We start from the raw sequence: 48,312 nt of genomic DNA on the forward strand, positions 1-48,312 counted from the left end.
CGTTTCGCTCAATTGATTGCGGCTGCCGTCCTCTGCTGGCCGGCGCTCGCCGTTGCCGCCGGTCCGGTCTACGACGTCGACCTGTACGCGTTGATGTCCGGCACTTGCCGCAATGTTACCGTTGCGGGCCGCAGTTACACCTGCAAGGCAGTCGCCTATTTCCACACTCTGCGCGGCCGTTCCGAATTCACCGTGGTGCTCGACGATCCCGCCGACAAGAGCCACATCGTCTCGTTCTCGGGCGAGAGCACCGAGCGCACCCAGGACAATCTGTTCGAGCTCGCGGTCGACCGCATGCTGCTGAAGTCGAGCGACCGCCCGCGCGTCGACGGTCTGCCGGTGCCGCTGGTCGAGATGTCGACGGGTTCCTGCCGTCAGGTCGGAAGCTTTATCACGCGGCAGGTGTCCACAATCTCCTGCGCCGCGACCGATCAGAACGGCAAGAAGTACGAGCTGAGCTTCGAATCTGACGGCTCGCCGATGACGCTGCGCCGGTTGCGGCAATCGACGCTGCCGTCCGAACGGCAGCGGGCGCGCCAGATCGCGCAGCTCGAATGTCGTCTCAAGGCGCGCGCCGCGCAGGTGCTGCCGCGGGACACGACGGCCTTCATGATCCGCTGCCTCGGCGAGGGCGACGGCAAGCCGGCCGACGAACAGCGATAGCCACGCGCCCGGCGATCCGTACCAGGCTTGAGGAGAGTTCGATGCGCTTGAAATTCACCATCATCATCGCCGCCCTCGGCGCTGGTCTCGCCGGGCCCGCCAACGCGCAAATGTACGATCCGAATTATCCGGTCTGCATGGAAGTCTATGAAGGCAGGCTGACACCCGAGTACGTCGATTGCGGCTTCACGTCGCTTCCGCAATGCCAGGCGACGGCCTCGGGGCGGTCCGCATCGTGCTCGGTCAATCCATTCTACAAGGGTGCAAAAAAGCCGACCAAGGAGCGGGGTCAACGATACCGCCAACCCGGTAACTAGCGCTTGGGCTGACCGTCAATCATGCCCGCATGGCCGTCGCGCCGCTGGTGTGGTTGACTGACTCCGGCAGTTGTGGGGAAACCGTCCGAGCAACAAGGAGGGACCGATGCGCCTGAAGCTGTTCGCGATCGCCGCATTCGCGGTCGCCCTGGCCGGGCCTGCCGCCGGGCAGGCTTACGATCCGAACTATCCGGTGTGCATGCATGTCTATGGCGGCCGGGTTGGCGGCGGAAACTATATCGATTGCAGCTTCACCTCGATCCCGCAGTGCCAGGCGAGCGCGTCAGGCCGTGGCGCGATGTGCTCGGTGAATCCGTTTTTTGCTCCGCCACAGCCTCCGAAGCGCCGGACGCATCGCCGCCATCATGCTTACTGAAGCAGGAGTACCTGGTCGTCGAACGCCGGCCGTCAGACGGGCACGTTCAACGCATCGTAAGTGAATAGCCAGTCATAGCGCTCGCGCACCCGGTCCGGCTGCCATTCGCGCGAGACATAGGCGTCGGCACCTTCGGCGTCGGCAAGCGCGGGATTATGGAAGCGCCTGGCGTTCTCGGCCGACTTCACCACGATCGCATTGGTCCGCATCAGCCGCGCGGCCTGGTAGCGCCGCAGCGCTTCCTCGGGCGGGAAGTTTTCAAGACAGCGCGCCAGCACCATGCCGTCCTCGATCGCCATATTGGCGCCCTGGGCCAGGAACGGCAGCGTCGGATGCGCGGCGTCGCCGAGCAGGCAGGCGCGCCCGACGACGAAGCGATCGAGCGGGTCGCGGCCGAGCAGCGCCCATTTGTAGGGAATATCGAGGCTCGCGATGATGGTGTGAATCTCTGGATTCCATCCGGCAAAGGCACCGCTGCAGGCCTCGCGCGTGCCGCGTTCGGTCCACGACTCGACCGACCAGCTCTCACCCTCGAAGATGCCGACGAAGTTCAACAGCGCGCCGCGGCGCACCGGATAGGTGATGACGTGGCCGCCCGGGCCGATCCAGTTGGTGCCGACGTCGCGTTGCAGGCTCGCCGGTAGCCGTTCCATCGGCACCAGGCCGCGCCAGGCGGCCACGCCCGAAAAGAACGGTTTGGTGTCGCCGCCGATCTGCCGGCGAATTTCGGAGTGCACGCCGTCGGCGCCGACCACGACGTCGCCGCGTCGCCGCTCGCCATCGGCAAGGTGCAGCCAGATGCCGTCGCCGTCCTGCTCAAATCCGGCGCAGCGGCTGCCGAGATTCAGCCGCCCTGGTGCCCGAGCCTTGAATGCGTCGACCAGCACGCGGTGGAAGTCGCCGCGATGCACCATCCAGTAAGGCGCGCCGTAGATCGCGCGCGAGGAGGCGCCGAGGTCGAACAATTTCCAGGTCCGCCCGGTGCTGAACAGCCTGATCTCCTTGCCCGAGGGCTCGCAGGCGATCGCCTGCATCTCTTGCTCGAGCCCGAGCGCGATCAGGACGCGTGTGCCGTTGGCGCTGAGCTGGACACCGGCGCCGAGCTCGCGCAGCTCGGACGCCTGCTCGAAGATCTCGACCTCGATGCCACGCTGCAGCATCGACAGCCCGGCGACGAGGCCGCCGATCCCGGCGCCGGCAATCAGCACTTTTGGCTTGCGGTGTGTATTCACGCGAACACCGCTATCTGCGCGTGATCAGGAAGTCGTCGGTGAATTCGCCGCGCGACAGCTTCACCGGGATCTCGCCGTCGCTGCCGATCTCGACGATCTCCGAGCCGGACTTGTTATCCTCAGGGGTTAACAGCTCGATGCGCTCTGCGATCCGCTCCGCCTGCCAATCGGTCAGCTTCCAGGCAAAACAGCCGCCGAGATCGCGCATGCCGAATTCGTCGTCGGCGGGCGCCAGCACCAGCGCGTCGCGCGAGACGGCGCCGGGAATTCGCTCCGCCACGGCAATGGTCTGCGGGTTCTCGGCAAAGCGCCGCAGCAGCTTTGCCAGCGCGGCGAGATCGGCGGCTTCGCCCAGGAACAGGAACAGCGGATGAAAATCGCTCGGCATGTATTCAAATCGCAGCATGATCGTCGGTCCGTTGACTGGGACTACTCGCTGAGCACCTTGATGACGTCCTGGGCGTGGCACAGCTCCACCGTGCCGACGTCGGCGGGCCGGGCGGGGCACTCCAGATAGCGCACCTGCAGCCACTGGCCGTCGTCCATGTTCTCTACCACTTCGGCGAGGACGCCGGCCTCCAGTTTCAGCCGCGTCCCCACCTTGATCGCCGTCACGTCAATCATCGCTACCCTTGACCTCGCCCGGAGTTGGCCTCGCTCAGAAAAACGTGGTGAGATTCTTGGCCAACAGGATGTTCTGTTCAAGCAATATCTCGCGCCGCGCGATCTTCCAGCCATTGTCGGTCAGGCGCAGCGTGTCGTTGCGACGGCCGACGAAGATGTAGGTCTCGTACTCGACGCGGTTCTGGTAGACGAGGAAGCGGCTGGTGACGTCGAGCTCGCGCGCCGCGTCGACATCCGGCCGCGCGCCCTTGATCTGTACATTGCTGACCATATGCGTGATGCGCGACAGCGGCTCCTCGGCATAGTGCACGCCGGTCAGGATCTGCTCGACCCGCTTGGTCAATGTCCATTTGTCCTCGTCGAACCAGCTGATGCCTTCGCCCCGTTTGGTGTTCTCGCGCGCGGCCTGCTGGCCGAACTTCACGTTGCGGCGGATCGGCATGAAATAGCTGATGTCGTCGGTGAGTAGCTCGAGCCAGTCGCGGAAGCGCCGGTCGTCGAGCAAATCGGCCTCGTGATAGTAGAAATCCTCGACATCGGCCTTCAGCCGATAGTAGGCCGCCGATCGCTCGACCGCCGCGTTGCCGGCGTGTTGTTGCTTGTCCTGATCCTGAACGGTCGTCGTCATCGCTATCTCCTCATCAGGCATCGCAGGGTTGTCAGAGCGCCGGCTTGGGCGGGATCGGTCCACCCTGCTGGGCGAAGCAGCCGACATCGATCACGGTGCCGGACAGCGTTTGCGCTTCCGGCGAAAGCAGGAAGGCGACCACATTGGCGATGTCGTCACCGGCGGCGACGCGGCCCGCGGCGGTGCCCGGCGCGCCCTTGCCGAAACGTGTCGCGTCGCCGCCAGCACGGCCGAGGCTCATGCCGCTGACGATGCCGCCACCGCCGGGGATCACGGTGTTGACGCGGATGCGCTGGTGGAAGAAGTCGTAGGCCATCGCCGCGCTCAGCGCGACAACGCCGCCCTTGCTCGCGCTGTAGACCGCCATGTTCGGCTTGCCCCAGCCGGCGCCGGATCCGATGTTGACGATCGAGCCGCCGCCTTGCGCGATCATGTGCGGGATCGCGGCGCGGCTGGTCAAATACGGTCCCTTCAGATTGACGGCGATGATCCGGTCGAACAGCGCCTCGTCGGTGTCGAGCACGGTGCCGAGCGGGCCGATCGCGGCGTTGTTGACGACGCCGTCGATGCGACCGAACCGCGCCATCGAGTGCGCGACCACCCTGGCGACGTCGCTCGCTTGCGACACATCGGCTTCCATCAGTTCGGCGGAGAGCCCGTCGCGATCAAGCTGTTCGCGCAGGGCCGGAATGGCGTTCTGCGCAGTACTCGAGACCTGCGGCGCTTCGAGGCCGAAGGCGACCACCGCGTGGCCGCGCCGCGCGAGGCCGAGCGTGATCGCGCGGCCGATCCCGAAGGTGCCTCCGCTGACGAGGACGGTTTTTGCGGGCGCGGTCATTCTGCGGCCTGCCGGTTGCCTGCGGGCGATCCGAGCAACTCGTGCCAGTCGCCGCCCTGCATGTAGGTGGTCCAGCGGCGGTAGAAGCCGCGCGCGATCTGCTCGGTGACTTGGGTCGAGACATCGCCGCCGAGCGGATGATCGGTCACGTAGGCGCCCATCGACTGCTGATAGTTGAAGGGATAGCGCCGCGCCACCGTGCCGGTGCTCGCCGCGGTCGCATAGAGCCAGTTCTCCATGTCGTCCTGCTCGGTCATGCCGGCCGGGCCGGAGTAGCGCATGTAGTAGCGGCGCAGATATTCCTTGGCTTCCTTCGGCGCGTCCTTGTCGACAAGGAAGAAGCGCCAGCCTTCGGTCGAGGTCGGGCTGTGCGGATGCCAGGCGCACAGTCCGCGCGGCTGGCGGCCGTGATAGGAGGTGTTGGGGAAGATCGTGCCGACGAACGGCAGCAGCCGCGCCCCTTCGCCGAGCCGCCGCTTGCGCTCCTCGAAACAGTGCCGGAAGTATTTTTCGAGGATCGGGTTGTCGAGGAAGGACTCGATGTATTCATTGGCCTCCGGCTGGATCGCGCTGTGCACGCCATGGCCTTCCGGAAAGCTGATCCAGACGTGCTGCGCCTTCTCCAGCTCGTCGTCGCGGCGACCCTTCTTGCCGGCGGCAGCGCTCGGCCCGATGCCGATCAGGTCGACCGAGCGATGGCTTGGGTTGTGATAGGTGTCGCCGAGGAAATTCTCGGCCGCGAATTTCCAGTTGGCGGGGAACACCCATTTGTGGACGCCGATCACCTCGGAGCCGCCCTCGCGGCCGTCGCGGCAGTCGAGCGCCTGGTCGAGATGGACCTTGGCATCGCCGAGATAGGTGATGAAGTCGGGCGCGTCCTTGTCCCAGGTCGCCCAGATCGAGCCTTTGTAGTTGCAGAGCTTCGCCACCGAGACCAGCGAGTTGGCCTCGCGGTCGAGCACCCCATCGTACAGCGTCCGGTGCAGCGGAACGCCCTGCAGCTTGCCGTCGGTGGTGTAGGTCCAGCTGTGATAGGGGCAGGTGAACAACGACGTGTTGCCCTGCTCGTAGCGGCACACCTTCATGCCGCGGTGCCGGCACGAATTGAGGAAGACGTGAATCTCGCCCTTCTTGTCGCGGCACAGGATGACGGATTCCTCGCCCATCCGCGACGTGTAGAAATCGCCGGGATTGGGCACCAGGCTTTCGTGGCCGACCAGCAGCCAGGCGCGGGTGAAGACCTTGTCGAGCTCCTGCCGGTAAATATCGGCGTCCACGAAGATCTCGCGGCTGATGAAGCCACCCTTGACGTTAACAAGCTGATCGAAATCGTTGCGAAGCGGCATCGGCTCCTCCTTGATCTAGCATGCGCGACCGTGCGTCGCGGCGATAATGGTGCGTCCTACTTGTCGAGCTTGCAGCCGCCGGTTCCCTCGGGGCGGAACGCCTTGTCGCCGGGGATGGCCGCGATCTTCTGGTAGTAGTCCCAGGGATATTTGCTCTCATCCGGCTTCTTCACGCGGTAGAGCGAGAGGTCGTAGACGACGCGGCCGTCTTTCCGGATGTGCGCGGGGCGGCCGAAGAAATCGACCGGCAGCTTGCGCATCTCGGCATTGACCACCTTGGCCTCGTCGCTGCCGCCGGCCTCGATCGCCTTCAGGTAATGGCGCACGGCGGCGTAGGTCGCGGCCTGCAATTTGGTCGGCTCGCGCTTCTCGATCTCGATGAAGCGCTTGGCGAAGGCGCGGGTGCCGTCGTCGTCATCCCAGTAATATTGGGACGCGATGTACATGCCCTGCGCGTCGCGCAGGCCGATCGAATGGACATCGGAGATGAAGGTCAGCATGCCGACGATGGTCTGCCCGCCCTGTTGCAGGCCGAATTCGTGGGTCTGCTTGACCGCGTTGACGGTGTCGGCGCCGGTGCCGGCCAGCGCCACCACCTTGGCGCCGGAGCTCTGCGCGGCCAGCAAAAAGGATGAGAAGTCGGTGGTGTTGAAGGGATAGCGCACCGCGCCGATCACCTTGCCGCCGGCATCGGTGACGGCGCGTGAGGCATCCTTCACCATCGCGCTGCCGAACGAATAGTCGACCGCGACAAAGAACCATTCCTTGCCGACGCGGCGGCTCAGCTCGCCGACCAGGCCGGCCGACAGCGCGTAGGTGTCGTCGGCCCAATGCGTGACGACGGGCGAGCATTTGTCGCCGGTGAGGTCCGATGTCGCTGCGCCCGAGACCAGCGCGGTGCGGTTGCTCTGCGTCGCAAGGCCGGCGACGGCGAGGCCGACCGAGCTCACCGCGAGATCGGTCACCGCGTCGACATGCTCGACGTCGAACCATTGCCGGGCGATCCCGACCGCGACGTCGGGCTTGTTCTGGTGATCCGCCGAGATGATCTCGATCGGCTTGCCCAGCACCTTGTTGTGAAAATCCTCAGCGGCAAGCTTGGCGGCGGTCACCGAGCCCGGCCCGCCGAGATCGCGGCCGCTGCCGTAATCACCCAGCACTGCAATCCGCACCACGCCGTCCGAAATGCCCGAGCCGTCGGATGCGGCGTGCGCCAGCGGCGTCGAGAGCATCAGCGTGGCGATCGCGGCGGCGGCCCATCTGCGCGAGGCGTCTGTCTGCAGCAATTCCAATCCTCCCGTCGATTTTCATATGTCCATCTAGTGGACATTATTCTCATAATTTGCGATAGTATCCGCGCGGGCCGATTGGTCAAGCGCGCTGGATGCAGCGCGCCCCTGCCGAATTTGCGAATGTGGACGGATGGCAAAGAAACCGAAGGCGGAAGTTCACGACGCGGAGCAGGGGGCGTCAGGCGTGCGGGCGGTCGACCGCGCCATCGCGATCCTGCAATGCTTCACGCCGGATCAGCCGGCGATGAGCGTGATCGAGATCCAGAAGCGGGTCGGGCTGAGCCGGCCGACGCTTTATCGCCTGCTGCAGACGCTGGCGCAGCGCGACCTGATCCAGGCCGAAGGCGACCCGCAGCGCTTCCGGCTGTCGCACGGCGTGATGAAGCTGGCCCATGTCTGGCTGAACGGTCTCGAGGTGGTCGCGATCGCGCGCCCGGTCGTCGAGGGCCTGCGCGAGGCGACCGGCGAGACCGCCGCGCTGTTCCGTGAACAGGATGATCGCGGCATCTGCATCCTCGAATGCGAGAGCCGTCACGTGCTCTCGATCAGCCGCGGCGTCGGCCACAGTCTGAGCCTGATCCAGGGATCGACCGGCAAGGCGATGCTGGCCTTCATGGACCCGAAGCGGCAGGCCGCGCTTCTTGCCAGCATTGCAAAGAGCGCGGATCGCGCGCGGCTCGAGGACGCGCTGACCTTTGCGCGGCGCAACGGCTATGCGACCAGCCATGGCGAGATCTTCGCCGGAGCGGTCGCCGTCTCCGCGCCGTGTTTCGATCATCGCGGCGAGGTCGTCGGTTCGGTCGGCCTCTACGGACCGAGCGCGCGCATCGACGAGCGGAAGCTATTGGAATATTCAAAGCTGGTGCGCGAGGCGGGCCGGCAGATTTCGGTTCTGCTGGGCTATCAGGACGGCGCGCCCATCGCGTAGGGCTTCAACACCGCATAGAGCATGTCGTGCGTCGGCGTCGCGACGCCGAGCTTGCGGCCGAGTTCGACCACCTTGCCGTTCAGCCACGGCAGTTCGAGCCGGTTGCCACGCTCGAGATCGAGCGCCATCGAGGCCTTCATCGCCGGTGGCGCGTGTCCGATGAAGTCGAGCACTTTCGTCAGTGCATCCGGCGGCAGCTTGATGCCGTTGGCGTGCGCGATGGCGATGATCTCCTCGCAGGCCGACACGAAGAGCGGGCGCAAGTCGGGATCGTCGCGCAGCTTGCCGATCGGCAGCCTGGTGACCGCGGTCATGCCGGCATTGGTGGCGAGGCCGACGAACTTCATCCAGAGCTCGGTATTGATCTGCTCGCTCAAGGTCGCGTCGAAGCCGGCCTTCAGGCAGAGATTGAGCAGCGCCTTGCCGCGCGGCGTGATGCGGCCGTCGAGCTCACCGAAGATCATGCGCATGAAGGTGCCGACCTGGTTGATGACGCCAGGCTTGATGATCGAGGCCGAGATCTGCGCCACGCCGCCCATCACGGCGTCGCGTCCGAGGATCGGGACCAGCCTGTCAGGCGCGTCGATGCCGTTCTGCAGCGGGATCACCGCCGTGTCGGGGCCGACCATCGGCCTGATGTGCTGGCCGGCGCTTTCGACGTCCCACAGCTTGACACAGAACAGCACGATATCGACCGGGCCGACGCTTGCCGGATCGTCGGTCGCCTGGGTCGGGACCAGATGGGTTTCGCCGCGGCCGCCCTGAACCTTCAGCCCCTCGCTGCGCATGGCGGCCAAATGAGCGCCGCGCGCGATAAAGGTGACGTCGGCGCCGGCATGCGCGAGCGCCGCACCAAAGCCGCCCCCGACGCCTCCGGCGCCCACCACTGCGATCCGCATGATTGTCTCCTTGTCCGTCGCTTTGGCCCGCAGCCTCGACGATGTCGGCGCAATGCGCAACCCGGTTGCGCAATTGAGCAACCCTGGCCTGTCTGAAAATCACGTGACCGCAGCCTTGTTTGCTACGCCATCTTCCTGCGTTGACTTGCCCGTCCGAACCGCTAAGCCATTTCGGAAAGTTCGGGAGGAATGCGTGGCGATGACGGAGCCGACGGCGGTCGCGCTTGACAGTGCGACGGTGGCGTTTCGGTTGGCGGATGGACGCGTCTATACCGCGGTCGAGCAGGCCAATCTTTCGGTTGATCATGGCGAGTTCGTCGCCATTGTCGGTCCGACCGGATGCGGGAAGTCGACGCTGCTTAACGTCACGGCCGGGCTGCTCAAGCCCGCGGCCGGAACGGCAAGGATCTTCGACAAGCCGCTGAGCGGCCTCAACCGTGATGCCGGCTACCTGTTCCAGGCCGATGCGCTGTTCCCCTGGAAGACCGCGATCGACAATGTCGCGATCGGGCTCGAGATATCAGGCACGGCGCGCGCCGAGGCGCTCGCGCGCGCGCAGAAATGGCTGACATCGATCGGGCTCGGCGCCTTCGCCAATCGCTATCCGCACATGCTGTCGGGCGGCCAGCGCAAGCGCGTCGCGCTGGCGCAGGTCCTGATCCGCGATCCGAAGATCCTCCTGATGGATGAGCCGTTCGGTCCGCTCGACGCCCAGACCCGGCAGATCATGGGCAATCTGCTGCTGGAATTGTGGAGCGCCGACCGCAAGGCGGTGCTGTTCGTCACCCACGATCTCGAGGAAGCGATCGCGCTGGCCGATCGTGTCGTGATCATGTCGGCCGGCCCCAGCGCGCGCATCATCGGCGACTGGCGCATCACGCTGCCGCGACCGCGCGACATCGCCGAGATCCGGATGGAGAAGGATTTCCATGCCCTGCACCGCGAGATCTGGGGCGTGCTGAAGGACGAGGTGATGAAGGGCTATGTCCAGTCGACGCAGGCGGGAGCCGCCTGATGTCGCGCGTCGCGTTGCTGTCCCTGCAGGTTCTGGTCGCCGTCGTCACACTGGTACTGTGGCAGCTCTTCTCGACCGTGCCGGTGTTCGGCAAGGTGCTGCTGCCGCCGTTCTTCTTCTCCAATCCGGTCGACGTCTTCAGCCAAATTGTAAAGTGGTTCTCGACCGGGGTGATCTGGAAGCATCTCGCGATCACGCTGTGGGAATCCATCCTCGCCTTCGTGATCGGCTCGGCCAGCGGCATCCTGGTCGGCTTCTGGTTCGCGCGGCAACCGCGCGTCGCCGCGGTGTTCGATCCCTATGTGAAGATGGTCAACGCGCTGCCGCGCGTGGTGCTGGCGCCGATCTTCGCGCTGTGGTTCGGGCTTGGCGTCTGGTCCAAGGTCGCGCTCGGCGTGACCCTGGTGTTCTTCATCGTGTTCTTCAACGTCTATCAGGGCGTCAAGGAAGTGCCGACCACGGTGCTCGACAATGGCCGCATGCTCGGCATGAACGAGCGGCAGCTGATGCGCCACGTCTACTGGCCCTCGGCGCTGTCATGGATGTTCTCCTCGCTGCACACCTCGGTCGGCTTTGCGGTGGTCGGCGCGGTGGTCGGCGAATATCTCGGCTCCGCCGCCGGCCTCGGCTACCTGATCCAGCAGGCCGAGGGCGTGTTCGACGTCGCCGGCGTGTTCGCGGGCATGTTCGTGCTGTCGGCCTTCGTCATCCTGATCGACATGGGCGTGACTGCGGTTGAGAAGCGGCTGCTGGTGTGGCGGCCGACGGCGGTGACGCGGGACTAGGGCACTTCCGGCGCGGCCTCGATCAAGCCGCGGATCTTCTCCGTCACCTCGGGGTCGATCGGATTGTAGACGATCATGCTGAGGTCGGGCCGGCCGTCGACCGCGAACGCCGAATATTCGAACTTGACCGGGCCCAGGATCGGATGCCGGAGCTGCTTGACGCCTTCGCCGTGCGTTCGCACGTCGTTGTCGCGCCACAGCGCGGCGAATTCCGGACTGAGCCGGGAGAGCTCGTCGACGAACGGCTGCACCTCGGCTGCGGCACCGGCGCGTGCCGCGTCCACCCTGAAGGCGCCGACCACGAAGCGCGCCACGCTGGCCCAGTCATGTTGTGCGGCGCGGACGCGCGGATCGAGGAACATGAAGCGCAGCACGTTGCGCTCGCGCGGCGGCAGCGATCCGTAGTCCGTCAGCATCACGGTCGCGGCCCGGTTCCAGGCGACGATGTCCCAGGTCGCGGTGCGTATCACGGCGGGGCGCGGCTCCAGCGCGTCGAGCACGCGCTGCAGCCGGGGCGTGACGCCTTCGCTCTTCTGGTAGCGCACCTCGGGCGTGCGGCCGAGACCGAGCAGGAACAGATGCTCGCGCTCGACATCGGTCAGCATCAGCGCACGCGCGATGCGGTCGAGCACATCGGCCGAGGGCGCGCCGCCGCGGCCCTGTTCGAGCCAGGTGTACCAGGTCGCGCTGATGTTGGCGCGCTGCGCCACCTCTTCGCGGCGCAGGCCCGGCGTGCGCCGCCGATTCGGCGGAAAGCCGAACACGGCCGGATCGAGCTTGCTGCGGCGGTCCTTCAGGTAGGCGCCGAGCGGGTTCTCTTGCGCGAGCGGTTCGCTCATCCTGTTAGGTATTATACCATGATAAGGTCACTACTTTAACAGGATAGCGCGCAGGGCCAGATTTGTCTCCAACGAAACCTGGAGACTTCCTCATGCGTGCGTTCGTCACTGGTGCCACCGGATTCATCGGCACTCCCGTCGTCAAGGACCTGATCGCCGCCGGACATCAGGTTCTTGGCATGGCCCGTTCGGAAGAGGGGGCCAACGCGATTTCTGCCATTGGTGCGGAGGCTCTTCGCGGCTCGCTCGAGGACCTTGATAGCCTGCGCAAGGGCGCAAGCGCTTCGGATGCTGTCATTCACCTGGGCTTCGTTCACGACTGGTCCAATTTCGCGAAGAGTTGCGAGATCGACCGCCGCGCCATCGAAGCCCTGGGCTCTGTTCTGGCTGGATCGGACAGGCCACTGATCGTAACCGGGGGCTTGGCGGGATTGGCCAAGCCCGGCGAGATCGCGACTGAGAACCAAACGATATCGCCGGATTTCCCATTTCCCCGCGTGTCGGAACAGACGGCCCTGTCGCTGAAGGGCGTCCGCGCGTCGGCCATGCGTCTTCCCCAGGTCCACGATCCTGTCAGGCAGGGTCTCATCACCCCATTGATCGCGCTGTACCGCGAAAAGGGCGTGTGCGCGTATCTCGGCGACGGGCAAAATCGCTGGCCGGCGGCGCATGTTCTCGACGTGGCGCGCCTCTACCGGCTGGCCATCGAAAAGGCTGAACCGAACGCAAGGTATCACGCCGTCGCCGAAGAGGGGGTCTCGATGCGCGATATTGCCGAAACGATCGGACGGCGGCTGAAGCTGCCTGTCAAATCCATCGCCCCGCAAGAGGCGCAAGCCTTCTTTGGCTGGCTCGGCACGTTCGCGGCCTACGACATGGCGGCTTCCAGCGAGCAGACGCGCAGGAAGCTTGGATGGCAACCGACCGGGCCGGGGTTGATTGCCGATCTCGAACAGTTGGTCTATTCCGCCCAGTAAGAAGCAGCGCAGTAGGATGCGTAGAATGGGTTAGCCGAAGGCGTAACCCACCATTTCTCCGCGGGTGAGCAGAGTTGGCGGGTTACGCTTCGCTAACCCGCCCTACGCAGCCGATCACAGCGGGAAGCATCGCATGTAGGCCGCAAACAGCTTCTCATCGCTGTAGCTCACCAGCTTTGCGTCGATCGCGTCCGCAAGTTCGAGGTCACGATTCTGAATGCGCAGCCATGCCTGCGAGTCAGCGGTGATGGTCAGAGCCGCCTCTCCGACATGCCGTCCCGGCACGACCTGGAGATCCTTGCCCTTGATCGCAACGGTCATATCGAGCGCACTCGCACCGGTGAAGCGCAGATGCGACGCGAAATCCAGGCCTCGGGCCCGGCCGCGCTGGAATCCGAGCGAGAGCGAAAAGATATAGGCCTGCAGGCTGCCGGTATGGCGGCCGGACGTGACATGCTGAAGCTTCTTGTGCGGAAAGCGCCGCGTCACCGTGTCCTCGGCGTCGGTATCCGGGATCACGTAGACGAACTCGTCCTTGTCGATCAGCGGCTGCACCACATCGGAGAAATGGCCGTCGCGATCGCGCAGGAAGGGGCCGATCACGTCTTCGCCGGCCGGGCAGGCCGAGATGCAATAGGCCGCCTTGTAGCCCGGCTTGAACGACAGCGATTGCCAGATGTTCAATGTCTCGGTGCGGGGAACGCGGGCGCGATAATCCCTGGCGTCCTTTGCATCCGCGACCTTTTCCACCCACTGCGAGAAGTTGCCGAGAAAGTCGTGATAATTGTGGGTGTGGCAGGACAGGAAGTCGAAGCCGCCGTCCGGCTTGATGGCGCCGACCGGGCAGGCGGCGACGCACAATTTGCACTCCAGGCACGGATTGTAGTCGATCGGATGGTCATGGGCGTCGACCTCGCATCCGAGCAGGATGGTGCCGAGCAGGACGAAGCTGCCGAATTTCGGATGGATCACGCTGCGATGGATTCCCATGCGGCCAAGACCGGCTTCCACCGCGATCGGCTTGTGCTGGACCATCATGATCCTGGGAAGGTCCATCTCCATCGGGAACGCGGCAACCGAGTTGCAAGCCGGGATGCCGTGCTCGTCGAGCGCGCGAACGATGGCGCGCGCGGTTTCGTTGACGTGATCGTAGGTGCTGTGGAATTCCTCGTTGGCGACCGAGCGCGAGGGCGAGCGCACCGGCTCGCGGTTCATGTGGCAGACGATCGCGAGCAGGGAGCGCGTCCGGCCATAGACCTTGCGAATGAAGTCCCGCTGCGGCGCGATGGCGGCCCGTTCGAACTCGATGATGCCGACATCATCGGCTCCGCATCGTCGCGCGATGTCCTTGATCAGTTCCGATGAAACCGGGACGTCGCGGACCGGTTCGCTGCTGCGCGCGCGCACCGCCCTGACCGTGGGGTGATCGTCCAGGCTCATGGGTCCTGCTCTCTATAAATGACGATCGTCATATTATGGAGTGAGCGAACGCGGGGCAAGTGAATTATCTGTCAAGCGTCGTGTCATGGAACCCGGCAGTTGTGCGCCTGACAAATGTGCTATGCGTCGATTGAGCCCTGCAAGCTCCGTCATCCTGAGGTGCGAGCGGAGCGAGCCTCGAAGGATGAATCGGCCCGGCTGGTGGCCGTCGACCCTTCGAGGGCCGCTGAAGAAGCAGCCACCTCAGGGTGACGGTGCTTGTATGACCCTTCTCGCGAAGACGGCGAACGGGCCGTAATCAATCCAGCAGCTTGGTATCATCCGGCGCCTGCGGCGGCGTCTTGATCGCAATCGCCTTGATGGCGCGGCCGTTCGGCTTGGTGCCGCCATGCGGCGTGCCCTTGGGGATCACGATCAGGTCGCCCGGCTTTACCGTCACTTCCTTGTCGCCCAGCCAAACCGTGCCGGTGCCTTCGAGGACGAACTGCATCTCGTTGGTGTTGGGATGCATGTGCTTCGGCACATTGCCGTCCTGGATCGAGACGGTGGCGCCGTCGGCGGAGACGAACATCTTGGAACGGAAGCCGACCTTGTTGGCGTCGCCGAGCTTGTCGCCCTCCATCTCGCCGGTGTGGATGACCTGCGCCGTGATGTTCTCGGCGGCGAGCGCCGGCCGCAGCAAATGGGTGACGCCACAGCCCGCGGCAAAGGCGGCAGCGATCGACAGCGCGGTTGCAATACGATTCATGAAGACCTCCCTTGATGTTTCCCCTGAAGTATTCTTGGTGCTTCTAGCTTTGGCGCTTCTTCGGCGTTTTCTTGTGTCCGCGATGCTATGGCACCGCCGCAGGCTTGACCAGCTGTCGGAAAGTCGCCTTCTCAAGGCCTCCCGGCTCCTCTATCTTGCCGGCCAGTCGAACGGAGGACGTCATGAACAAACTGCTTGGCAAGCTTGCCGGAATGCTGCTGGCGCTGACCCTGTCCACGGGCCTTGCCGCGGCGCAAAGCAAGATCACCATCGCGGTCGGGGGCGGCGCCTGCCTGTGCTATCTGCCCACTGTGCTGGCCAAGCAGCTTGGCGAATATGACAAGGCCGGGCTTGCGGTCGAACTGGTCGACCTCAAGGGCGGCTCCGACGCGCTCAAGGCCGTGCTCGGCGGCAGCGCCGACGTCGTCTCCGGCTATTTCGACCACTGCGTCAATCTCGCGGCCAAGAAGCAGGAGCTGCAGGCCTTCGTGGTCTATGATCGCTATCCCGGCCTCGTGCTGGTGGTGTCACCGAAGCACACTGGCGAGATCAACTCGATCAAGGATCTTGCCGGCAAGAAGGTCGGCGTCAGCGCGCCGGGTTCGTCGACCGACTTCTTCCTGAAATATCTCTTGAAGAAGAACGGCCTCGATCCTGCGGGCACCGCCGTGATCGGGGTCGGCCTCGGCGCCACTGCGGTCGCGGCGATGGAGCAGGGCCAGATCGACGCCGCCGTGATGCTCGATCCTGCCGTCACCGTGCTGCAGGGCAGCTACAAGGATCTCAAGATCCTCAGCGACACCCGCACCCAGCACGACACGCTTGCGGTGTTCGGCGGCGAATATCCCGGCGGCGCGCTGTATTCGACCGCGGCCTGGGTCAACGGCCACGAGAAGGAGGTGCAGGCGCTGACCAACGCAATCATGGCAACGCTGGCCTGGATCCATTCGCATTCGCCCGAAGACATCATGGCCAAGATGCCGGACGAGATCGTCGGCAAGGACAGGGCGCAGTATCTCGCGGCGCTGAAGAACACGATCCCGATGTATTCCGAGACCGGCAAGATGGACCCTAAGGGCGCGGAAGCCGTGCTCGCGGTGTTCAGCGAAGGGTCACCCGATGTGGCGAAGGCCGGCATCGACGTCACCAAGACCTACACCAACAAGTTCGTCGATCAGGCCAAGAAGACCACCGGAAGCGGAAAGTAAACGCGTACGGACATGCAGTCTCCGCTCATTTGTCGTGTCACCGCGCTCGACCTTGCCTTGCAGCGGCGTCCTTGGCCGTTCGCGGACGAGCGGCGTGCCGAGATTGACGCGCATTTCGCCGAGCAGCAGCGGCTGAACCCGAACCTGTGGAACGGCCGCGTGCTGCTCGGACGCGATCCGGTCTTCGCCGGCGAACGGCTCAGCGCGAGCTATTTCGAGACCGATTTCGCCAGCTTCCTCGCCTGGCGCGACTGGGGCTTTCCGGACAGCGAGGTGTTCAACGGTTTCGGCATGGGGGCGCTGCTCGCCAGCGACGGCGCCTTCGTGTGCGGGGTGATGGGCGAGCAGACCGCGAATGCCGGACGTATCTATTTCCCGTCAGGGACGCCCGATCTCGACGATATCAGGGGCGAGACGGTGGATATCGCCGGCAGCGTGATGCGCGAACTCGAGGAGGAGACGGGACTGTTGCCGTCGGATTGCCGCGGCGACGCCGACTGGCACTGCATCTACACCGGGCCTGCGCTTGCGATGATGCAGATCCTGCGCGTCGATATGCCCGGTGACGCGCTGCGTGCGCGGATCGAGGCCAATCTCGCATGCCAGGCAAATCCCGAGCTTGCCGGCATCTATCTGGTGCGCGGCCGCGCCGATCTCACTCCCGCAATGCCGCGTTTCGTCACCGCGTTCATCGAGACGCAGCTGCCGGCCTAGGCAAAGGAATGCGCAATGATCGAGCAAGCCACCGCTGCCGCTGCATTGACACCGGCAATCGCCGATGGCCCCAAAACGATCAAGGTCATCATTTCGGGTGGATTCGCCGCGGTCTACCGCGACGTGCTGCCTGAATTCGAGCGAAGCACGGGCATCAGGGTGGAGACTGGATCTGGCGCGTCGGAGGGCACCGGTCCGAAGACGATCAGGCACCAGCTTGCGCACGGCACCAAAGCGGACGTGGTTATCCTTTCGCGCGAGGGACTTCGAAGTCTGACCGAAGACGGCCGAATTCGTGCGGGGTCGGAAGCAGGACTGGCGACGGCACCTTTGGCCGCGGCGGTTCGAGCAGGCTCTCGCAAGCCGGACATCGGCAATGATGTCGCGCTCAGGAAAGCCTTGATCGAGGCCGGCCAGGTGGTGGCGCCGAGCAGCACGAGCGGACAGTACGTCCGCGACAAGGTTTTCCCCAGGCTGAACTTGCCGGACACGGTCAGGCTCACCCTCGAGGCGCGCGGAACCGAGGCGGCCGAAGCGCTGAGAGCAGGCAAGGCAAATCTCTCGATCGGTCCGACCAGCGAACTGGTTCAGGAGAGCGGCATCGAAGTTGTCGGTCTGCTGCCGTCGGATCTCCAGCTGGTCCAGACCTTCACGGCCGCGATCGTCAGCGACGCGCAGGCGCCGGAAGCAGCCAAGCGCCTGATCGATTTTCTTTCCCTGGACAGCGATATCTTGCTCACGGCCATCAAACGGGCCGGCATGGAACGGCCCCGCGGATAAATTGCCGCCGCCAACCGCACGCCCAGCACCGCGCGTCGGCACCGTTCCGCCGAAACTTTGCGCAAGCCTGCGCGGTGCGGACGCAGCCATCGCGCTTGACATCATCGGCCGCTCCCCCTGTGATAGGGCCGCACGACAACAAAAAATGCAGTGCACAATCTCTGGGGAGGGATTCATGCCGGTCAGGAGGGCTGCCCGCTGGCTTGCGGGTCTATCTGTCGCGCTTGCGGCGCTTGCTGTGGCCAATGCAGCGCATGCGCAGGACAAGAAGATCAAGATCGGCGTGATCTTCGATTTGACCGGTCCACTGGCCGGCGGCGGCTCCGAGCTGCAATACACCGGCGTCAAGATCATGCTCGACCATTACGCCAAGACCGGCGTCGAGGGTTACAAGGTCGAGGCCGTCTATGCCGACGCGCAGAGCAAGCCCGACATCGCGATCAACGAGGCCGTCCGCCTGCTCGAGCAGGAAAAGGTCGACATGGTGATGGGCTTCTTCTCCTCGGCGCAATGCGTGCCGGTGTCGGCGCGGGTCGAGCAGATGAAGAAGTTCATGTGGATCACGACCTGCATTTCCTCCGGCGTGTTCGACGGCAAGAACTACAAATACGTGTTCCGTCCGCAGGCCGCCGGCAACCAGTACGGCATGATGACGACCGACTTCATCGCGCAATACTCCATGTCCAAGTTCGGCAAGGAGCCGAAGGACCTCCGCGTCGCCATCATCCATGAGGACGGCGCCTATGGCGTCGATGTCTCCAAGGGCAATGAGGCCGGCGCCAAGAAGGCCGGCTTCAACATCGTGCTCAAGGAGGGCTATTCGGCGACCGCGCCCGATCTGTCGGCGCTGGTCACGAAGCTGAAGCGCGCCAAGCCCGACGTGATCTTCCACACCGGCTACAATCCGGACATTACCCTGTTGTTCCGCCAGGCCCGCGAGCAGGGGCTGAAGTTCGGCGCCATCGTCGGCCACGGCGCGGGCTACGGCGTCTACGAGAAGCTGAAGGAAGGCCTCGGCGCCGACGCCAACTATCTCTTCAACACCGACCCGATCTCGATCTGGCTTGCCAACCAGAAGAACATGGATCCCAAGCTGCCGCCGGTCATCAAGATGGTCGGCGAGGAGTTTGACCGGCTGAAGCCCGGCGTGCCGATCCGTTCCGCCCATGTCGGCATCGGCGCGGCCAACGCCTATGTCTTCCTCGACGACGTCTTGCCGCGCGCGATCAAGAAGTATGGCGGCGTCGATCCGGATGCGCTGCGCAAGGCCGCGCTCGACACCGACATACCCGAGGGCGGCACCATGCTCGGCTACGGCGTGAAGTTCTACGGCGAGGGAGACCAGTATGCCGGGCAGAACGCGCGCTCGTTCCCGGTGGTGCTGCAATATATCGACGACAAATCCTATGTAGTGTGGCCGAAGAGCCAGATGCAGCGCGAGACCGAGCTGCCGCTGCCGGCCGGCACCACCTACAGCTACAAATAGCTCGCTCGCGAAGGGAACTGCCGTGCTCGCCGTCGAAGGCCTGGTCAAGCGGTTTGGCGGCTTTCGTGCCGTCAACAACGTATCGTTCCGCGTCGAGCAGGGCGAGATCCTCGGCCTGATCGGCCCGAACGGCTCGGGCAAGAGTACGATCTTCAACATGCTCTCGGGCACCTTGCCGCCGACCTCCGGCTCGATCCTGTTCGACGGCCACGAGATCGCGGGGCTCGCCCCGCACCGGATCATCAACCGTGGCATCGGCCGTACCTTCCAGATCCCGCGGCCGTTCCATCGCCTCAGCATCTTCGAGAACGTCGTGCTCGCCGGGTTCTACGGCCAGGGCCGCCACAGCCGCGGCAAGGCCGAGGAGGCCGCCGAGCGGGCGCTTGCGATGGTCGGCCTGCCGACCGATCGCAACGCCAGCGTCGAGGGCCTCGGCGCCGCCGGGTTGAAGAAGCTCGAGCTCGCCAAGGCGCTCGCCACCGGCCCGAAGCTGTTGCTCGCGGACGAGAGCCTTGGCGGTCTCGACGAGGCCGAGATGGACCAGGCCGCCGACATGCTGCGCCGGATCCGCGACGAGCTCGGCATCACCATCATCTGGGTCGAGCACATCATGGGCGTATTGATGCGCGTGGTCGATCGCGTGATGGTGCTCGATCACGGCGAGAAGATCGCCGAGGGCCTGCCGGCCGATGTCGCCGGCGACGCAAAAGTGATCGAGGTCTATCTCGGCACCGATGCGGATGCGAGCCTCGCGGCCGCGGCGGCAGCCCAGGCGCGGCGCCGGATCGGGGCGTGAGCGCATGCTGGAATTGAAATCGATTGACGCGGGCTATGGCAGCTTCCAGGCGCTGTTCGACGTCAGCCTCGACGTCAAGGCGGGCGAGGCTGTCGGCGTGATCGGCCCGAACGGCGCCGGCAAGACCACCTTGATGCGGGTGATCTCCGGGTTGATCCGACCGATCAGGGGCACGATCGCGATGAAAGACGCCGACGTCGTCGCGACGCCCCCACATCGCATCGTCAGCCTCGGGATCGCGCATGTGCCGGAAAATCGCCGGCTGTTTCCGCGGCTCACCGTCGCCGATAACCTGAAGATGGGCGCCTTCATGCCCGGCGCCCGCGCGCATTACGCCGAGCGGCTCGAGTTCGTGTTCGAGCTGTTTCCGCGCATGAAGGAGCGCCAGCACCAGATGGCCGGGACGATGTCGGGCGGCGAGCAGCAGATGTGCGCGATCGGCCGTGCGCTGATGTCGAACCCGAAACTGCTGCTGCTCGACGAGCCGTCGGCCGGGCTCGCGCCGGTCGTGGTGCAGCAGGTGTTCGAGCTGGTCAAGCGCATCCGCGCCAGCGGCCTGACGGTCCTGATCGTCGAGCAGAACGTGCAGCAGGTGCTGCGCGTGGTCGACCGCGCCTATCTGCTGGAAGCCGGCAGCATCCGCGCCGCCGGGTCAGCGGCGGAGCTCGCGGCGAGCGACACCATCAAGCAGGCGTATCTCGGGGTGTGAGGATGATGATCGTGGACCGGGCTAGCACCCTTGCACATTCTGCCGTCATCCTGAGGTGCGCGCTCTTGCGCGCCTCGAAGGATGGACGCAGCCCGTGGCCCATCCTTCGAGGCTCGCTGCGCTCGCACCTCAGGATGACGGCGGTGCTAGGTCAGCTAGCTGTCACAGTCTAGGGCGCAATGGCCATGCAGTCCTTCTTCGACATCTTCGACATCTACCTGCTGGAGGCCGTCATCAACGGCATCCTGCTCGGCGGCGTGCTGGCGCTGCTCGCGCTCGGGCTCAACTTGATCTTCGGCGTCATCGACGTCACCTGGATCTGCTACGCCGAGCTCGTGATGATCGGGATGTACGGCATGTACTATCTCGTGCAGGTTTTTCACTTGCCATACTGGGCCGCCGCGCCGCTCGTGATCCTGCTGGTGGCGCTGCTCGGAGCCGCACTGCATTTCTTCGTGATCGCGCCGCTCCTGACTGCGCCGCCGATCAACCAGCTGCTCGCCACCGGCGGTGTGCTGTTCATCCTGCAGAGCTTTGCCACCGTCGCCTTCGGCATCGACTTCCGCAATCTCGGCATCCGCCTGCCGGTGCTCGCGCTCGGCGAGATGAATTTCAGCTACGCGCGATTGCTGTCGTTCGGCGCCGCGCTGCTCGGCATGATCGGCGTCTATCTGTTCCTGACCCGCACCTTCACCGGCACAGCGATCCGCGCCATCGCGCAGGACCGCCAGATCATGCCGCTGATGGGCGTCGATCCCAAGCGCATCTATCTCGTCACCTCGGCGATCGGCGGCGGGCTCGCCGGGCTCGCCGCCTGCCTGCTGGTGCTGCAATATGACGTGCATCCGTTCGTCGGCCTGTCGTTCGGGCCGATCACCTTCCTGATCTGCGTGCTCGGCGGGCTCGGCAATTTCATCGGCGGCTTCATCGCCGCCTTCGTGTTCGCCGAGATCATCTCGCTCGGCGGCCTGTTCTCCGATCTCGAATGGGGTTACGTGCTGGCCTTTGCCTTCTTCATCGTCATGATGTTCATCCGGCCGGCGGGCCTCCTGGCGAGGCGCTCGTGAACAGGCAAGCCGCCGGCTGGATCATCGCGCTGATCGCGCTCGTCGCGGTGCCTTTCGTGCATCGCGATCCCTATCATCTGCACGTGCTGGTGCTGATCCTGATCTGGTCGTTCGCCTACACCTCGTGGTCGATCATGGGGCGCTTCGGCCTGGTTTCGCTCGGCCATGGCGGCTTCATGGGCATCGGCGCCTATGTCACCGCGCTGCTGTGGAACCACCTTGGCGTGTCGCCCTGGATCGGCATTCCCCTCAGCATGGCGACCGCGGGCGTGCTCGCGCTCGTCGTCGCCTATCCCTGCTTCCGCTTCCGCATCACCGGGCATTATTTCGTGCTGGTGACCCTGGCGCTGTCGGGCATCGTGCTGCAGGTCATCACCGCGACCCGCGACTATACCGGCGGCTCGCTCGGCTACACGCCGCAGCGCGCGCCGAGCGGCAAGGGGCTGCTCGCGCTGCAATTCGACGACAAGACCACCTGGTATCTGATCGCGCTCGCGGTCTGGGTCTTGGGCCTCGTGATCTGGCGCGCGATCGATCGCAGCATGATCCGCCATGCCATGGAGGCGATCTCGGAGGACGAGGATGCCGCCGCCGCGGCCGGCGTCAACGTCACCGCCGAGAAGCTCAAGATCACCCTGATCAGCGCACTGATGACCGCGCTGTCGGGCGCGCTCTACTGCCAGTACCAGATGTTCATCTCGCCCGACACGGTGAGCGGCATCGCGGTCTCCTTGCAGATGGTGTTCGCGGCGATCGTCGGCGGCGTCTATGTCGCGCTGGGACCGACGGTCGGCGCCGTCATCACCATCGTGCTGGCCGAGGTGCTGCGCATCTCTTTCGGCACCAAGGCGGTCGGCTGGGACAATCTGGTCTATGGCGTGCTGCTGGTGCTGTTCATCATCTTCCTGCCCAAGGGCATTCTTGGTAGCGTGATCGACCGGATCAAGTCGTCACGCAAGCCGTCGAGAAGCCATGAGCAACAAACCGTCCCCATCGCTCGCCGATGAACTGAAGCCCTTCGTCGCGCCGTTCCGCTTCGACGGGTCGGGCGAATTTCACCTCAAATCGTATCCGACCGCCGAGAAGGGCGGCATCGACAAGGACGCCGGCGGCAAGATCATCGAGGCCAACCGCAAGCGGCTCAACGATTTCCAGGAGAAGCTCTACGCCCAGGACCGCTGGTCGCTGCTGCTGATCTTCCAGGGCATGGATGCCGCCGGCAAGGATTCTGCGATCAAGAGCGTGTTCGAGGGCGTCAATCCGCAGGGCTGCGAGGTTTCCTCCTTCAAGCAGCCGTCGACCAGGGAGCTCGACCACGACTTCATGTGGCGCGCGATGATCGCGCTGCCGGAGCGCGGCCGCATCGGCATTTTCAACCGTTCCTATTACGAGGAGTGCCTGGTGGTGCGGGTGCATCCCGAGGTGCTCGACAAGCAGAAGATTCCGAAGCGCCTCGTCAGCAAGGACATCTGGCGCGAGCGCTTCGAGGACATTGCGGCGATCGAGCGCTATCTGTCGCGCAACGGCACCGTAATCCTGAAATTCTTCCTCAACGTCTCCAAGGAGGAGCAGCGCCAGCGCTTCCTCGACCGGCTCGAGGAGCCGGCCAAGAACTGGAAGTTCTCGATGGCCGACGTCGCCGAGCGCAAGCTGTGGGCCAAATATCAGGCCGCCTATCAGGACATGATCCATCACACCGCGACCGGGCAGGCGCCCTGGCACATCGTGCCGGCCGACCACAAATGGTTCGCCCGCGTCGTGATCGGCTCGACCATCGTCAACGCGCTCGACAAGCTCGACCTGAAATTCCCCGAGGTGGACAAGGCCGACTTAAGCGAATTCAAGCGCGTCCGCGCGGCGCTGGAGACGGAAGGCAAGGGGGCGGAGAAGAAGGCCGCGACGGCGAGGAAATAGGGCGCGGAGAAGCTGGATGACATCCCGCGGTCCCGCGACGTGAGCAGACCGCGGGCTCTCGCTCCCTTTGCGGCGTGGGAGGCGTCCCACCCGCCGGAGCCGTCCTTATGTGCGCGTCTGGCGTCCGCAGTCTCGCGGGCAATCTATCGCAAGGTGACGCGTTGTCGGCCGCATGCGGATATTCCCCGCTCAAACCGGCCGCATGCAAGGTAATATTAATGAATTGACGCAACATGAGGGCATGGCAACCGCAGATTTAGCGACAGGCAATCACAACGTGAATGATGACGCGCTGAGGGGCGTGCTCTGGGCGCCCGTCCTGCTATTCTTGGCCGGTTGTTTTGCCGCCTTCCATTGGTCCGGCTTCAGGCACGTCGACGTCGATTGGGATGGGTATGGCAAGGTAGCCGCGATCGTTCTCAGCATCTACCTCGTGGCAAAGGGACTGCGCATCCAATTCGTTCAATTGTTCATAAATACCTGGTCGCAGAATATCATCGTGGCGATCGCTGCAACGATGTTGACCTATGCGGCAGCGACGGTCGGCCGTCCCCTGGTTGATGCTCAGCTTCTGCGTGCCGATCAATTGATGGGCTACGACTGGAGGACCTATGCGGGCCTGTTCGCTGGTTCGGACATGATGGCCCGCATCGTGACCGAGGCCTATAACTCCATTTTCCTTCTTCCCCATCTCGTAATCCTGGTGCTGGCCGTGACGGGGAGAATCCAAACGCTCGAAAAATTCATCCTGGCGGCGATCATATCGCTAACCATCACCATTGCAGTTTTCGCCTTGTTGCCCGCCACCACGGCATGGACCCATCTGCACGTCAGCGATACGGAAGTGTCTTCGTTCCGGAATTTGCCTCTGACCTCCGAGGGCTGGATCGACGATCTGATCCGGATCCGCGACGGGAGCCTCAGGAGCCTGCGCAATTTTCATGGCCAGGGACTGATCGCGTTTCCAAGCTTTCACTGTACCGCGGCCTTGATCCTGATCTGGGCATGCTGGAACGTTCGATGGCTTCGCATTCCGATGACGCTGGCAAATCTGGCCATGATACTGGCGACGCCCATCGTCGGCGGTCACTACGTGGTGGACTTGATCGGCGGTCTGGTGGTCACGATCGTGTCTGTGATCCTCGCCGGTTGGCTTCATGCCTGGATGTTGCGCCATGTGACCATGTTCCGGCGCGGGGCGTGGGCGATGATTCCAGCGGCTCATCGAGGTGAGCCCCGCGCGGAAGTGCGGTGAGCGGGCCGCTCAGGCTCCCTCTCTCGCAAGGAGAAGGGAGCGCCGGCGTCTCCGTGACATGAACGCGGACCTCATGCCGCGGCTTCTCCGAACACCATCTGCCAGCTCTTGCGCGTGTCCATGTATTCCCGCACCTGCTTGATACGGCCGGCCTCGACCACGAACACGAAGCAGTAGTCATTGTCGTAGGGCCGGCCGCCCGGCAGCGTCGCGCGCATGCGCTCCTCGACGATGACGCTGTCACCGTCGGCATGAACGGCACGGAACGCGATGTCGATCTCGGAGAACAGGCGGTGCATCTCGGTTGAGATGAAGCGGGCGATCGCGTCAGCGCCGATCATGTGGTCGGCGTGATCGAGCGCGACCGCGGTGGCGTTGCGGGCGGGCGCGATCCATTCGGCATCCGGTGCGAACAGCGCGGCGATCAGCTTGGCGTCGCGGGTCCTGAAAGTCTGCCAGGCGTTGAGGACAATTTGCTTACTGGTTTCCCTGGCTGTCGGGTTGGTCATGGCGATGTCTCCGGTTTGATCGATCGGATCGATCTAGTTCAGCGCTGCGGGTCGCGCTGGCCGGAATCGGACCTCATCACCTCGGGCCACTTTCCTTGACCGCGCGATGCGCTAGACTCCGCCTCATGCTCAGCTTCGATGCCTGCAACGCTGCGCGACTGCGGCGCGACGCGCGCTACGACGGCCGCTTCTTCACGGCGGTGAAGACCACGCGGATCTATTGCCGGCCGGTCTGTCCGGTGAAGCATCCGCTGCCGCGCAACGTCACTTATTACCCGACCGCCGCTGCGGCCGAGGCGGCCGGCTATCGGCCGTGCCTGCGCTGCCGTCCCGAGACCGCGCCGTTCTGTCCGGCCTGGAACGGCACGCGCTCCACGGTTGCGCGTGCGCTGAAGCTGATCGACGGCGGCGCGCTGGAGCGCGGCTCGGTCGCAGCACTGGCCGACCGGCTCGGCATCACCGCGCGCCACCTCGCCCGGCTGTTCGAGCGCCATGTCGGCGCCAGCCCGCAACAAGTCGCGACCACGCGCCGCGTGCAGCGCGCCAAGCGCCTGATCGACACCACCAACGACGCGATGACCGCGATCGCCTTCCGCGCCGGCTTCGGCAGCGTCCGCCGTTTCAACGCCGCCTTCGCTGACCTCTACGGCCGCTCCCCGTCGAGCCTGCGCGCGTCTTCGCGCGGCCGGAGGTGAGGGGACGAGAAAGGGGTGCGCCTAGCCATGCGGGAACGTTAGGTCAACCCACCTGACCATCTTTACCCATTGCGGCGGCTTGCCATAATCGTCTAGAACGACGGCGCACAGCGCGTCCCGGCAACCAACCGTCAATGGTTTTGTCCGAGGATTTTGGCGCTCAACAGGGTCTGGCAATGCTGATTCGCGGCCAAATTGATGGGATCTTTGGGGAGGTGGCCGAGGCTACCGCCACGATCCCTGCCGCAGCGCCCACCCTGCTTATTGGCGGCCTTCTTCTTACCTGCCCCTGAGGGCCGGCTGGGCGTTTGCGCCTGGGCACTCAGGGGTTTGTACGAGATCACCGAACCCTGATATCGCCCAAGTAATTGCTCAAGGAGCAACATGACGGGCGCAAAGCTTAAAGGAATTTCTAACATGGCCACCGCGAACAAGTCCGAGAAGGACCGCGTCATCATTTTCGACACCACCTTGCGCGACGGCGAGCAGTGCCCCGGCGCCACCATGACCTTCGAGGAGAAGCTCGAGGTCGCCGAGCTGCTGGACGACATGGGCGTCGACGTCATCGAGGCCGGCTTCCCGATCACCTCGGAAGGCGATTTCCAGGCGGTCAGCGAGATCGCCCGCCGCTCCAAGAACGCGGTGATCGCGGGCCTGTCCCGTGCCCATCCGGCCGACATCGACCGCTGCGCCGAAGCCGTGAAGTTCGCCCGCCGCGGCCGCGTCCACACCGTGATCGCGACCTCGCCGCTGCATATGCGGGTGAAGTTGAACAAGACCCCCGAGGAGGTCATCGAGACCTCGGTCGCGATGGTCGCCCGCGCCCGCAACCAGATCGACGACGTCGAATGGTCGGCCGAGGACGGCACCCGCAGCGAGATGGACTATCTGTGCCGGATCGTCGAAGCGGTGATCAAGGCCGGCGCCACTACGGTGAACATTCCCGACACCGTCGGCTACACGGTGCCGGATGAATACACCCACTTCATGCGCACGCTGATCGAGCGTGTGCCGAATTCCGACAAGGCGATCTTCTCGGTGCATTGCCACAACGACCTCGGCATGGCGGTCGCGAACTCGCTGGCCGGCGTTGTCGGTGGTGCGCGGCAGGTCGAGTGCACCGTCAACGGCATCGGCGAGCGCGCCGGCAATGCCGCGCTGGAAGAGATCGTGATGGCGATCAATGTGCGGAACGACAAATTTCCGTTCTGGAACAAGATCGACACCACGCAACTCACCCGCGCCTCGAAGGTGGTGTCCGCGGCCACCTCGTTTCCGGTGCAGTACAACAAGGCAATCGTCGGCCGTAACGCGTTCGCGCATGAGAGCGGCATCCATCAGGACGGCGTGCTGAAGGACGCCTCGACCTACGAGATCATGCGGCCCGAGATGGTCGGCCTGAAGCAGTCCTCGCTGGTGCTCGGCAAGCATTCCGGCCGCCACGCCTTCATCCACAAGCTGGAGGAGATGGGCTACAAGCTCGGCGCCAACCAGCTGGAGGATGCTTTTACGCGGATGAAGGCGCTGGCCGACCGCAAGAAGGACATCTACGACGAGGACATCGAGGCGCTGGTTGACCAGGAGATGGCGGCCGCCCACGACCGCATCAAGCTGACCTCGCTGACCGTGATCGCCGGCACCCATGGCCCGCAGCGCGCGACCATGAAGCTCGACGTCGACGGCCAGATCAAGATCGAGGAAGCCGAGGGCAACGGCCCGGTCGACGCCGTCTTCAACTGCATCAAGCGCCTGGTGCCGCACGAGGCCAAGCTGGAACTCTATCAGGTGCATGCGGTGACCGAAGGCACCGACGCGCAGGCCGAAGTCTCGGTGCGTCTGGCCCATGAAGGTCGCTCGATGACCGCCCGCGCCGCCGATCCGGACACGCTGGTCGCCTCCGCAAAGGCCTATCTCGGCGCGCTGAACAAGATCGTGATGAAGCGCCAGCGCGACGTGCCGGCCAAGGCCGCGGGCTGATAGGCGTGAGCAAAGGATTCGGAAACGCGGCGCTTCGGCGCCGCGTTTTTGTTAGGGGTCCATCCAACCCGTCATCCCCGCGCAAAGGCGAAGCCTTTGCGCGGGGATGACGGTGAGGAACTGCGCTCGTAATGACAGCTGCAGTCGGCTGGTTGGGATAAAAACCGCCCAACTCGACCATTGTTGGAATCCTATCCCAACAATCCCCTCCATCCCGCACTGCTTTGGAATCTTCCGCGCCATCTCCAGCGCTACGCTGCGTTCTTTCCCGGGGAACGCCGTCCATGCCGATCTCCTCCATCGTGACAGGCCTTCCGCGCGCCGCCACGCCGGCGGAGACCGCGCTGACGCGCCGGGTCGACCTGACAACGCTTCGCCTGTTCGTCGCGGTCTGCGACGAGCAGAACCTCACCCGCGCCGCGCAGCGCGAGGGGATCGCGGCGTCGGCGGTGTCGAAACGGATGAACGATTTCGAGCTGGCATTCGGCGTCACGCTGTTCAAGCGGCTCGCCAAGGGCATGGCGCTGACGCCGGCCGGCGAGGCGCTGCTGCACCACGCCCGGGTGACGCTGCTCAATGTCGAGAAGATCGCGGTCGAGCTGTCGGAATATTCGCAAGGCGTGCGCGGCCATGTCCGCATGCTCGCCAATCTCTCTGCGATCGTGCAATACCTGCCTGAGGATCTCTCCGCCTTCTTCGCCGCGCATGAATTGCTCCGCGTCGATCTGCAGGAGCGGCCGAGCGGGCAGGTGGTGCGCGGCATCGAGGAGGGCGCAGCCGAGATCGGCATCTGCTCGGCCGAGGCCGACAGCCGCGCGCTCGAGGCCTTCCATTATCGCTACGACAATCTGGTGGTGGTGATGCGCGCCGACCATCGGCTGGCCGGCCGCGAGACATTGCTGTTCACCGAGACCCTCGATTTCGACCATATCGGCTTGCACACCGCGAGCTCGATCTATCTGCGCTCGCAATATGCGGCGACGCAAGCCGGCAAGGCGATGCGGCTGCGCATCAATGTGCCCGGCTTTGATGCGGTCTGCCGCATGGTGCAGGCGAATATGGGACTCGGGCTGATCCCCGACCGCGCCTTCGAGGTGGTCGGCGCCGGGATGGGCCTTCGCGCCATCCCGCTGCGCGACGATTGGGGGCGGCGCGAACTGAAGATCGTGACCCGCGACACCGCGCATCTGTCGGCAACCAGCCGCCTGATGCTGGACTATCTGCGGGCGATCGAAACGGATCGGGTCGGCCGGGTTGGCGGACGGGCCAGCTAAGCGATCAACGCTAAACGTTTGCGCGGCGATCATGCTCGAACCATGAGCCAAGGCCCGATGACGATCCGATCCGATCTCATCGCCCTTTAGCGTCCGCATCGGCGGGCACGCGAGCTACGCGATTTCCGGAATGTGAACATGAGCTGCGGCGATCTGTCACACGAGTGTTGCGATCGGCCCCGTATGAGGAACCCATTCCAATTTTCAAAGAATGGGGGGTCTTCGCATGTTCAAATCAATCGCCAAATCGCAAACAACTCCGGAAACATTTCGCCGCGCCATTGTCCGGCGCCTGATCGCGGGCACGGCGCTCTCACCGGTGCTGTTTGCGGTCCATCCGGCACTGTCGCAGACCGCGGGCAATCCGCACGAATTGCTGGTCAGCACCGCGGTCTACGCGGGCAACCCATCGACCGTCACCATAGGCCAGACGCTGCCGACCGGCGCGACGGCTGTGGCCGACGGCAGCTATCCGGGGGTCTTCAACAACGTGGCCGTCGATTCGAACTTCGGCGTGACCGCGCCGGTGGTGATCAAGAAATTTCATCTGGAAGGCCGTCGGCTGCGCGAAATCGGCGCGCTGACCGTCCCGGCGGACGTGGCGGTGACGAGCTTCAGCTCCAAGTCTGAACTGTCGCTGCATTTGTCGCCCGACGGCAAGGCCGTGACGTTTATGGGCTACGATGCGGCAGTCAACCAGCTGGACGTCTCCAACTCCAACTCGCCGAACCACGTCGACCCCACCAATCCGGACACCGGCGTGCATGCGCGCGTGGTCGCGGAGCTGGATTTCGACGGCTCGCTGCACCGGACCAAGGTCAACGTCTATAGCGGCGACAATGGCCGCGGCGCGATCCGCGCCAACAAAATCAATGGCACCCAGGCCGACCAGTATTTCACGGTCGGCAATGCCGGCAACGGCAGCGGCACCCAGCCGGTGCTTGTCGTCAATGACACCGGTGTGCAACTCGCAACGCCCGGTGTCGATGGTTCCGATGCCGTGGTTGGCGTGCAGCAGGGCACGCCCGGCAGCAAGAATGGCTTCCAGTTCGGCTTCTCGGTTGCCCAGCTTGGCTTTGCCGCTGACAAGTCCGGCAAGGACGATAATTTCCGCGGTCTCGCGATCTCCGACAACACGCTCTACGTCACCAAAGGCAGCGGCAGCAACGGCATCAACACGGTCTATCAGGTCGGCCAGCCGGGCGTGCTGCCGACCCGCGAGACCGCCGCCTCGACGGCGTTCAGCATTCTTCCGGGCTTCCCGAGCAATCCCTCGGCAAATTCGGGCGCGAACGGCTTCTATCCCTTTGGCATCTGGTTCGCCAACGCGACGACGCTCTATGTCGCCCAGGAAGGTGACGGCCAACTGGCCGACGCCGCCACGTCACCGACCGCAGGCCTTCAGAAGTGGGTTTATGCCAACGGCAGCTGGAGCCTTGCCTACACGCTGCAGAAGGGCCTGAACCTCGGCGCGCTCTATCATGTCAACGGCTATCCCACCGATCCGGCAACCGGCGGGCTGCGCAACATCACCGGCCGCGTCAACCGCGACGGCACCGCGACGATTTTTGCGGTGACGTCGACCGTGGGCAACTCGGTCGAGCCCGGCGCCGATCCGAATCAGGTCGTCGCCATCACGGACAGGGTCGCGGCGACGACGCTTCCGGCGAACGAAGCCTTTGACGTCGTTGTGCCGCCGGCGTTCGGCACGGTCTATCGCGGCGTGTCGTTCGCTCCCGTCAATTGCGATGGCGATCACGGCCGGATGAAGGACAACGGCCGCGGCCACGACAAGGACTCGCAGGACGACGTCTGCGGTCCGACCCGGATCGCAGCGGGGCATTGATCGCCGGCAGCCGGCGGAGCCTGTGCCGGCTGCTTCCGGTCAGGCTTCGCCTGGATCAGGCCAGGCGCGATCGGCTGAGCTCGATCGCGCCTTCCGTATTGCACCAGCCTCACGATCTCCCTGCAGAATCTTCATGGCGCGGGGGCCTTCCGGTTGCCGCTTTGCGGGTTAGGTAGTGGATACGATTCACTGCAGCGAGTGCCGGCGCGCATGAATCGCGACGCCGTTGGCCGTCCAGCGCATGCATCCGGCAGGCTACACAGGGCAGGAGTGCGATGATGGCGGACACGATTTCCGGCATTCGAATCCCGGACAGCAAGATCGCGCGGGAGGCCGCCGAGCTGGTGCGGCAATACGAAACCGAAATGTTGTTCAATCACTCGGTCCGGGTGTTCGTGTTCGGCGCGCTCAAGGGCGTCAGGCAAAATCTGAAGTGCGACCCTGAACTGCTCTATGTTGCTGCGCTGTTTCATGATCTCGGCCTTGTCGATCACTTCCATACCGAGACCAAACGGTTTGAGCTCGACGGCGCCGATGCGGCGCGCAAGTTTCTCAGGAGCCACGGCATCGCCGAGCCGAAGGCGGACCTGGTGTGGGAAGCGATCGCCCTGCACACCACGCCCGGCATTCCGCAATATATGCGGCCGGAAATCGCGCTCACCAATGCGGGCGTATTGGTCGATGCCGTCGGCGTTGGATACGATGACTATACGGCCGAACAACGGGACGGCGTCCTTGCCGCGTTTCCCCGCGGCGATTTCAAGAACGAGTTCATCGAGGTTCAGACCTGCTCGGCCCTGAAGAAGCCGCAGACCACGTTCGGCACGGTCAATTTCGACTTCGTCGCGGAGCGCGATCCCGGCTTTCATCGGCCGAATGCCTGCACCCGGATCCGCAATACGCCGTGGCCGAGCTGATCCGGGCGGCGGACATTGGAGCGTTTTCGAGCAAAGTGGACACCGGTTCGTGTGAAGAAAACGCGTCAAAACAAGAATCTAGAGCTTCGGTTCTGATTCAATCAGAACCGAAAATGCTCTAGCCGCCGTCGAGCGCGGCGAGGCGGTCGGCTTCCGCGATGTCCTCGACGGTATTGGCATTGAAGAACGGATCCAGCGGCTCGGTCGGCCACTCGACCGTTGCGAGCGGATAGCGCGCGGTCCAGCGGTCGATCTTGCGCACGTCCTCGACGACCAGCGCCTGGCGCAATTCATTCCGCAGGCGGACGCTCCAGAGGCCGATGACGGGATGCGTCTGCCCGCCGGATGAAGCGACCGCGAGCTCGGCATTGTCAGCCGCGCGTGCCTGCGCCAGGCGCGTGACGAGATCGCGCGGCAGAAACGGACAGTCGCCTGCGGCGCTGAGCACCCATTGCACATCCGGCCGGTTGGCGGCGGTCCAGTCGAGCGCGGCCAGGATGCCGGCGAGGGGACCGGGATAGTCGGCAACGTCGTCGGCGACGACCGGGAGGCCGAACGCGGCGAAGCGCGTGGGATCGCCATTGGCGTTGATGATCAGCCCACTGCATTGCGGGGCGAGACGGTCGATCACCCGTTGCAGAATGGTGCGGCCCGCGATCTTGCGCATCGGCTTGTCGCCGCCGCCCATCCGCCGCGCGAGGCCGCCGGCGAGCAGCACGCCCGGGACGGCAGTCCCCGGAATATCAGTCATTGTCGGTCTCGCCTTTGCGCTTGTGACGCATCGATTCCTCTTCGACATAGTCGAGATTCTGGTCGTAGACGATCCGCTCCTGGCCCGACAGCGCGATGAAGCGCTTGCCGCGGGCGCGACCGACCAGCGTCAATCCGACCTGCCGCGCCAGATCGACACCCCATGCGGTGAAGCCGGAGCGCGAGACCAGGATTGGAATCCCCATCCGCACCGTCTTGATCACCATCTCAGAGGTCAGCCGCCCGGTGGTGTAGAGAATCTTGTCGGCCGGATCGACATTGTGGCGATAGATCCAGCCCGCGATCTTGTCGACGGCGTTGTGCCGGCCGACGTCCTCGGTGTAGCACACCGGCGTCGCCTCCTTGCACAGCACGCAGCCGTGAATGGCGCCGGCTTCCAGATAAAGCGACGGCATCGTGTTGATGGTGTGCGTCATCCGGTAGAGCCAGGAGGTCCGCAGTTCGGCCTTCGGCAGCGCGACCTTCTCGACGGCTTCGAGCAGGTCGCCGAACGCCGTGCCCTGGGCGCAGCCCGAGGTCTGCGTGCGCTTCTTCAGCTTCGCCTCGAAATTGGTGTGGTGCGCGGTGCGCACCACGACGACCTCGAGATCGTCGTCATATTCGACCTCGGTGACGACATCGTCGTATTTGAGCATGTTCTGGTTCAAGAGGTAGCCGAGCGCGAGGTATTCGGGATAGTCGTTGATCGTCATCATCGTGACGATCTCCTGCGCGTTGAGGTACAGCGTCAGCGGCCGCTCGACCGGCACCTTGATCTCGGTCCGTGCGCCGGTCTGGTCGACGCCGACCACGCGCTCCGTCAGGCGCGGATCGTCCGGATCAGGAACAATGATGGGAGCTGTGGTTTTCTCGGGCACTGCTGGACGTCCAGATGGGTTCACATGGCAACGCAGCTGGGGATATAAGCACGTTCGGAGACTGGCTGGCGACTCTCCGCCGCGTCGCGGGAACTGCCATCGATCGGTCCGGCTTTAAGGATAACGCGCAGTTCGCGATCCGGGTCGAACAAATCTTGTCGATGGCCGAGGACTGAGGGACACATGGCGCAGCTTTCGGACGACTGCTTCGCGTTCGGCGGACCGATGATGTCGGTCGACGAAGCCGTCGCGATCATCGCCGCGCGGGTCAAGCCCGTCGGCGAGACCGAAACGGTTGCCTTGGTGGATGCAGACGGACGCATCCTGGCCGGCGACATTGTCGCGCCGCTTGCGCTGCCGCCGTTCAAAAATTCCGCCGTCGACGGCTACGCAGTATCCGGCGCGGACCTGCCGGCGAGCGGTGAGCGCGCATTCCCCGTTGTTGGGCGGGTGCAGGCGGGAGCGTCGGCGCAGCCGGCGCAGGCGGGCCAGGCGGTGCGGATCTTCACCGGTGCGCCGATGCCCGATGGCACCGACACCGTGTTCATGCAGGAAGACGTGCGGATCGACGATGCGGGAAACGTGATTCTGCCGTCCGGCCTGAAGGTCGGCGCCAATGTGCGTCCGGCCGGCGAGGACATTCCGCGCGGCCATGTCGCGCTGGCATCGGGACGGCGCCTGCGCCCGCAGGATATCGCGGTCGCCGCGGCCTTCGGGCTCACCACGCTCGACGTGGTGCGGCGGCTTCGCGTCGGGGTGTTCTCGACCGGCGACGAACTGGCTGCGCCCGGCAGCGCGCGCACCGAAGCGCAACTGTTCGATTCCAACCGCTTCATGCTGATGGCGATGTTGCGGCGGCTTGGTTGCGAGGTCGGCGATCTCGGCATCCTGCGCGACGAGCGGGCCGAGCTCGCCGCTGCGCTCAAGCAGGTCGCGCGGCGCTACGACCTGATCCTGACCACGGGCGGGGTCTCGACCGGCGAAGAGGACCACGTCAGGGCCGGCATCGAGCAGGCGGGCTCGCTGGTGCTGTGGCGGATGGCGATCAAGCCCGGCCGCCCGGTGGCGATGGGAATCATCGACGGTACGCCGCTGATCGGCCTGCCCGGCAATCCGGTGGCGAGTTTCGTCACCTTCGTCCATGTCGTGCGGCCGACCGTGCTGGCGCTGTCGGGTGCTGCGCCGTCCCCCTTGCTGCCGATGCCGGTGCGGGCCGCCTTCAGCTACAAGAAGAAGAGCGGGCGGCGCGAATATGTCCGCGTCTCGCTGCGACGGGCGGCGGACGGTGCGCTGGAAGCGAACAAGTTTCCTCGCGAGGGAGCCGGTCTGCTGTCGTCGCTGATCGAGACCGATGGACTGGTCGAACTCGGCGAGTCGGTGGTGCGGGTTGAACCTGGCGAGGCCGTCGGCTTTCTCGGCTACGCCGACCTGCTGTGAGAGCTGAAACGCGGTCGAGACCGCGCAGCGCGACGGGCGCTCGATAGCGAAATCAGATCGCCCGATAGGCAAACATAAACAACGGCCTACGCGGCAACCCGACGCTGCTAGAGGCATTCTAAAACTGCTTGCCTCTGGCATACCAGAGAATACAGTTCGTCGAAGCAGTGCAATTCGCGCAAAGCGTGGTTCCCGAGGCGAGGCTTCATGAGTCGAGACGACGTTCACAAGGTTCGTGCGTTCGAGCATCCCGGACAGGGCAGGAAGCGAGCGAAGGCCACGCCCAAGGGACGCCAGGTCGACCCCGTGGCCGCGCACGAGATCGAGGCGCTGCTCGCCGATCGTCCGAGGCGGCGCGACCTCCTCATCGAGTATCTGCATCTGATCCAGGACAAATACCATCAGATCTCGGCGGCGCATCTTGCCGCGCTCGCCGACGAGATGAAGCTGTCATTCGCCGAAGTGTTCGAGACCGCCACCTTCTACGCGCATTTCGACATCGTGAAGGAAGGCGAGCCTGACATCGCGCCGCTCACCGTACGCGTCTGCGATTCGCTGACCTGCGCGATGCTCGGCGGCGAACAGCTGTTGAAGGATCTGCAGAACCGCGCCGGCCCCGGCATCCGCGTCGTGCGGGCGCCGTGCGTCGGCCGCTGTGACACCGCGCCCGCCGCCGAGGTCGGCCACAACTTCGTCGATCATGCGACCGTCACCAATGTGCTGGCGGCGGCGAAGAACAGCGACACCCATGTGCACCTTCCTCCATATGTCGACTACGACGGCTACGTGGCGGGCGGCGGATACCAGCTGCTGGCGCGCCTGCGCTCGGGCGAGTTGCCGCGCGAAGACCTGCTGAAGGCGCTCGACGATGCGTCGCTGCGTGGCCTCGGCGGCGCCGGATTTCCGACCGGCCGCAAGTGGCGCGCGGTGCTCGGCGAACCCGGTCCGCGATTGATGGCGGTGAACGGCGACGAGGGCGAGCCCGGCACGTTCAAGGACCGCTATTATCTCGAGACCGATCCGCATCGCTTCCTCGAGGGCATGCTGATCGGCGCCCACGTGGTCGAGGCGCCCGAAGTCTACATCTATATCCGCGACGAGTACCCGGCCTGCCGCGAGATCCTCGCGCGCGAGATCGCAAAGCTCCCGCCGGGTGGTCCGACGCTGCATCTGCGGCGCGGCGCCGGCGCATATATCTGCGGCGAGGAATCCTCGCTGCTGGAATCGATCGAGGGCAAGCGCGGCCTGCCGCGGCACAAGCCGCCATATCCGTTCCAGGTCGGGTTGTTCGGCCTGCCGACGCTGATCAACAACATCGAGACGTTGTGGTGGGTGCGCGATGTCGTCGAGAAGGGCGCCGACTGGTGGAAGAGCCACGGCCGCAACGAACGCCACGGCCTGCGCAGCTTCTCGGTGTCGGGACGCGTCAAGGATCCGGGCGTCAAGCTCGCTCCCGCCGGCATCACGCTGCGCGAGTTGATCGACGAGTTCTGCGGCGGCATGGCCGACGGCCATACCTTGCAGGCCTATCTGCCGGGCGGTGCATCCGGCGGCATCCTGCCGGCGTCGATGGACGACATCCCGCTCGATTTCGGCACGCTGGAGAAATATGGCTGCTTCATCGGCTCCGCCGCCGTGGTCGTGCTCTCGCAGGTCGATGACGTCAGGGACGCCGCGCTGAACCTGATGAAGTTCTTCGAGGACGAGAGCTGCGGGCAGTGCACGCCGTGCCGCGCCGGAACCGAGAAGGCGGCGCTGTTGATGCAGCAGCCGGTCTGGAACAAGGAACTGCTCGACCAATTGAGCCAGGCGATGCGCGATGCGTCGATCTGTGGCCTCGGTCAGGCGGCCTCCAATCCGCTGACCTCAGTGATCAAATATTTTCCGGACGGCTTTCGTCCGCAGCAAGCCGCCGAGTAGGCGAGGCCGAGCAGACGAATTTCGACGAGGATTTGAATGAGCAACAATCAGAACTCAGGCCTGACGATTCAGTTCGAGCTCGACGGCGAGCAGGTCGAAGCGCGGGCCGGCGAGACGATCTGGCAGGTCGCCAAGCGCCAGGGCACCGAGATCCCGCATCTGTGCTATTCGCCCGCGCCGGACTACCGGCCGGACGGCAACTGCCGCGCCTGCATGGTCGAGATCGAGGGCGAGCGCGTGCTGGCGGCGTCCTGCAAGCGGACGCCGACGGTCGGCATGAAGGTGAAGTCGGCCAGCCAGCGCGCCGTCGCGGCGCAGACGATGGTGATGGAGCTGCTGGTGGCGGACCAGCCGGCGCGCGAGACTTCGCACGATCCGGACTCGAAATTCTGGCACTGGGCCGAGAAGACCGGCGTGACCGAAAGCCGCTTTCCCGCCACTGAACGCTGGCACGCCGACACCAGCCATCCGGCGATGAGCGTCAATCTCGACGCCTGCATCCAGTGCGGCCTCTGCGTGCGGGCCTGCCGCGAGGTGCAGGTCAACGACGTGATCGGCATGGCCTACCGCAACCACGACGCCAAGATCGTATTCGACTTCGACGATCCGATGGGCGAATCGACCTGCGTCGCCTGCGGCGAGTGCGTGCAGGCCTGCCCGACCGGCGCCCTGATGCCGGCGGTCATGCTCGACGACAAGCAGACCCGCGTCACCTATCCCGACAAGAAGGTGGATTCGCTCTGCCCGTATTGCGGCGTCGGCTGTCAGGTCACCTACCAGGTCAAGGATGAGAAGGTGATCTACGCGGAAGGCCGTGACGGTCCCGCCAATCACAACCGGCTCTGCGTCAAGGGCCGCTTCGGCTTCGACTACATCCATCACCCCAATCGCCTGACCAAGCCGCTGGTGCGGCTGCCCGGCGTCAAGAAGGATGCCAACGACCAGGTCGATCCGGCCAATCCCTACACCCATTTCCGCGAAGCATCCTGGGAAGAAGCGCTCAATCTCGCCGCGGCGGGCCTGCGCAAGATCCGCGACGAGAAGGGCGCCAAGGCGCTGGCCGGCTTCGGCTCGGCCAAGGGCTCGAACGAGGAAGCCTATCTGTTCCAGAAGCTGGTGCGCACCGGCTTCGGCTCCAACAATGTCGACCACTGCACGCGGCTGTGCCACGCCTCGTCGGTGGCGGCGCTGTTCGAGGGATTGAGCTCCGGCGCCGTGTCGGCGCCGTTCGCGGCCGCGGCCGATGCCGAGGTGATCTGGGTGATCGGCGCCAATCCGACCGTGAACCATCCGGTCGCCGCCACCTACATCAAGAACGCCGCCAAGCGCGGCGCCAAGCTCTATGTGATGGACCCGCGCCGGCAGACGCTGTCGCGCCACGCCACCGAGCACCTGCAATTCAAACCGGGCAGCGACGTCGCGATGCTGAACGCGATGATCCACACGATCATCACCGAAGGCCTGACCGACGAGCAGTACATCGCCGGCTATACCGAGGGCTATGACGAGCTGAAGGCGAAGATCCAGGAGTTCACGCCGGAGCGCATGTCCCAGATCTGCGGCATTCCGGCGGAGACGCTGCGCGAGGTTGCACGCGCCTACGCCCGCGCCAAATCGTCCATCATCTTCTGGGGCATGGGCATCAGCCAGCACGTTCACGGCACCGACAATGCGCGCTGCCTGATCGCGCTGGCCCTGATCACCGGCCAGGTCGGCCGCCCCGGCACCGGGCTGCATCCGCTGCGCGGGCAGAACAACGTGCAGGGCGCCTCCGACGCCGGCCTGATCCCGATGTTCCTTCCGGACTATCAGCCGGTCGGCCGCGACGACATGCGCGGCGCCTTCGAGAAGCTGTGGGGGCAGGAGCTCGATCCGGTGCGCGGGCTGACCGTCGTCGAGATCATGAACGCGATCCACGCCGGCGAAATCCACGGCATGTATGTCGAGGGCGAGAATCCCGCGATGTCCGATCCCGACCTGCAGCACGCGCGCGAAGCGCTGGCCAAGCTCGATCATCTCGTCGTGCAGGATCTTTTCGTCACCGAGACCGCGTTCCACGCCGACGTCATCCTGCCTGCTTCGGCGTTCGCCGAAAAGTCCGGCTCCTTCACCAACACCGACCGCCGCGTGCAGCTGGCGCGCGAGGTGATCAAGCCGCCGGGCGATGCAAGGCAGGATCTCTGGATCATCCAGGAGATCGGCAAGCGGATGGGGCTGCCCTGGAATTATGCGGGGCCGGGCGAGGTCTTCACCGAGATGGCCGAACTGATGCCGTCGCTGAAGAACATCACCTGGGAGCGCCTGCTGCGCGAGGGCGCGGTGACCTATCCGGTCGACGATCCCGACAAGCCGGGCAACGAGATCATCTTCACCACCGGCTTCCCGACCGAGAGCGGCCGCGGCAAGATCGTGCCGGCCAAGGTGATCCCGCCGGACGAGTTGCCCGACGACGAGTACCCGATGGTGCTGTCGACCGGCCGCGTGCTCGAACATTGGCACACCGGCTCGATGACGCGCCGTGCCCAGGTGCTGGACCAGATCGAGCCCGAGGCGGTCGCGTTCATGACTCCGAAGGACATGCGCAAGAAGGGACTCGCGCCCGGCGACTTCATCCGTCTCGAGACGCGCCGCGGCGCGGTCGAGGTCAAGGTGCGCGCCGACCGCGACGTGCCCGAGAACATGGTCTTCATGCCGTTCTGCTATGCGGAGGCGGCGGCGAACCTGTTGACCAACCCGGCGCTCGATCCGTTCGGCAAGATTCCGGAGTTCAAGTTCTGCGCGGTCCGCGCCGAGAAGATCGATATCCGGACCGCGGCCGAGTAGCGGTCCCGGGACGAAGCGTGGAGGGCGAGCCGGCCGGCCCGGCTACTTGCTCGCCCGACACGGCACCGCAAGCACCGCCGATCGGCATCCGGTCAGAGCATAAGAGCGGGCGTCGCTGCGGCGTGGACCCATGTCGCCCTTTGCCCCAAAGCGGACGTGTTTGAGAGTCCGGAAGTTGCCATTTCCACGAAAACTCGCGTATGCATGACGTACAGGATCGTAGTGTGAGACATTCGAATGGCGATGGAACTGAGGTGCGCGAGAGGCGAGGGATTTGCGACGATTGCCGCTGACGGTCGCGTGCTGGATTCCTGGTTTCTTCAGCTGCGCCTGGTTGCGGAGGCCGACAAGGCGGCAACGGTGCGGCTGGCGAGCGACGAGGTCAGCAGATCGTTGGGCGAGTCGGCGGACGGATATGCGCGACACGACGATATTCGCAATGTCGACATCGTTCCAATCCGCACAGAGATTGGCTCCCTTGCATCTGCGCCGACTGACGTGCACGACGCATATCTTCGACTCCATCTGCTGAGCCACCGGCTCGTCCAGCCGAATTGCCTGAACCTCGAGGGAGTTTTCGGTCTTTTACCTAACGTTGCCTGGACGACCCTCGGTCCCTGTGAATGCTCTCGTGTACCGGACGCGCGAATGGAAGCACGAAAGCGTGGCCTCGCGTTTGAGGTGACAGGCGTGGATAAGTTTCCGCGCATGACCGATTATGTGACGCCTGCGGAGGTGAGAATTGCAGATGCGGATCGCGTAAGGCTCGGGGCCTACCTGGCGCCGGGCACAACCGTCATGCATGAAGGTTTTTGCAATTTCAACGCGGGTACGCTCGGTCCCTGCATGGTCGAAGGCCGGATCAGCGCCGGTGTGGTTGTGGGAAGCGGCAGCGACGTTGGTGGCGGAGCGTCGATCATGGGCACTCTGTCCGGCGGAGGGAAAGAGAGGATTACAGTTGGCGAGCGCTGCCTGATCGGAGCCAATGCCGGTATCGGCATTTCATTGGGTGACGATTGTATCGTCGAAGCGGGCTGTTATGTCACGGCAGGCGCGCGCATCCTTTTGGAAGATGGCCGAGTGCTGAAAGCCAAGGAACTCTCGGGCCAAAACGGCCTGCTGTTTCGTCGTAATTCCCAGAGCGGCGCTCTTGAGGCAACCAGACGTACGCCAAACTGGGACGGCCTCAACGCGCAACTTCACAGCTAGGTCCGTCAGGGGACGATCACCACTTCCCTCGGAATTGCGATCCGTTTGGCGCGATCGGCCGTTCACCACCAGTATGGCCACCGCCACGCCTCATAGAGGCGCCACGACGACACCAGGGGCGGGGCGTATGGATCGACCCGGTCGTCTTCAGGGCGATATTGATATCGTGGAACAATATAATAATCCCACGGAGTTGGCCTTATCACGGGCGTCGGGATAATGACCCTCCTTGGTTCATGAACGACTTGTGCCTTCCGCGCCCGGGCTTCAGCACCAGACGTCCCGAGGTTGCACAGCACGAGGGCCGCTCCGAGAGCGCACGCGACGGTCATTATCTTCATGCATCGGCCTCCTTTGCCTGAGAGTGCAAAAGGACTCAAAGCAAGGCAAGCTAATTCGCTCTCGACCGGCTTGAATGACGGCTTGTGGCCCGTAGCCGACCTTTGCTCAGAAGGGCCGCGCGGAAGCCGGAGCCCGCACCCATGATCGATATGAGTACGCGCCCCGGTTCGGCTCTAACTCGACAAGGTCTCAGTAGTCCCAGAACACCGGCACCCAACGGAAGGCGTCACCCTCGACCGCGACATGTCCAACGGACGGGAACGGCATATGCGTGGCCACCAGCAGCTCGCGGTTGGCCGCCAGCTCCCGCAACAGACTGATCCGGGCGCGGGCCGCCTCCTCGGGGTCATGCTCGAAGCCATTGTGCCATTCGGGGTGCTCGAAGCCGACCGCGAAGACGAGGTCACCGGCGAATGTCAGCCGGTCGCCGCCGGACGCCAGGCGAACCACGCTGTGACCGGGGGTATGGCCACCGCTGCGACGGACGACCACTCCGGGCGCCACCTCGTGCTCCTCGTCGAACAGCCGCAACTGGCTCTGGTACTCTTTCCTGAACCGCTTGGCGGTCGCACGAAGCGCGTCCGGGAATCCCGGCGGCATCGAGACGCGGGAGAAATCGGGCGCCTCCCAGAACTTGACCTCGGCGGCCGCCACATGGATCCGCAGGTCCGGACGCAGCCGCTCCTTCACGCCGTCGACGAGCAGCCCGCCCACATGGTCCATGTGCATGTGGGTTAGCACCACGTCGGTGACGGACCCGAGATCGATGCCGGCGGCCTCCAGTCGCTTGACCGTCTGCCCGGCCTTCGGCAGGTGCAGGTCCGGGTCCGACCCCAGCCCGGCGTCGACGAGGATGGTTTTCCCGCCGCTTCGTACCACGACCACGTTCAGCGCCCAGTCGAACGCGTCCGGCGGCAGGAACATGTCGTCCAGCCAGGCTGCGCGGACGGCCGGTTCGGCATTGTGTGCCAGCATCTTGGTTGGCAGCGGCAGCACCCCGTCGCTGATCACCAGCACGTCGATCTCGCCGATCTTCAGCGCGTAGCGCGATGGCACCAACTCGGTTGGCCCCGCCTGACCGGCGTGCGAGGCGTTGTCGCGGTTCATGCTTGTCTCCTGAGTATTGCGGATCATCTGGTTCATTGTTCAAAACTCCTGCGTTCGATCCTGGTGTTCGATCCCGGCGGGCGGCGCCTTGTTTCCGCCCGTGGATTGGACATGGTGATGATCTAGCGGATCAGGTGTGGCGCTGCCCCAGAGCGGTTGCCGTCGCTGTAGAGCGATTGCTGCCAACGCATGCGCACCGCCGCAGGCGAGCGCTGGGGACGAAACGGGAGGCACAGGCCATCGCCATGCCCTCAGCCACATGCGACACTTCGGATTGGCGAAGCCGGTTCAACCCAGGACTAATATCGTCGAGACCACGGAATACGAACGTTCGGAGCAATTCATGGCCAAGCATCGGATCTATACAACGAGCTTCGCAAGCGTCTACCCGCTCTACGTCACGAAAGCGGAGAAGAAGGGACGCACCAAAGCGGAGGTCGATCAGGTGATCTCCTGGTTGACCGGCTACGGTCCGAAGGAGCTGGAAGCTCAGTTGGAGAAACAAACCGACTTCGAAACGTTCTTCGCAAAGGCGCCTGAAATGAATCCTTCTCGGGCCTCGATCAAGGGCGTGGTGTGCGGTGTCAGGGTGGAGGAAATCAAAGAGCCGACCATGCGGGAAATTCGCTACCTGGATAAACTGATCGATGAGCTGGCACGAGGAAAGGCCATGGATAAGATCCTGCGGAAGGAATGATGTCTGATCGACCGGATTCCGTCCGCGCGGCGAGGCGACATTGGACGCTGATGCGTCGCCCGCAATGACGAACGGAGCGGGGAGGGCCGTTGCCACTGATTTGCCCGACGGCGCAAGCCCCCGCAGCAAAATATTTCGCTTTATCCGAAGTGAAACTCAGTGTATGGTTTGCCCCGTCTCACCCGATCGAGGGGCGCTTCGCGGTCGTCACGAACGTGGGTCGAGATGCGGTGGACGCCGATTGCGCAACTGACGAGTGCGCATGAAGCGGACGGTGAAGTCGTGTGGTCCTGACGCCCTAGCGGCAGGTGTCCTCTCGCAAGGTGCGAAAGTGCTTTGCGAAGGCGGTGACAAGCAAGCCCAGTCTCGCCGGGGAGAGCACGAAGTAAGCCGTAGCCCATCGCGCAGGGAAAGCCGGGTTGTTTCCGGTTACACCTGTGGTCCTACCCCCGTGCTTTCTACCTTTTGCACGGGGCCCATGGGTGCGATCGGCACCCGGCTTTCCCTGCGCCCTCCGATGATGAGAGGGCGGAACAAGATGCAAAGCTCGGACGCAATGCGCCGCGAGACTACGGAAGCATGAGCCACACGTCGTCCAACACATTCAGTGTCGTCCTGGCGAAAGCCAGGACCCATTACCCCAAATGAGATTTGTTGCGCGATGTTGGGGCCACGACCTCGTTCACAATCAAATGCGGTTGTTATGGGTCCTGGCTTTCGCCAGGACGACAACGAAGAGTCTCATCCGCAACATTTGCCGCGGCGTATGGATCTCTGCTTTCGCAGGGACGACAGCCGGCAAAAAACACGCGCAGCATTCGCGCCCGGCGAACCCGCCATTGCCAAACCTCGCATTGACCTCATTGCCGTGGCCGGGCACAGCGTGCGGGCGGTGTCATTGAACGGTCGCAAGAGCCGAAGGGGATACCGCCGCATCGAATTTTGCAGTGCAGCAATGGTGCAATTGGCCCCTGCTAAAGGGGCAATGGCAATCGTCTTTGCTTGTCTGTAATGGTGCGACCGGATGTCTCGGGGCCGGTATTCGCGCTCCGCAATTACGCGGGAGGAAACATGCGTAAACTCATATTGGCTGCGGCGTCGATCGCGGCTTTGACCTTTGTCGGGCCTGCGGCGGCGCAGTCGCCGATCGTTCTCAAATTCAGCCACGTGGTGGCCTCGGATACGCCGAAGGGCAAGGCGGCCGACAAGTTCAAGGAACTCGCCGAGAAGTACACCGGCGGCAAGGTGAAGGTCGAGGTCTACCCGAACTCGACGCTTTACAAGGACAAGGAAGAGCTCGAGGCGCTGCAGCTCGGCGCGGTGCAGATGCTGGCGCCGTCGAACTCGAAGTTCGGCCCGATCGGCATCAAGGAATTCGAAGTCTTCGATCTGCCCTACATCCTCCCCGACCTGAAGTCGCTGCGGAAGGTCACCGACGGCCCGCTCGGCGCCCAGCTGCTCAAGAAGCTAGATTCCAAGGGCATGACCGGTCTCGCCTACTGGGACAACGGCTTCAAGCAGATGAGCGCGAACAAGAAGCTGGTCGCGCCCGCCGACTACAAGGGGCTCAAGTTCCGCATCCAGTCGTCGAAGGTGCTGGAAGCCCAGTTCCGCGCACTCGGCGCGATCCCGCAGGTGATGGCATTCTCCGACGTCTACCAGGCGCTGCAGACCGGCGTGGTCGACGGCCAGGAGAACACCTGGTCGAACATCTACACCCAGAAAATGCATGAGGTGCAGAGGTACGCCACCGTCACCAATCACGGCTACATCGGCTACGTCGTGGTCGTGAACAAGAAGTTCTGGGACGGCCTGCCGGCCGATACCCGCGAGCAGCTCTCCAAGGCGATGAAGGAAGCCACCGAGTTCGGCAACAGCCAGTCGGCCAAGGAAAACGACGACGCACTCGCCGAGATCAAGAAGGCCGGCAAGACCGAGATCGTCGCGTTGACGCCGGAGCAGGACGAGGCGATGCGCAAGGCGATGATGCCGGTCTACAAGGACGTGGCCTCGCGCGTCGGCCAGCCGCTGATCGACGAATTCCTCAAGGAAACCGGCCGCAGCCCGATGAATTAGCTGCGATGCTCCGCCGCCGAGGCGATGCCAGAAGAGCTCCCTCTCCCCGTTCTTGCGGGGAGCGGGTTGGGGTGAGGGGCCTTCTCCGCGAACGCGGCTCCAGATGCGCTCGCGGAAGCTCCCCCTCACCCGAAATTCAAGCTGCGCTTGAATTTCGACCTCTCCCCGCACGCGGGGCGAGGTGGATCGGAGGCAGCTCCGATCGACAGCAACAGTCACGCGGGACTTGAACCGCAAACAAAGTGAACGCCGCGGCCGCGTGAGGTCGCGGCCAGGGTGCCGTGGCCGGTCGCCGCATCAGGCCATGACAGGGGAGATCAATGCTGCTTAAAATTCTGGACCGGCTCGAGGAAATCATCATCGCGAGCCTGATGGGGGCCGCGACGCTGCTGACCTTCGTCACGGTCGTGCACCGTTTTCTGGTCGACGTTCCCGTGCTCTATCCGTACCTGTTCGGCATCAATCTCGCATGGTCGCAGGAACTCTGCATCTACATGTTCATCTGGATGGCGAAGTTCGGCGCCGCCTATGGCGTGCGCGCCGGCGTCCATGTCGGCGTCGACGTCCTGATCAACCGCCTCAACGATTTCTGGCGCAAGCGCACCATCATCTTCGGCCTGCTCGGCGGCGCGCTGTTCACCGGGATCGTCGGCACCATGGGTGCCAAATTCGTGTTCGAATTGATGCATACCGACCAGGTCTCGCCGGATCTCGAGATCCCGAGCTGGATCGTCTACGCCTGCATCCCGCTCGGCTCCTACCTGATGTGCTTCCGCTTCCTGCAAGTGTGCTGGAACTACTGGTGGACCGACAACCTGCCGCACCATGACGCCTCCCATGTCGATGGCGTCGAGACCAGCAAGACCGCGCCCGTCGCGCTTGGAGAAGCGTGATGAGCGCCGCACTTATTTTCGGACTGCTGTTTGCCCTGATGCTGACGGGCATGCCGATCTCGATCTCGCTCGGCCTGACCGTGCTCACCTTCCTGTTCACGATGACCGAGGTGCCGATCGAGAGCGTCGGCCTGAAGCTGTTTTCGGGCCTCGACAATTTCGGCATCATGGCGATCCCGTTCTTCATCCTGGCCGGCACCTTCCTGACCCGCGGCGGCGTCGCGCGGCGCATGATCGCGTTCACGACCTCGCTGGTCGGGCATCTGCCCGGCGGCCTTGGGCTCGCCGGCGTCGCGGCCTGCGCGATGTTCGCGGCGATCTCGGGCTCGAGCGTCGCCACCGTGGTGGCGATCGGCTCGATCATGATGCCGGCGATGGTCGATCACGGCTATCCGAAGCGGTTCGGCGTCGGCGTGATCTCGACCTCGGGCGCGCTCGGCATCCTGGTGCCGCCCTCGATCATCCTGGTGCTGTACGGCGTTTCCACCAACACCTCGATCGGCGCGCTGTTCATGGCCGGCATCGTGCCGGGCGTCGTGCTCGCGCTGATGCTGGCTGCGGTGACTTTCTTCGTCGCGCAGCGCAACGGCTATCCGAAGATGCCGCGCGCGACCATCGGCCAGCAGTTCACGGCGTTCCGCGAAAGCATCTGGGGCCTGCTGCTGATCGCGATCGTGCTCGGCGGCATCTATGGCGGCATCTTTACGCCGACCGAAGCGGCCGCGGTCGCCGCGACCTACGCCTTCTTCATCACCGTATTCGTCTACAAGGAGCTGAAGCTCTCCCAGGTGCCGAAGGTGCTGCTGCAGGCGGCGAGCATGAGCTCGATGCTGCTCTACATCATCACCAACGCGGTGCTGTTCTCGTTCCTGATGACCCACGAGCAGATCCCGCAGGAGATGGCGGCCTGGATCATCGACAAGAACTTCTCGGTCTGGATGTTCCTGCTCGTCGTCAACGTCATCCTGCTGCTCGCCGGCAACGTGATGGACCCGTCGTCGATCCTCTTGATCATGGCGCCGATCCTGTTTCCGCTGGCGACCAAGCTCGGCGTGCACCCGGTGCATCTCGGCATCCTGATGATCGTCAACACCGAGGTCGGACTGTGCCATCCGCCGGTCGGGCTCAACCTCTACATTGCGAGCAGTATCGCCAAGATGGGCATCAGCGAGATCACCATCTCGGTCCTGCCGTGGCTGTGCGCGATGCTGGTGTTCCTCGGCCTGATCACCTACGTGCCGGAGATCTCGCTGTGGCTGCCGCGCCTGCTCGGAATGATCTAGCGCAAACAACAGAAATCCAAAGCGCGACCTCGCGCTTTGGATGTTTCTGCAATGCAATGAAAGCGGATTACATCTTGGTAACAGAGCTCTCTCTGTCCAATCCGTAAGTTGAAGGCGCGGGCGGGCGGCATCATCTTCGAGCAACCTTCAAAGGAGGTTCGTATGAAGAAAGTTCTGCTCGCCGGTATCGCGGCGCTCACGATTGCCGGTTCGACCGCGGTCTATGCCCAGCATCGTCCCTGGTTCCACGGTCATATGCGGATGAGCCCCGAGGATCGGGCCGCCTTCCTCGACGCGCGGATCGCCGCCGTCCACGCCGGGCTGAAGCTCAACGCCGATCAGGAGAAGCTGTGGCCGCCGGTTGAGGCCGCGGTGCGCGACTTCGCCAAGCTGCGGCTCGATCGCGCCAATGCGCGGATGGCCGCCGAGAAGACCGATGCGGACCAGGCGCAGAAGCCGGACGATCCGGTCGCCCGCCTGCGCGAGCGCGCCGACAACATGGCGGCGACCGCGACGTCGCTGAAGAAGATCGCCGACGCCGCCGACCCGCTCTACAAGATGCTCGACGACAACCAGAAGCGGCGGCTGAGCTTGCTGACCCATATGGAAGGGCGTGGATTCGGTGCCGAGGGCTGGCGCCGCCACCGCCTCGAGCGCGGCATGGACCGCTGGGAGCGCGGCGGCCGCGGCTTCGATCACGACCGTTTCGACCGCGACGATGGCCCCGATCAGGAGCGCTCCGGCCGCCTCTGAGCGCCGTCCGCCGCCGCCCTCGCCAAGCCTATGAAAGACCGCCGGATTCC

48 protein-coding genes (1 of these 48 running past the window's edge) are annotated in these 48,312 nt (G+C 64.4%); 32 read left to right on the forward strand and 16 right to left on the reverse strand.

Features of this window, described 5'->3' with window-relative positions; translation table 11 throughout:
• From IF803_RS24130 to IF803_RS24140, 3 genes are all read left to right on the forward strand, one after another.
• Positions 1 to 663, forward strand: partial view of a hypothetical protein gene (locus IF803_RS24130; RefSeq protein WP_411781641.1) — the 3' portion only. Its footprint begins 9 nt before the window's first position; 663 of the gene's 672 nt are visible here — the last part of the coding sequence; its start codon lies off the left edge, out of view; the stop codon is at positions 661 to 663.
• Between the two features lie 41 nt (positions 664 to 704).
• Entirely contained in the window at positions 705 to 980 is a 276-nt protein-coding gene (locus IF803_RS24135) for a DUF3551 domain-containing protein (RefSeq protein WP_461193670.1), read from the forward strand.
• A gap of 106 nt (positions 981 to 1,086) precedes the next feature.
• Positions 1,087 to 1,356, forward strand: coding sequence for a DUF3551 domain-containing protein (locus tag IF803_RS24140; protein ID WP_461193671.1), 270 nt, complete (start codon positions 1,087 to 1,089; stop codon positions 1,354 to 1,356).
• 32 nt (positions 1,357 to 1,388) lie between these two features.
• Here IF803_RS24140 and IF803_RS24145 read toward each other — a convergent pair whose 3' ends face one another.
• From IF803_RS24145 to IF803_RS24175, 7 genes are read right to left on the reverse strand one after another with little or no spacing between them, the layout of a single operon-like run.
• On the reverse strand, positions 1,389 to 2,588 hold the full coding sequence (locus tag IF803_RS24145; RefSeq protein WP_461193672.1) for an FAD-dependent monooxygenase: 1,200 nt from the start codon (positions 2,586 to 2,588) through the stop codon (positions 1,389 to 1,391).
• Positions 2,589 to 2,598: 10 nt separating this feature from the next.
• Positions 2,599 to 2,994, reverse strand: a complete 396-nt coding sequence (locus IF803_RS24150) for a hypothetical protein (protein WP_461193673.1) — start codon at positions 2,992 to 2,994, stop codon at positions 2,599 to 2,601.
• Positions 2,995 to 3,017: 23 nt separating this feature from the next.
• Positions 3,018 to 3,212, reverse strand: coding sequence for a hypothetical protein (locus IF803_RS24155; protein ID WP_461193674.1), 195 nt, complete (start codon positions 3,210 to 3,212; stop codon positions 3,018 to 3,020).
• 34 nt (positions 3,213 to 3,246) lie between these two features.
• Positions 3,247 to 3,840, reverse strand: coding sequence for a 3-phenylpropionate/cinnamic acid dioxygenase subunit beta (locus tag IF803_RS24160; protein WP_461193675.1), 594 nt, complete (start codon positions 3,838 to 3,840; stop codon positions 3,247 to 3,249).
• 31 nt (positions 3,841 to 3,871) lie between these two features.
• On the reverse strand, positions 3,872 to 4,678 hold the full coding sequence (locus IF803_RS24165; protein WP_461193677.1) for an SDR family NAD(P)-dependent oxidoreductase: 807 nt from the start codon (positions 4,676 to 4,678) through the stop codon (positions 3,872 to 3,874).
• Positions 4,675 to 6,024, reverse strand: coding sequence for an aromatic ring-hydroxylating oxygenase subunit alpha (locus tag IF803_RS24170; protein ID WP_028342369.1), 1,350 nt, complete (start codon positions 6,022 to 6,024; stop codon positions 4,675 to 4,677). Before IF803_RS24170 ends, IF803_RS24165 begins: the two co-directional genes overlap by 4 nt.
• Before the next feature lie 56 nt (positions 6,025 to 6,080).
• Positions 6,081 to 7,316 (reverse strand): ABC transporter substrate-binding protein, encoded by a 1,236-nt coding sequence (locus IF803_RS24175; RefSeq protein ID WP_439711110.1) that lies wholly within the window; start codon positions 7,314 to 7,316, stop codon positions 6,081 to 6,083.
• A 130-nt stretch (positions 7,317 to 7,446) separates the two neighbouring features.
• Here IF803_RS24175 and IF803_RS24180 point away from each other — a divergent pair, with 130 nt between their 5' ends.
• Entirely contained in the window at positions 7,447 to 8,244 is a 798-nt protein-coding gene (locus IF803_RS24180) for an IclR family transcriptional regulator (protein WP_461193679.1), read from the forward strand.
• Here IF803_RS24180 and IF803_RS24185 read toward each other — a convergent pair.
• Positions 8,220 to 9,143 carry a ketopantoate reductase family protein gene (locus tag IF803_RS24185; RefSeq protein ID WP_461193680.1) on the reverse strand — a complete coding sequence of 308 codons (924 nt, stop codon included), beginning with the start codon at positions 9,141 to 9,143 and terminating at the stop codon, positions 8,220 to 8,222. The two genes, IF803_RS24180 and IF803_RS24185, sit on opposite strands and share 25 nt — an antisense overlap.
• A gap of 199 nt (positions 9,144 to 9,342) precedes the next feature.
• Here IF803_RS24185 and IF803_RS24190 point away from each other — a divergent pair, with 199 nt between their 5' ends.
• Both IF803_RS24190 and IF803_RS24195 read left to right on the forward strand, forming a co-directional pair.
• Complete coding sequence (locus tag IF803_RS24190; RefSeq protein WP_304500353.1) at positions 9,343 to 10,158, forward strand: ABC transporter ATP-binding protein; 816 nt, start codon at positions 9,343 to 9,345, stop codon at positions 10,156 to 10,158.
• Positions 10,158 to 10,943, forward strand: coding sequence for an ABC transporter permease (locus tag IF803_RS24195; protein ID WP_304496364.1), 786 nt, complete (start codon positions 10,158 to 10,160; stop codon positions 10,941 to 10,943). Before IF803_RS24190 ends, IF803_RS24195 begins: the two co-directional genes overlap by 1 nt.
• Here the strand turns inward: IF803_RS24195 and IF803_RS24200 are convergent.
• The gene (locus IF803_RS24200; RefSeq protein ID WP_461193681.1) at positions 10,940 to 11,782 is read right to left on the reverse strand and encodes a helix-turn-helix transcriptional regulator; all 843 of its coding nucleotides are present in this window, start codon (positions 11,780 to 11,782) and stop codon (positions 10,940 to 10,942) included. The genes IF803_RS24195 and IF803_RS24200 overlap by 4 nt on opposite strands.
• A gap of 92 nt (positions 11,783 to 11,874) precedes the next feature.
• Between IF803_RS24200 and IF803_RS24205 the strand changes: the two genes are divergently transcribed.
• Entirely contained in the window at positions 11,875 to 12,759 is an 885-nt protein-coding gene (locus IF803_RS24205; protein ID WP_461193683.1) for an SDR family oxidoreductase, read from the forward strand.
• Positions 12,760 to 12,873: 114 nt separating this feature from the next.
• Here IF803_RS24205 and IF803_RS24210 read toward each other — a convergent pair whose 3' ends face one another.
• Positions 12,874 to 14,199, reverse strand: coding sequence for a 4Fe-4S binding protein (locus IF803_RS24210; protein WP_461193684.1), 1,326 nt, complete (start codon positions 14,197 to 14,199; stop codon positions 12,874 to 12,876).
• A gap of 298 nt (positions 14,200 to 14,497) precedes the next feature.
• Positions 14,498 to 14,947 carry a cupin domain-containing protein gene (locus tag IF803_RS24215; RefSeq protein WP_028332446.1) on the reverse strand — a complete coding sequence of 150 codons (450 nt, stop codon included), beginning with the start codon at positions 14,945 to 14,947 and terminating at the stop codon, positions 14,498 to 14,500.
• A 182-nt stretch (positions 14,948 to 15,129) separates the two neighbouring features.
• Between IF803_RS24215 and IF803_RS24220 the strand changes: the two genes are divergently transcribed.
• The 10 genes from IF803_RS24220 to IF803_RS24265 all read left to right on the forward strand — a co-directional run bounded on the left by IF803_RS24220 (position 15,130) and on the right by IF803_RS24265 (position 24,876).
• Complete coding sequence (locus tag IF803_RS24220; RefSeq protein ID WP_461193685.1) at positions 15,130 to 16,155, forward strand: ABC transporter substrate-binding protein; 1,026 nt, start codon at positions 15,130 to 15,132, stop codon at positions 16,153 to 16,155.
• 12 nt (positions 16,156 to 16,167) lie between these two features.
• Positions 16,168 to 16,869: an NUDIX hydrolase gene (locus IF803_RS24225; RefSeq protein ID WP_461193686.1), complete on the forward strand. Its 702-nt coding sequence runs from the start codon at positions 16,168 to 16,170 to the stop codon at positions 16,867 to 16,869.
• A 15-nt stretch (positions 16,870 to 16,884) separates the two neighbouring features.
• Positions 16,885 to 17,649, forward strand: a complete 765-nt coding sequence (locus IF803_RS24230) for a substrate-binding domain-containing protein (protein ID WP_461193687.1) — start codon at positions 16,885 to 16,887, stop codon at positions 17,647 to 17,649.
• A gap of 175 nt (positions 17,650 to 17,824) precedes the next feature.
• Positions 17,825 to 19,135 (forward strand): ABC transporter substrate-binding protein, encoded by a 1,311-nt coding sequence (locus IF803_RS24235; RefSeq protein WP_461193688.1) that lies wholly within the window; start codon positions 17,825 to 17,827, stop codon positions 19,133 to 19,135.
• 22 nt (positions 19,136 to 19,157) lie between these two features.
• Positions 19,158 to 19,931, forward strand: a complete 774-nt coding sequence (locus IF803_RS24240) for an ABC transporter ATP-binding protein (protein WP_018272977.1) — start codon at positions 19,158 to 19,160, stop codon at positions 19,929 to 19,931.
• Between the two features lie 4 nt (positions 19,932 to 19,935).
• On the forward strand, positions 19,936 to 20,640 hold the full coding sequence (locus IF803_RS24245; RefSeq protein WP_461193689.1) for an ABC transporter ATP-binding protein: 705 nt from the start codon (positions 19,936 to 19,938) through the stop codon (positions 20,638 to 20,640).
• A 185-nt stretch (positions 20,641 to 20,825) separates the two neighbouring features.
• Positions 20,826 to 21,707: a branched-chain amino acid ABC transporter permease gene (locus IF803_RS24250; protein ID WP_028342383.1), complete on the forward strand. Its 882-nt coding sequence runs from the start codon at positions 20,826 to 20,828 to the stop codon at positions 21,705 to 21,707.
• Positions 21,704 to 22,714 carry a branched-chain amino acid ABC transporter permease gene (locus IF803_RS24255; protein ID WP_028342384.1) on the forward strand — a complete coding sequence of 337 codons (1,011 nt, stop codon included), beginning with the start codon at positions 21,704 to 21,706 and terminating at the stop codon, positions 22,712 to 22,714. Before IF803_RS24250 ends, IF803_RS24255 begins: the two co-directional genes overlap by 4 nt.
• Positions 22,680 to 23,621 (forward strand): polyphosphate kinase 2 family protein, encoded by a 942-nt coding sequence (locus IF803_RS24260; protein ID WP_028342385.1) that lies wholly within the window; start codon positions 22,680 to 22,682, stop codon positions 23,619 to 23,621. Before IF803_RS24255 ends, IF803_RS24260 begins: the two co-directional genes overlap by 35 nt.
• Before the next feature lie 202 nt (positions 23,622 to 23,823).
• Positions 23,824 to 24,876, forward strand: coding sequence for a phosphatase PAP2 family protein (locus IF803_RS24265; protein WP_196238197.1), 1,053 nt, complete (start codon positions 23,824 to 23,826; stop codon positions 24,874 to 24,876).
• 71 nt (positions 24,877 to 24,947) lie between these two features.
• On the opposite strand, the gene IF803_RS24270 is transcribed toward IF803_RS24265, so the two are convergent.
• Positions 24,948 to 25,385, reverse strand: coding sequence for a nuclear transport factor 2 family protein (locus IF803_RS24270; protein WP_028342387.1), 438 nt, complete (start codon positions 25,383 to 25,385; stop codon positions 24,948 to 24,950).
• A 125-nt stretch (positions 25,386 to 25,510) separates the two neighbouring features.
• Between IF803_RS24270 and IF803_RS24275 the strand changes: the two genes are divergently transcribed.
• Positions 25,511 to 26,080 carry a bifunctional transcriptional activator/DNA repair enzyme AdaA gene (locus tag IF803_RS24275; protein WP_028342388.1) on the forward strand — a complete coding sequence of 190 codons (570 nt, stop codon included), beginning with the start codon at positions 25,511 to 25,513 and terminating at the stop codon, positions 26,078 to 26,080.
• Positions 26,081 to 26,211: 131 nt separating this feature from the next.
• Here the strand turns inward: IF803_RS24275 and IF803_RS24280 are convergent, their stop codons facing one another.
• On the reverse strand, positions 26,212 to 26,499 hold the full coding sequence (locus tag IF803_RS24280; RefSeq protein ID WP_196238198.1) for a hypothetical protein: 288 nt from the start codon (positions 26,497 to 26,499) through the stop codon (positions 26,212 to 26,214).
• Between IF803_RS24280 and IF803_RS24285 the strand changes: the two genes are divergently transcribed.
• The 4 genes from IF803_RS24285 (at position 26,498) to IF803_RS24300 (ending at position 32,094) form a co-directional block, all read left to right on the forward strand.
• Entirely contained in the window at positions 26,498 to 28,057 is a 1,560-nt protein-coding gene (locus IF803_RS24285; RefSeq protein WP_028342389.1) for a 2-isopropylmalate synthase, read from the forward strand. The two genes, IF803_RS24280 and IF803_RS24285, sit on opposite strands and share 2 nt — an antisense overlap.
• 284 nt (positions 28,058 to 28,341) lie before the next feature.
• On the forward strand, positions 28,342 to 29,331 hold the full coding sequence (locus IF803_RS24290) for a LysR family transcriptional regulator (protein ID WP_028342391.1): 990 nt from the start codon (positions 28,342 to 28,344) through the stop codon (positions 29,329 to 29,331).
• A 226-nt stretch (positions 29,332 to 29,557) separates the two neighbouring features.
• A complete protein-coding gene (locus IF803_RS24295; RefSeq protein ID WP_411783067.1) occupies positions 29,558 to 31,177 on the forward strand; it encodes a hypothetical protein in 1,620 nt (539 codons plus the stop codon).
• Between the two features lie 278 nt (positions 31,178 to 31,455).
• Entirely contained in the window at positions 31,456 to 32,094 is a 639-nt protein-coding gene (locus tag IF803_RS24300; protein WP_461193707.1) for an HD domain-containing protein, read from the forward strand.
• A 118-nt stretch (positions 32,095 to 32,212) separates the two neighbouring features.
• On the opposite strand, the gene mobA is transcribed toward IF803_RS24300, so the two are convergent.
• Both mobA and IF803_RS24310 read right to left on the reverse strand, forming a co-directional pair.
• Positions 32,213 to 32,845 carry a molybdenum cofactor guanylyltransferase MobA gene (gene mobA / locus IF803_RS24305; RefSeq protein ID WP_461193690.1) on the reverse strand — a complete coding sequence of 211 codons (633 nt, stop codon included), beginning with the start codon at positions 32,843 to 32,845 and terminating at the stop codon, positions 32,213 to 32,215.
• The gene (locus IF803_RS24310) at positions 32,838 to 33,722 is read right to left on the reverse strand and encodes a formate dehydrogenase accessory sulfurtransferase FdhD (protein WP_411783066.1); all 885 of its coding nucleotides are present in this window, start codon (positions 33,720 to 33,722) and stop codon (positions 32,838 to 32,840) included. Before IF803_RS24310 ends, mobA begins: the two co-directional genes overlap by 8 nt.
• A 183-nt stretch (positions 33,723 to 33,905) precedes the next feature.
• On the opposite strand from IF803_RS24310, the gene IF803_RS24315 reads away from it, so the two are divergent.
• From IF803_RS24315 to dapD, 4 genes are all read left to right on the forward strand, one after another.
• Positions 33,906 to 35,159, forward strand: a complete 1,254-nt coding sequence (locus IF803_RS24315) for a molybdopterin molybdotransferase MoeA (protein WP_461193691.1) — start codon at positions 33,906 to 33,908, stop codon at positions 35,157 to 35,159.
• A gap of 207 nt (positions 35,160 to 35,366) precedes the next feature.
• Complete coding sequence (locus IF803_RS24320) at positions 35,367 to 37,079, forward strand: NAD(P)H-dependent oxidoreductase subunit E (protein ID WP_461193692.1); 1,713 nt, start codon at positions 35,367 to 35,369, stop codon at positions 37,077 to 37,079.
• 36 nt (positions 37,080 to 37,115) lie between these two features.
• A complete protein-coding gene (gene fdhF, locus IF803_RS24325) occupies positions 37,116 to 39,902 on the forward strand; it encodes a formate dehydrogenase subunit alpha (protein WP_461193694.1) in 2,787 nt (928 codons plus the stop codon).
• Positions 39,903 to 40,139: 237 nt separating this feature from the next.
• Positions 40,140 to 41,111 (forward strand): 2,3,4,5-tetrahydropyridine-2,6-dicarboxylate N-succinyltransferase, encoded by a 972-nt coding sequence (gene dapD / locus IF803_RS24330; protein WP_461193696.1) that lies wholly within the window; start codon positions 40,140 to 40,142, stop codon positions 41,109 to 41,111.
• 531 nt (positions 41,112 to 41,642) lie between these two features.
• On the opposite strand, the gene IF803_RS24335 is transcribed toward dapD, so the two are convergent.
• On the reverse strand, positions 41,643 to 42,596 hold the full coding sequence (locus IF803_RS24335; protein WP_461193697.1) for an MBL fold metallo-hydrolase: 954 nt from the start codon (positions 42,594 to 42,596) through the stop codon (positions 41,643 to 41,645).
• A gap of 307 nt (positions 42,597 to 42,903) precedes the next feature.
• Here IF803_RS24335 and IF803_RS24340 point away from each other — a divergent pair, with 307 nt between their 5' ends.
• The 6 genes from IF803_RS24340 to IF803_RS24365 all read left to right on the forward strand — a co-directional run bounded on the left by IF803_RS24340 (position 42,904) and on the right by IF803_RS24365 (position 48,262).
• Entirely contained in the window at positions 42,904 to 43,257 is a 354-nt protein-coding gene (locus tag IF803_RS24340) for a DUF2200 domain-containing protein (RefSeq protein WP_304496343.1), read from the forward strand.
• 703 nt (positions 43,258 to 43,960) lie between these two features.
• Positions 43,961 to 44,269: a hypothetical protein gene (locus IF803_RS24345; protein ID WP_461193699.1), complete on the forward strand. Its 309-nt coding sequence runs from the start codon at positions 43,961 to 43,963 to the stop codon at positions 44,267 to 44,269.
• A gap of 59 nt (positions 44,270 to 44,328) precedes the next feature.
• On the forward strand, positions 44,329 to 45,333 hold the full coding sequence (locus IF803_RS24350; RefSeq protein WP_461193701.1) for a TRAP transporter substrate-binding protein: 1,005 nt from the start codon (positions 44,329 to 44,331) through the stop codon (positions 45,331 to 45,333).
• A gap of 320 nt (positions 45,334 to 45,653) precedes the next feature.
• Entirely contained in the window at positions 45,654 to 46,226 is a 573-nt protein-coding gene (locus IF803_RS24355; RefSeq protein ID WP_304496341.1) for a TRAP transporter small permease, read from the forward strand.
• Positions 46,226 to 47,509, forward strand: a complete 1,284-nt coding sequence (locus tag IF803_RS24360; protein ID WP_461193702.1) for a TRAP transporter large permease — start codon at positions 46,226 to 46,228, stop codon at positions 47,507 to 47,509. The genes IF803_RS24355 and IF803_RS24360 overlap by 1 nt, the downstream gene beginning before the upstream one ends.
• Before the next feature lie 162 nt (positions 47,510 to 47,671).
• The gene (locus IF803_RS24365; protein WP_461193703.1) at positions 47,672 to 48,262 is read left to right on the forward strand and encodes a Spy/CpxP family protein refolding chaperone; all 591 of its coding nucleotides are present in this window, start codon (positions 47,672 to 47,674) and stop codon (positions 48,260 to 48,262) included.
• Positions 48,263 to 48,312 lie beyond the last annotated feature (50 nt).

The sequence above is a fragment of the Bradyrhizobium sp. UFLA06-06 genome (genome assembly GCF_054820065.1).

Bases quoted from the DNA above. Each gene is read 5' to 3' on its own strand.
- IF803_RS24135 (WP_461193670.1), top strand. From the start codon at position 705: ATGCGCTTGAAATTCACCATCATCATCGCCGCCCTCGGCGCTGGTCTC.
- IF803_RS24140 (WP_461193671.1), top strand. From the start codon at position 1,087: ATGCGCCTGAAGCTGTTCGCGATCGCCGCATTCGCGGTCGCCCTGGCC.
- IF803_RS24150 (WP_461193673.1), bottom strand. From the start codon at position 2,994: ATGCTGCGATTTGAATACATGCCGAGCGATTTTCATCCGCTGTTCCTG.
- IF803_RS24155 (WP_461193674.1), bottom strand. From the start codon at position 3,212: ATGATTGACGTGACGGCGATCAAGGTGGGGACGCGGCTGAAACTGGAG.
- IF803_RS24160 (WP_461193675.1), bottom strand. From the start codon at position 3,840: ATGACGACGACCGTTCAGGATCAGGACAAGCAACAACACGCCGGCAAC.
- IF803_RS24165 (WP_461193677.1), bottom strand. From the start codon at position 4,678: ATGACCGCGCCCGCAAAAACCGTCCTCGTCAGCGGAGGCACCTTCGGG.
- IF803_RS24170 (WP_028342369.1), bottom strand. From the start codon at position 6,024: ATGCCGCTTCGCAACGATTTCGATCAGCTTGTTAACGTCAAGGGTGGC.
- IF803_RS24180 (WP_461193679.1), top strand. From the start codon at position 7,447: ATGGCAAAGAAACCGAAGGCGGAAGTTCACGACGCGGAGCAGGGGGCG.
- IF803_RS24185 (WP_461193680.1), bottom strand. From the start codon at position 9,143: ATGCGGATCGCAGTGGTGGGCGCCGGAGGCGTCGGGGGCGGCTTTGGT.
- IF803_RS24190 (WP_304500353.1), top strand. From the start codon at position 9,343: ATGACGGAGCCGACGGCGGTCGCGCTTGACAGTGCGACGGTGGCGTTT.
- IF803_RS24195 (WP_304496364.1), top strand. From the start codon at position 10,158: ATGTCGCGCGTCGCGTTGCTGTCCCTGCAGGTTCTGGTCGCCGTCGTC.
- IF803_RS24200 (WP_461193681.1), bottom strand. From the start codon at position 11,782: ATGAGCGAACCGCTCGCGCAAGAGAACCCGCTCGGCGCCTACCTGAAG.
- IF803_RS24205 (WP_461193683.1), top strand. From the start codon at position 11,875: ATGCGTGCGTTCGTCACTGGTGCCACCGGATTCATCGGCACTCCCGTC.
- IF803_RS24210 (WP_461193684.1), bottom strand. From the start codon at position 14,199: ATGAGCCTGGACGATCACCCCACGGTCAGGGCGGTGCGCGCGCGCAGC.
- IF803_RS24215 (WP_028332446.1), bottom strand. From the start codon at position 14,947: ATGAATCGTATTGCAACCGCGCTGTCGATCGCTGCCGCCTTTGCCGCG.
- IF803_RS24220 (WP_461193685.1), top strand. From the start codon at position 15,130: ATGAACAAACTGCTTGGCAAGCTTGCCGGAATGCTGCTGGCGCTGACC.
- IF803_RS24225 (WP_461193686.1), top strand. From the start codon at position 16,168: ATGCAGTCTCCGCTCATTTGTCGTGTCACCGCGCTCGACCTTGCCTTG.
- IF803_RS24230 (WP_461193687.1), top strand. From the start codon at position 16,885: ATGATCGAGCAAGCCACCGCTGCCGCTGCATTGACACCGGCAATCGCC.
- IF803_RS24235 (WP_461193688.1), top strand. From the start codon at position 17,825: ATGCCGGTCAGGAGGGCTGCCCGCTGGCTTGCGGGTCTATCTGTCGCG.
- IF803_RS24245 (WP_461193689.1), top strand. From the start codon at position 19,936: ATGCTGGAATTGAAATCGATTGACGCGGGCTATGGCAGCTTCCAGGCG.
- IF803_RS24250 (WP_028342383.1), top strand. From the start codon at position 20,826: ATGCAGTCCTTCTTCGACATCTTCGACATCTACCTGCTGGAGGCCGTC.
- IF803_RS24260 (WP_028342385.1), top strand. From the start codon at position 22,680: ATGAGCAACAAACCGTCCCCATCGCTCGCCGATGAACTGAAGCCCTTC.
- IF803_RS24265 (WP_196238197.1), top strand. From the start codon at position 23,824: ATGCAAGGTAATATTAATGAATTGACGCAACATGAGGGCATGGCAACC.
- IF803_RS24270 (WP_028342387.1), bottom strand. From the start codon at position 25,385: ATGACCAACCCGACAGCCAGGGAAACCAGTAAGCAAATTGTCCTCAAC.
- IF803_RS24275 (WP_028342388.1), top strand. From the start codon at position 25,511: ATGCTCAGCTTCGATGCCTGCAACGCTGCGCGACTGCGGCGCGACGCG.
- IF803_RS24285 (WP_028342389.1), top strand. From the start codon at position 26,498: ATGGCCACCGCGAACAAGTCCGAGAAGGACCGCGTCATCATTTTCGAC.
- IF803_RS24280 (WP_196238198.1), bottom strand. From the start codon at position 26,499: ATGTTAGAAATTCCTTTAAGCTTTGCGCCCGTCATGTTGCTCCTTGAG.
- IF803_RS24290 (WP_028342391.1), top strand. From the start codon at position 28,342: ATGCCGATCTCCTCCATCGTGACAGGCCTTCCGCGCGCCGCCACGCCG.
- IF803_RS24295 (WP_411783067.1), top strand. From the start codon at position 29,558: ATGTTCAAATCAATCGCCAAATCGCAAACAACTCCGGAAACATTTCGC.
- IF803_RS24300 (WP_461193707.1), top strand. From the start codon at position 31,456: ATGGCGGACACGATTTCCGGCATTCGAATCCCGGACAGCAAGATCGCG.
- mobA (WP_461193690.1), bottom strand. From the start codon at position 32,845: ATGACTGATATTCCGGGGACTGCCGTCCCGGGCGTGCTGCTCGCCGGC.
- IF803_RS24315 (WP_461193691.1), top strand. From the start codon at position 33,906: ATGGCGCAGCTTTCGGACGACTGCTTCGCGTTCGGCGGACCGATGATG.
- IF803_RS24320 (WP_461193692.1), top strand. From the start codon at position 35,367: ATGAGTCGAGACGACGTTCACAAGGTTCGTGCGTTCGAGCATCCCGGA.
- fdhF (WP_461193694.1), top strand. From the start codon at position 37,116: ATGAGCAACAATCAGAACTCAGGCCTGACGATTCAGTTCGAGCTCGAC.
- dapD (WP_461193696.1), top strand. From the start codon at position 40,140: ATGGCGATGGAACTGAGGTGCGCGAGAGGCGAGGGATTTGCGACGATT.
- IF803_RS24335 (WP_461193697.1), bottom strand. From the start codon at position 42,596: ATGAACCAGATGATCCGCAATACTCAGGAGACAAGCATGAACCGCGAC.
- IF803_RS24340 (WP_304496343.1), top strand. From the start codon at position 42,904: ATGGCCAAGCATCGGATCTATACAACGAGCTTCGCAAGCGTCTACCCG.
- IF803_RS24345 (WP_461193699.1), top strand. From the start codon at position 43,961: ATGGGTCCTGGCTTTCGCCAGGACGACAACGAAGAGTCTCATCCGCAA.
- IF803_RS24350 (WP_461193701.1), top strand. From the start codon at position 44,329: ATGCGTAAACTCATATTGGCTGCGGCGTCGATCGCGGCTTTGACCTTT.
- IF803_RS24355 (WP_304496341.1), top strand. From the start codon at position 45,654: ATGCTGCTTAAAATTCTGGACCGGCTCGAGGAAATCATCATCGCGAGC.
- IF803_RS24360 (WP_461193702.1), top strand. From the start codon at position 46,226: ATGAGCGCCGCACTTATTTTCGGACTGCTGTTTGCCCTGATGCTGACG.
- IF803_RS24365 (WP_461193703.1), top strand. From the start codon at position 47,672: ATGAAGAAAGTTCTGCTCGCCGGTATCGCGGCGCTCACGATTGCCGGT.